This window comes from Porticoccaceae bacterium LTM1, assembly GCA_030252795.1.
Lineage (GTDB): Bacteria > Pseudomonadota > Gammaproteobacteria > Pseudomonadales > Porticoccaceae > SCSIO-12696.
Window position 1 is genome coordinate 2,360,515 of record CP127080.1, and the last position, 57,671, is coordinate 2,418,185.

At 50.9% G+C, this 57,671-nt stretch carries 52 protein-coding genes and 2 tRNA genes (2 of these 54 only partly in view); 9 read left to right on the forward strand and 45 right to left on the reverse strand.

Features of this window, described 5'->3' with window-relative positions; translation table 11 throughout:
• Both rlmB and rnr read right to left on the reverse strand, forming a co-directional pair.
• On the reverse strand, positions 1 to 690 hold the 5' portion of the coding sequence (gene rlmB / locus QP938_10290; GenBank protein WIO73682.1) for a 23S rRNA (guanosine(2251)-2'-O)-methyltransferase RlmB. The gene continues 48 nt to the left of window position 1, outside the view; only the first 690 of its 738 coding nucleotides appear in the window; it begins with the start codon at positions 688 to 690; its stop codon lies beyond the left edge, outside the window.
• Positions 691 to 870: 180 nt separating this feature from the next.
• Positions 871 to 3,387, reverse strand: coding sequence for a ribonuclease R (rnr, locus tag QP938_10295; protein ID WIO73683.1), 2,517 nt, complete (start codon positions 3,385 to 3,387; stop codon positions 871 to 873).
• A 186-nt stretch (positions 3,388 to 3,573) separates the two neighbouring features.
• Here rnr and QP938_10300 point away from each other — a divergent pair.
• A tRNA-Leu gene (locus tag QP938_10300) sits at positions 3,574 to 3,660 on the forward strand.
• A gap of 117 nt (positions 3,661 to 3,777) precedes the next feature.
• Positions 3,778 to 4,305 (forward strand): bifunctional 3-hydroxydecanoyl-ACP dehydratase/trans-2-decenoyl-ACP isomerase, encoded by a 528-nt coding sequence (gene fabA / locus QP938_10305; GenBank protein WIO73684.1) that lies wholly within the window; start codon positions 3,778 to 3,780, stop codon positions 4,303 to 4,305.
• Positions 4,306 to 4,399: 94 nt separating this feature from the next.
• Here the strand turns inward: fabA and QP938_10310 are convergent, their stop codons facing one another.
• Positions 4,400 to 4,846, reverse strand: a complete 447-nt coding sequence (locus QP938_10310) for an Lrp/AsnC family transcriptional regulator (GenBank protein ID WIO73685.1) — start codon at positions 4,844 to 4,846, stop codon at positions 4,400 to 4,402.
• A 105-nt stretch (positions 4,847 to 4,951) separates the two neighbouring features.
• Between QP938_10310 and QP938_10315 the strand changes: the two genes are divergently transcribed.
• Complete coding sequence (locus QP938_10315) at positions 4,952 to 5,545, forward strand: LysE family translocator (protein ID WIO73686.1); 594 nt, start codon at positions 4,952 to 4,954, stop codon at positions 5,543 to 5,545.
• 98 nt (positions 5,546 to 5,643) lie between these two features.
• Here the strand turns inward: QP938_10315 and QP938_10320 are convergent, their stop codons facing one another.
• From QP938_10320 to QP938_10365, 10 genes are all read right to left on the reverse strand, one after another.
• Positions 5,644 to 6,111, reverse strand: a complete 468-nt coding sequence (locus tag QP938_10320) for a bacteriohemerythrin (GenBank protein WIO73687.1) — start codon at positions 6,109 to 6,111, stop codon at positions 5,644 to 5,646.
• Between the two features lie 13 nt (positions 6,112 to 6,124).
• Positions 6,125 to 6,577, reverse strand: coding sequence for a bacteriohemerythrin (locus tag QP938_10325; GenBank protein ID WIO73688.1), 453 nt, complete (start codon positions 6,575 to 6,577; stop codon positions 6,125 to 6,127).
• A gap of 186 nt (positions 6,578 to 6,763) precedes the next feature.
• A complete protein-coding gene (locus tag QP938_10330; GenBank protein ID WIO75654.1) occupies positions 6,764 to 7,120 on the reverse strand; it encodes a GFA family protein in 357 nt (118 codons plus the stop codon).
• 116 nt (positions 7,121 to 7,236) lie between these two features.
• On the reverse strand, positions 7,237 to 7,551 hold the full coding sequence (locus QP938_10335) for a multidrug efflux SMR transporter (GenBank protein ID WIO73689.1): 315 nt from the start codon (positions 7,549 to 7,551) through the stop codon (positions 7,237 to 7,239).
• Between the two features lie 142 nt (positions 7,552 to 7,693).
• On the reverse strand, positions 7,694 to 8,200 hold the full coding sequence (locus QP938_10340) for an N-acetyltransferase (GenBank protein WIO73690.1): 507 nt from the start codon (positions 8,198 to 8,200) through the stop codon (positions 7,694 to 7,696).
• A 19-nt stretch (positions 8,201 to 8,219) separates the two neighbouring features.
• Positions 8,220 to 8,633, reverse strand: a complete 414-nt coding sequence (locus QP938_10345) for a gamma-glutamylcyclotransferase family protein (protein ID WIO73691.1) — start codon at positions 8,631 to 8,633, stop codon at positions 8,220 to 8,222.
• 49 nt (positions 8,634 to 8,682) lie between these two features.
• Positions 8,683 to 9,276, reverse strand: a complete 594-nt coding sequence (locus QP938_10350) for a hypothetical protein (protein ID WIO73692.1) — start codon at positions 9,274 to 9,276, stop codon at positions 8,683 to 8,685.
• 666 nt (positions 9,277 to 9,942) lie between these two features.
• Positions 9,943 to 10,881 carry a dimethyl sulfoxide reductase anchor subunit gene (locus QP938_10355; protein WIO73693.1) on the reverse strand — a complete coding sequence of 313 codons (939 nt, stop codon included), beginning with the start codon at positions 10,879 to 10,881 and terminating at the stop codon, positions 9,943 to 9,945.
• Between the two features lie 98 nt (positions 10,882 to 10,979).
• Positions 10,980 to 11,729 carry a 4Fe-4S dicluster domain-containing protein gene (locus QP938_10360; protein WIO73694.1) on the reverse strand — a complete coding sequence of 250 codons (750 nt, stop codon included), beginning with the start codon at positions 11,727 to 11,729 and terminating at the stop codon, positions 10,980 to 10,982.
• Complete coding sequence (locus tag QP938_10365) at positions 11,726 to 14,680, reverse strand: molybdopterin oxidoreductase family protein (GenBank protein WIO73695.1); 2,955 nt, start codon at positions 14,678 to 14,680, stop codon at positions 11,726 to 11,728. Before QP938_10365 ends, QP938_10360 begins: the two co-directional genes overlap by 4 nt.
• Before the next feature lie 364 nt (positions 14,681 to 15,044).
• On the opposite strand from QP938_10365, the gene rep reads away from it, so the two are divergent.
• Positions 15,045 to 17,054 (forward strand): DNA helicase Rep, encoded by a 2,010-nt coding sequence (gene rep / locus QP938_10370; protein ID WIO73696.1) that lies wholly within the window; start codon positions 15,045 to 15,047, stop codon positions 17,052 to 17,054.
• A 62-nt stretch (positions 17,055 to 17,116) separates the two neighbouring features.
• On the opposite strand, the gene QP938_10375 is transcribed toward rep, so the two are convergent.
• Positions 17,117 to 17,560 carry a cytochrome c5 family protein gene (locus tag QP938_10375; GenBank protein WIO73697.1) on the reverse strand — a complete coding sequence of 148 codons (444 nt, stop codon included), beginning with the start codon at positions 17,558 to 17,560 and terminating at the stop codon, positions 17,117 to 17,119.
• Positions 17,561 to 17,690: 130 nt separating this feature from the next.
• Here QP938_10375 and QP938_10380 point away from each other — a divergent pair.
• Positions 17,691 to 17,767, forward strand: a tRNA-Arg gene (locus QP938_10380).
• A gap of 149 nt (positions 17,768 to 17,916) precedes the next feature.
• On the forward strand, positions 17,917 to 18,243 hold the full coding sequence (locus QP938_10385; GenBank protein WIO73698.1) for a hypothetical protein: 327 nt from the start codon (positions 17,917 to 17,919) through the stop codon (positions 18,241 to 18,243).
• Positions 18,244 to 18,255: 12 nt separating this feature from the next.
• Here QP938_10385 and QP938_10390 read toward each other — a convergent pair whose 3' ends face one another.
• The 5 genes from QP938_10390 to QP938_10410 all read right to left on the reverse strand — a co-directional run bounded on the left by QP938_10390 (position 18,256) and on the right by QP938_10410 (position 24,066).
• Positions 18,256 to 18,990, reverse strand: a complete 735-nt coding sequence (locus QP938_10390) for a methylenetetrahydrofolate reductase (GenBank protein ID WIO73699.1) — start codon at positions 18,988 to 18,990, stop codon at positions 18,256 to 18,258.
• A gap of 166 nt (positions 18,991 to 19,156) precedes the next feature.
• Positions 19,157 to 20,116 carry a bifunctional methionine sulfoxide reductase B/A protein gene (locus QP938_10395; GenBank protein WIO73700.1) on the reverse strand — a complete coding sequence of 320 codons (960 nt, stop codon included), beginning with the start codon at positions 20,114 to 20,116 and terminating at the stop codon, positions 19,157 to 19,159.
• A 197-nt stretch (positions 20,117 to 20,313) separates the two neighbouring features.
• Positions 20,314 to 21,153: a regulatory signaling modulator protein AmpE gene (ampE, locus tag QP938_10400; protein ID WIO73701.1), complete on the reverse strand. Its 840-nt coding sequence runs from the start codon at positions 21,151 to 21,153 to the stop codon at positions 20,314 to 20,316.
• Between the two features lie 2 nt (positions 21,154 to 21,155).
• Positions 21,156 to 21,704: a 1,6-anhydro-N-acetylmuramyl-L-alanine amidase AmpD gene (ampD, locus tag QP938_10405; GenBank protein WIO75655.1), complete on the reverse strand. Its 549-nt coding sequence runs from the start codon at positions 21,702 to 21,704 to the stop codon at positions 21,156 to 21,158.
• A gap of 241 nt (positions 21,705 to 21,945) precedes the next feature.
• Positions 21,946 to 24,066, reverse strand: a complete 2,121-nt coding sequence (locus QP938_10410; GenBank protein ID WIO73702.1) for a DUF1631 family protein — start codon at positions 24,064 to 24,066, stop codon at positions 21,946 to 21,948.
• Between the two features lie 362 nt (positions 24,067 to 24,428).
• On the opposite strand from QP938_10410, the gene nadC reads away from it, so the two are divergent.
• Positions 24,429 to 25,271: a carboxylating nicotinate-nucleotide diphosphorylase gene (gene nadC, locus QP938_10415; protein ID WIO73703.1), complete on the forward strand. Its 843-nt coding sequence runs from the start codon at positions 24,429 to 24,431 to the stop codon at positions 25,269 to 25,271.
• Positions 25,272 to 25,278: 7 nt separating this feature from the next.
• On the opposite strand, the gene QP938_10420 is transcribed toward nadC, so the two are convergent.
• Positions 25,279 to 25,947 (reverse strand): DNA-3-methyladenine glycosylase I, encoded by a 669-nt coding sequence (locus QP938_10420; protein WIO73704.1) that lies wholly within the window; start codon positions 25,945 to 25,947, stop codon positions 25,279 to 25,281.
• Positions 25,948 to 26,095: 148 nt separating this feature from the next.
• Here QP938_10420 and QP938_10425 point away from each other — a divergent pair, with 148 nt between their 5' ends.
• Positions 26,096 to 27,913 carry a DUF885 domain-containing protein gene (locus QP938_10425; GenBank protein WIO73705.1) on the forward strand — a complete coding sequence of 606 codons (1,818 nt, stop codon included), beginning with the start codon at positions 26,096 to 26,098 and terminating at the stop codon, positions 27,911 to 27,913.
• A 38-nt stretch (positions 27,914 to 27,951) separates the two neighbouring features.
• Here the strand turns inward: QP938_10425 and QP938_10430 are convergent, their stop codons facing one another.
• The 25 genes from QP938_10430 to QP938_10550 form a co-directional block, all read right to left on the reverse strand.
• On the reverse strand, positions 27,952 to 28,188 hold the full coding sequence (locus QP938_10430) for a TIGR02647 family protein (GenBank protein ID WIO73706.1): 237 nt from the start codon (positions 28,186 to 28,188) through the stop codon (positions 27,952 to 27,954).
• Positions 28,189 to 28,227: 39 nt separating this feature from the next.
• A complete protein-coding gene (locus tag QP938_10435) occupies positions 28,228 to 28,770 on the reverse strand; it encodes a thioredoxin family protein (GenBank protein ID WIO73707.1) in 543 nt (180 codons plus the stop codon).
• 11 nt (positions 28,771 to 28,781) lie between these two features.
• Positions 28,782 to 31,421: an ATP-dependent chaperone ClpB gene (gene clpB / locus QP938_10440; GenBank protein ID WIO73708.1), complete on the reverse strand. Its 2,640-nt coding sequence runs from the start codon at positions 31,419 to 31,421 to the stop codon at positions 28,782 to 28,784.
• 132 nt (positions 31,422 to 31,553) lie between these two features.
• The gene (locus tag QP938_10445; protein ID WIO73709.1) at positions 31,554 to 32,165 is read right to left on the reverse strand and encodes a CDP-alcohol phosphatidyltransferase family protein; all 612 of its coding nucleotides are present in this window, start codon (positions 32,163 to 32,165) and stop codon (positions 31,554 to 31,556) included.
• Positions 32,166 to 32,432: 267 nt separating this feature from the next.
• Positions 32,433 to 34,565, reverse strand: a complete 2,133-nt coding sequence (gene dinG / locus QP938_10450) for an ATP-dependent DNA helicase DinG (GenBank protein ID WIO73710.1) — start codon at positions 34,563 to 34,565, stop codon at positions 32,433 to 32,435.
• Entirely contained in the window at positions 34,565 to 35,731 is a 1,167-nt protein-coding gene (locus QP938_10455) for a 1-acyl-sn-glycerol-3-phosphate acyltransferase (protein WIO75656.1), read from the reverse strand. Before QP938_10455 ends, dinG begins: the two co-directional genes overlap by 1 nt.
• A gap of 29 nt (positions 35,732 to 35,760) precedes the next feature.
• A complete protein-coding gene (locus tag QP938_10460; GenBank protein WIO73711.1) occupies positions 35,761 to 36,774 on the reverse strand; it encodes an aspartate carbamoyltransferase in 1,014 nt (337 codons plus the stop codon).
• Positions 36,775 to 37,490: 716 nt separating this feature from the next.
• Positions 37,491 to 38,912, reverse strand: a complete 1,422-nt coding sequence (sbcB, locus tag QP938_10465; protein WIO73712.1) for an exodeoxyribonuclease I — start codon at positions 38,910 to 38,912, stop codon at positions 37,491 to 37,493.
• A gap of 162 nt (positions 38,913 to 39,074) precedes the next feature.
• A complete protein-coding gene (locus QP938_10470; GenBank protein WIO73713.1) occupies positions 39,075 to 40,064 on the reverse strand; it encodes an OmpA family protein in 990 nt (329 codons plus the stop codon).
• A gap of 243 nt (positions 40,065 to 40,307) precedes the next feature.
• Complete coding sequence (locus tag QP938_10475) at positions 40,308 to 41,828, reverse strand: fumarate hydratase (GenBank protein WIO73714.1); 1,521 nt, start codon at positions 41,826 to 41,828, stop codon at positions 40,308 to 40,310.
• Between the two features lie 17 nt (positions 41,829 to 41,845).
• A complete protein-coding gene (locus tag QP938_10480) occupies positions 41,846 to 42,646 on the reverse strand; it encodes a hypothetical protein (GenBank protein WIO73715.1) in 801 nt (266 codons plus the stop codon).
• 173 nt (positions 42,647 to 42,819) lie between these two features.
• On the reverse strand, positions 42,820 to 43,440 hold the full coding sequence (locus QP938_10485) for a urate hydroxylase PuuD (GenBank protein WIO73716.1): 621 nt from the start codon (positions 43,438 to 43,440) through the stop codon (positions 42,820 to 42,822).
• Between the two features lie 463 nt (positions 43,441 to 43,903).
• A complete protein-coding gene (groL, locus tag QP938_10490) occupies positions 43,904 to 45,547 on the reverse strand; it encodes a chaperonin GroEL (GenBank protein WIO73717.1) in 1,644 nt (547 codons plus the stop codon).
• A 174-nt stretch (positions 45,548 to 45,721) separates the two neighbouring features.
• Positions 45,722 to 46,015: a co-chaperone GroES gene (locus tag QP938_10495; GenBank protein WIO73718.1), complete on the reverse strand. Its 294-nt coding sequence runs from the start codon at positions 46,013 to 46,015 to the stop codon at positions 45,722 to 45,724.
• Between the two features lie 206 nt (positions 46,016 to 46,221).
• On the reverse strand, positions 46,222 to 46,683 hold the full coding sequence (locus QP938_10500) for an FxsA family protein (GenBank protein WIO73719.1): 462 nt from the start codon (positions 46,681 to 46,683) through the stop codon (positions 46,222 to 46,224).
• Between the two features lie 94 nt (positions 46,684 to 46,777).
• The gene (locus QP938_10505) at positions 46,778 to 47,071 is read right to left on the reverse strand and encodes a hypothetical protein (GenBank protein ID WIO73720.1); all 294 of its coding nucleotides are present in this window, start codon (positions 47,069 to 47,071) and stop codon (positions 46,778 to 46,780) included.
• A 35-nt stretch (positions 47,072 to 47,106) separates the two neighbouring features.
• Positions 47,107 to 47,721, reverse strand: coding sequence for a flavin reductase family protein (locus tag QP938_10510; GenBank protein ID WIO73721.1), 615 nt, complete (start codon positions 47,719 to 47,721; stop codon positions 47,107 to 47,109).
• A 23-nt stretch (positions 47,722 to 47,744) separates the two neighbouring features.
• Entirely contained in the window at positions 47,745 to 48,371 is a 627-nt protein-coding gene (locus tag QP938_10515) for a DUF2799 domain-containing protein (protein ID WIO73722.1), read from the reverse strand.
• A gap of 432 nt (positions 48,372 to 48,803) precedes the next feature.
• Positions 48,804 to 50,090 (reverse strand): DEAD/DEAH box helicase, encoded by a 1,287-nt coding sequence (locus QP938_10520; protein ID WIO73723.1) that lies wholly within the window; start codon positions 50,088 to 50,090, stop codon positions 48,804 to 48,806.
• A 260-nt stretch (positions 50,091 to 50,350) separates the two neighbouring features.
• Positions 50,351 to 50,557 (reverse strand): hypothetical protein, encoded by a 207-nt coding sequence (locus tag QP938_10525; GenBank protein ID WIO73724.1) that lies wholly within the window; start codon positions 50,555 to 50,557, stop codon positions 50,351 to 50,353.
• Between the two features lie 30 nt (positions 50,558 to 50,587).
• Positions 50,588 to 52,147 carry a cation:proton antiporter gene (locus tag QP938_10530; GenBank protein ID WIO73725.1) on the reverse strand — a complete coding sequence of 520 codons (1,560 nt, stop codon included), beginning with the start codon at positions 52,145 to 52,147 and terminating at the stop codon, positions 50,588 to 50,590.
• Positions 52,148 to 52,184: 37 nt separating this feature from the next.
• The gene (gene modC / locus QP938_10535; GenBank protein ID WIO73726.1) at positions 52,185 to 53,276 is read right to left on the reverse strand and encodes a molybdenum ABC transporter ATP-binding protein; all 1,092 of its coding nucleotides are present in this window, start codon (positions 53,274 to 53,276) and stop codon (positions 52,185 to 52,187) included.
• Entirely contained in the window at positions 53,273 to 53,950 is a 678-nt protein-coding gene (gene modB, locus QP938_10540; GenBank protein WIO73727.1) for a molybdate ABC transporter permease subunit, read from the reverse strand. Before modB ends, modC begins: the two co-directional genes overlap by 4 nt.
• Positions 53,951 to 53,959: 9 nt before the next feature.
• The gene (gene modA / locus QP938_10545; protein WIO73728.1) at positions 53,960 to 54,703 is read right to left on the reverse strand and encodes a molybdate ABC transporter substrate-binding protein; all 744 of its coding nucleotides are present in this window, start codon (positions 54,701 to 54,703) and stop codon (positions 53,960 to 53,962) included.
• Positions 54,704 to 54,746: 43 nt separating this feature from the next.
• Positions 54,747 to 56,600, reverse strand: coding sequence for a SulP family inorganic anion transporter (locus QP938_10550; protein ID WIO73729.1), 1,854 nt, complete (start codon positions 56,598 to 56,600; stop codon positions 54,747 to 54,749).
• A gap of 165 nt (positions 56,601 to 56,765) precedes the next feature.
• Between QP938_10550 and chrA the strand changes: the two genes are divergently transcribed.
• Positions 56,766 to 57,671: the 5' portion of a chromate efflux transporter gene (gene chrA / locus QP938_10555; protein ID WIO73730.1), read on the forward strand. Its footprint extends 240 nt past the window's final position; only the first 906 of its 1,146 coding nucleotides appear in the window; its start codon is at positions 56,766 to 56,768; its stop codon lies off the right edge, out of view.

A 57,671-nucleotide genomic window follows, 5' to 3' on the forward strand; every position in this document is an offset into this window, starting at 1 on the left:
CGACACATTCAAGCTGCTTACCGATCCCGCCATTGGCAACTTAACCAGCATATCGCAGTGCTCACGAGTCAAGCGACGCATGCCCTTCTCCTCAGCCCCCATAACCAGCGCCAATGGACCTTTCAGGTCAGCATCGTAAACCATCTGTTCGGCTTCGCCAGCGGTTCCAACTATCCAGATACCTTTCTCCTGAAGCTCTTTCAGGGTACGAGCAAGATTGGTGACCACCACAAACGGCATCGATTCCGCCGCGCCACAGGCCACTTTACTAACTGTTGGCGTAATGCCGACTGAGCGATCCTTGGGAGCAATTACCGCATCCACTCCGGCCGCATCGGCAGAGCGCAGCACTGCACCGAGATTGTGCGGGTCAGTAACACCATCCAGTACCAGCAAGAATGGGGGGTGATACAGCTTGTCAACCAGCTGCATAAGGTAGTTTTCATCGCGAACTTCACCGCCGGTACATAATGCCATCACTCCCTGGTGACGACCTTCAGCGACCTTGTCCATCTCCTTGCGATTCACCCAAACCAGCGGCGTGCCATGACGCTCCGCCATCTGGACAATTTTCTTGATGCGTTCGTCATCGCGACCGCGCTGTAACCGCAGCTCCAATACCCGATCTGGGCTTGTTTTTAACAGAGCCTGCACCGCATGCAAGCCATATTGCCATTCTTTGCTATTCACACACTTTTCCAGTTTGGGCGGTGCGCATGGCGCACCCTGCGTTAATGACTTGGGATTCTACCAAAGAGGGGTGATCCAGTGAGAATCAAAGTAGCTCTTTCCCTGGCCTGACAGGTCGCGACGATTTGTCAGTATTATGAGGAGTGACCTGTCAGGCCAGGGAAAGAGCGGACTACCAGATCAACGCCCTTTCTTCGTCCGCCTTGCAGCCACTTTCTTTTTCACAACCTTGCGCTTGCCACGGGTCTTTTTGCTGTCGCCGCGCTTTTTCGGTTCACTGCCTTTGGGTTCACTGCTTCTGGATTCACCGCTTTTAGCCTCAGTGCCTCTTTTCTCGCTACTTCCCCTGCGTGGACCAGTTTTACCGCGGCCGCGCTTTCTCTGGCGCTGTTCTTCGTGCATCTCCGCCATCATTTTGGCCTTTGCAGAAACTTTAACTGGCCTGTCTTCCTCCGCTATCGGGCGACTACCAGCCATCTCGAAGTCAATTTTGCGAGTGTCGAGATCCACCCGTACCACCCGCACTTTCAGGCGATCGCCCAACCGGAATACTCGTCTGGTACGCTCACCAATCAACCGATGATGGGAAGGATCATGGTTGTAGTAGTCCTGTGGCAGGTTGGTAATGTGTACCAGCCCCTCGATATAAATATCTGTCAGCTCCACAAACAGGCCAAAGTTAGTTACCGCACTGACCACTCCTTCCATTTCATCGCCAACGTGCTCCTGGAGGTACTCGCACTTGAGCCAGCTCACTACCTCGCGGGTCGCATCGTCGGCACGACGCTCGGTCAGTGAGCAGTGTTCACCCGCCTCAAACATCGCTTGCATGTTATAGGGGTAGATCTGTTCCTGAGTAAGTGATGGTGCACCTTTAACACGCTTCAGCCCGGCGACCCGCTTTTTACCGCGTATCAGGCTGCGAATGGCGCGATGCACCAACAGGTCCGGGTAGCGACGAATCGGCGACGTGAAGTGGGTGTATGCTTCGTAATTGAGGCCGAAGTGACCGATATTTTCCGGGTCGTACACCGCCTGATTCATCGATCGCAACATTACCGTCTGAATCATGTTCTTGTCGGGACGATCACCAATCTGAGCCAGCACCCGCTGCATATCTTTTGGCGTGGGATCACCACCACCGCCAAGCCCCAAACTCAGCTCACCGAGAAATTCACGCAGCGCAATTACCTTCTCTTCCTTGGGAGAGTCGTGCACACGGTACAGCGCTGGCAATCCACTCTTTTCCAGCAGATTCGCAGCACAGACGTTGGCACTCAACATGCATTCCTCAATCAGCCTGTGCGCATCTGTGCGCTCGGTCGGCACGATCTGGGAAATCTTGCGATCGGCATTGAAGAGGATGCGGGTTTCGGTAGTATCAAAGTCGATGGCACCACGACGATTGCGCGCGGCCAGCAGCACCTGAAACAGTGCATAGAGCTGGTCAATGTGCTTCACCACACTCTTGAATCGCTCGCGAACCGGACTGTCCGATTCGCTGCGCTGGGCAATCATCTGCGCCACCTGGGTGTAGGTGAGTCGTGCGTGGGAGTGAATTACCCCTTCAAAGAATTTGTAGTCCAGCACTTCGCCTTCGGCGTTGATCTTCATTTCACAGACCATAGCCAATCGATCCACGCTGGGATTCAGCGAGCAAAGCCCATTGGACAGCTTCTCCGGCAGCATTGGTACCACATGCTCGGGAAAATAAACCGAGTTGCCTCGCCGCCAGCCTTCCTGGTCCAGAGGCGTACCCACCGGTACATAATGGGATACATCTGCAATAGCCACATAGAGCGTTCTGTTTCCTCGCAGGCCCGGTTTGCAGTACACAGCATCATCAAAATCGCGGGCATCTTCACCATCGATGGTGACAAAAGGCAGGTCGCGTAAATCTACCCTATTGGCTTTATCGGCTTCGGTTACTTCATCGGGAATCTTCGCTGCCTGAGTGAGCACAGCCTCTGGCCACTCGTGGGGGATGCCATGGTTGCGAATGGCGATATCGATTTCCATTCCCGGATCGAGATGCTCGCCCAGTACTTCCGCAATGCGCCCTACAGGGAGGGTATGACGGCTCGGAGCTGTGGTCATTTCAGCCACCACCACCTGCCCCTCTTTGGCACCGTTCAGGTCGCCGGGGGGGATCAATACATCCTGAGTGATGCGCGGATTTTCCGGACGGACAAAATAGGCTCCACTCTCATAGAACAGTCGCCCGACCAGTTCAGTGCTGCCGCGTTCCACCACCTCAACAATCGAACCCTCGCGGCGACCGCGACGGTCATAACCGGATACTCGCACCAGCACTCGGTCGCCATCCATCACTCGACGCATCTGGTGGCTGGACAGGAACAGGTCATCACCTCCGGCGTCGGGTTTCACAAAGCCAAACCCTTCCGGGTGACCGATCACCTTGCCCTTGATCAGGTTCATCTTGTCCAGCGGACCAAAAGCATCGCGACGATTGCTGACCAGCTGACCATCGCGGCACATGGCAATCAGCCGGCGGCGCAACGCCTCAACAGACTCGTCATCACGCAACTTGAGCGCTCTACACAACTCAGGATGGGTCATTGGACCTATGCTGTCGTGCAGATAGTCGAGAATAAACTCGCGACTGGGAATGGGGTTTTCGTAGCGCTCGGCTTCACGAGCGGCGTGGGGGTCTGAACCTGGTTTTTTTTTGCTCAATTGTTACTCACTTTCCGTAGGAATTTCGGGCAGTTAGGGGCTGTTATTAACCCCTACGCCTTTTGATGTGCATTGTAGCCCATCGAATATGACAAACATCCAATTTTTTTCAAATTTGGCGTTGACAACCCAAAACCAGATCAGTAAAGTGCGCACCTCGCTGAGACGCAGCGACGTTTCACAACTGCCCAGGTGGTGAAATTGGTAGACACGCTAGCTTCAGGTGCTAGTGGCTTCACGGCCGTGGAGGTTCAAGTCCTCTCCTGGGCACCATATTCAAAAAAACCGAGTCAAACGACTCGGTTTTTTTATGCCTACTCACGGCCGACATCTTATACTCGGTCATTATGATCCAACACACACGGCACATGCCTGTCGAGAGTACCCCATATGACCTTCCAGCCCCAAAGCCAAAACAGCTACAGTAAAGAAGACCTGATCGCCTGCGGCGAAGGGCGACTATTTAATCCCGAAGACGGCAAACTGCCCCAAGGCAATATGCTGATGCTGGATCGCATCACCAGCATCACCGCCGATGGTGGCGAATTTGGCAAGGGCCGATTGGTGGCAGAGCTGGATATCACTCCGGACCTGTGGTTTTTTGGCTGCCATTTCAAAGATGATCCGGTAATGCCAGGTTGTCTGGGGTTGGACGCACTGTGGCAACTGACCGGCTTCTTCTTACTGTGGAAAGGCAATCACGGCCATGGTCGCGCGCTGGGAACGGGTGAACTGAAATTCACAGGCCAAGTATTACCAACTGCAAAAAAAGTCACCTACGAAATCAACTTTAAGCGAGTGATTGAACGCAAGCTGGTATTGGGTATTGCTGATGGAAGAATGTTGGTGGACGGTAAAGAAATTTATACCGCCAAGGATTTGCGGGTTGGACTGTTTACATCTACGGCTGACTTTTAAGTCCGTCTTCTTCATATTTTGAAGATTCTGACTTTTAACCAACAGTGTCGATACATAATGGTATATGCGCCTGTGATGCCTTTAGATACCGCAACTACTCTCGATCTTTAACAGACTCCATCACCACGTGGGTTGATATCGTTGCCACGTTTGGAATATTACCGAGCAGGTCAGTGTGAAAAGATTTATATGTCATTAAATCCTGGGTTTCCACGCGCAGCATATACTCGAAAGAACCTGTAACGTTATGACACTCCCTCACTACACTTGAGTCGGAGATAGCAACCTCGAAGGCATGTTGGGCTTCTTTGGTGTGAACAGAAAGTCCAACTGTCACAATGGCAGTAAATCCCACTCCAAGTTTGCGACGATCAAATACCGCTTTATAGCCTTTGATAATCCCTTCTTTCTCCAGATCCTGCACACGCCGCAAGCAAGCTGAAGCTGACAAGCCGATCTTTTCAGCAAGGTCAGCATTGGAAATACGGCCATCTTTTTCAAGCTCAGACAATATTCTTGCATTATAACGATCGTTTTTCATATTTTATTGTGCCTCAGTATCAATTTACACAATACACGCAAGGTAATTGTTTTAAAAGTCGATTATTGTACCCTCATAGCTTCCTGCACTATCTGGAGTAAAGCGATGAACCTGGAGACCCTTGCCGCGCTGGCAGCATTTGCCTTGGTATCTTCTATAACACCGGGCCCCAACAACATTATGCTGATGACTTCCGGAGTGAATTTTGGCTTCAGGAGGACCACGCCGCATATGCTGGGAGTGGCTATCGGCTTTACCATTATGGTGGTTCTGGTCGGGATTGGTGTCGTGCAAATCTTCGACTTGCTGCCAGCAAGCTACTTTATTCTCAAGATAGTCAGCATTACTTATTTGCTCTTTCTGGCATTCAAAATCGCCACATCAGCACCTCCGTCAGATGAGACAAAAAGTGACGCTACTCCACTGACCTTTATGCAAGCCGCATTATTTCAGTGGGTAAATCCCAAAGCATGGATGATGGCTATTACTGCAATCAGCATATATGCACCATCAAAATCACTCTATGCAGTAAGTTTGGTGGCTCTGGTTTTCGGCCTGGTCAACCTGCCTTCCGTTAGTGTATGGACAGTTATGGGCCTGCACCTGCGAAGACTGCTCACAAACACCAAACGACTGCGTGCGTTTAATGCCTCAATGGCGATATTGTTAGTGCTATCTCTGTATCCGGTTGTACTTTAAGAATTACCAGCTTCATTTACAGATTGGCAGTCGGTTAGAGGTTTCTTGGGGACGCATCGAAAAAGTGGCAGTTAAATATACGGTATTTCCCCGTATATTTAACTGCCACCAAAATACTTGGCGTTTGCCTGCTGGAACCAACTTCTTTGGGCTGGAACCTCATCTTCCAGCAATGCCTTTTTTACGCAGGATACATATTTTGCGTCATCACTCATAATGTGGGAAATCAGCCACTGCTGAAGAAAGACCGCAAGATCACCGGCAATATCTTCTCCTTGTTCACAACGCCGCTGCATATCCTTAATCAGCTTTGTAAAAGTTGTGTGAGCCACAGTATGCTCCGGCAAATCCTGATATCCCGCTTCCTCAAGCATAGCCTCCTCGAATACCAGGTGTGAAAACGTATAATCAACCAGGTCAGCCAGGACAATGTTTATACAACCCCGGCTCTTTGACTCATTAACCACCTCACAAACCCGATTGATGTAATCAACAATTCGGCGATGTTGCTGATCAATAACATCAATGCCCAACTCATACTCGCCAGTCCAAACAAAATGCGACATATCACCACCCGGGTTAACCAAACAATCTGGACATCCAACTCGCCTTGCGTAATTTCACACGCTTGGCAGCCGCAACCATATTCACCTTTACAATATCACTGTAATCCCTGTCGTCGTGCTTGATGTGGTTAATTAACCAGGCTTTCAGGGTATGCATCAATTCATCCGTGACATCCTGATGCGCCTTGGCCTGCTGGCAATAACCCTCTATTCGCCGAGTAAAAAGGGCATGTACTTTTTTATGAGCTTTAAAAAAAGGGTATCCCGCCTCTTCCATCAGGCTCTCTTCAAATGCGAAATGCGATAGCGTGTAATCAACCAGCTCATCCAGCACTTCCATCAACTCCTGATGACTGTGGTGCTGCTTCGCCAACTCCACCTTATTGATGTACTCCACAATCCTCTGATGCTGACTATCAATAACCCCGATACCCAACTCAAGATCGGATGACCACTGCAGACTCATTAACTTACCCTCAGCCAAAGCAAAACTTACGGGCAAGTTTAAGTCGCCGCCATCGTCTCTCAAGACAGAAATGAAGCAAGGATGATTTAAATCAATCGGGATTGTGCAGATATTAAAAAATTACTCGAAGGGTTCACAAAACTTCCCATTCCGACCATCAATCGCAAACCGCAGGATAGCTTCGAACTATGTGGGCAACCCATCAAAGCACGGCAATAGGCTCAGCTTCTTAACCCAATCAGCTTCACTGTTCAAAAATATTTTTGCATTCGGAGCAATAGGTATTGGTGAGTCCAGGCTTCCTGCAGGTACAGTTAGCAGCCTCGTCGCCTCAGAATAGGCGGGCATCTTAGAGCCACATGTTCTGCAAAAACAATTTGTATGGCGAGTACCCGACAACTGGTAAGTACATACATTTTCACTACCTGCCAGCCAGGATAGTACCGCAGACCGAGAGAACAGGTTTGCCGCATGTGCTGAGCCTGTATCCTTTTGACAGTATTCACAGTAACAAAGAAAGAATGAATCAAAGCGCCCAGTCACTTCATACCTGATAGCACCACACAAACATGAACCTTTAACTTTTTCGCTCACTGTAACCACCTTGCATTTCAATTTAAAAGTTCGCAAAGAATAAATGATACAAGACAAGTATAAGTCTATGAGGCCAACTTCAAGCCAACGATACCAAATGTAATTAACCCAAGGCTCACCAATTTAATTATGCTCAACGACTCACTGAAAAGCAGCACGCCTGCCACAGCGGTACCTACAGCTCCAATCCCTACCCAGGTTCCATAGGCCACACCCAACGGCAGGCTTCTGAGCGATAACCCAAGCAGCACGAAACTGACAATAAGAAAGGATAACGTAACAACAGACGCCATTGGTCTGCTGAATCCGTCGGTGTATTTGAGGCCTACAGCCCAGGCAATTTCACTAAGACCTGCAAGAACCAGAATGAACCACGCCATATATTTGATCTCATATATGGGGTCGTCCCCTGTATAGATGGAGCGGTGAGGTCGTCCTCACTTCCTGATTGAATGCGGATTTTAGCCTATTCACACCTGAATTCAAGCGCCAAACATTTTCTGTGCAAGTTACGTCACCACACTATTTTTTCGCGGAAAAAGCTTCATGGTAAGTAACCTCCCCCTGCGGCCAATCTCCCTTTAACAAGGCTGCCTGAAAATATTCCGCCGGCACACCCTGAAGAATCAATCCATCAATTGGCTTAAACCCAAACCGCTGGTAATAACCAGGATCACCTAACAACACACACCCCTGAGCCCCCAACTTCTTCAATTCAGCCAATGCATCCAGCATTAACTGGGAACCAATGCCTTCTCCTTGTTTGTCTGGCACAACCGAAATTGGCCCCAGTCCATACCAGCCTGTAGAGCCATCGGAAATAGCCACCGGAGACAACGCCACATGCCCGACAATCTCACCGTCTACTTCAGCGACAAGAGTAAGAGATAAAGCCCCTGCCTTTCTCAGCTCCCTCACAATAAACTGCTCTGTGTGATCGGTATGCGGAGCATTCAGAAATGCAGAAACAATGACATCGTGTATCTTTTGAATATCATCGTTGGTTTCTTTGCGAATATTGATTATCAAGCACTACCCCCTAAATGAATCATTTAACAGATTCAACATACTCAGATGGAAATTTCAGGTTATTTAGAATTCGCTTAAGACGCTCTACATATTCTGGGTCCCGCGCGCTCAAATCAAAGGGCTGAGCAAGCATATAGCATATTGCAGGGGATACTTCGTGCTCGGACAGGTGAGCCACCACTTTTTCTGGACAGTAATCCCCAAGGCCTGGCGCGCTATAGAGATGATTAAGCTCCGACTGAGTCAAAGAGATCAGCATACCGTATGCACGGGCATCTTTAACTGGAACCAATGCCGCGCGCTGGCCAATCCTTAACGCGTAATCGTCTACATATGCGCGACGGCAGTTTGACGGCTCAACTCCAGCTTGGCGTAGAACCTGCTCATCCATAAACAAGCCGTAGAAAAAAACATCTAACTTTTTAGGGTTCATTTAGACACCTTTTAACCAGAAATAACCTCAGACACCCCCCTGCCAAACCTTACTCCGATGACGTATTGATTAAGCCAATATCCCTAATCAGCTGAACCATTATTTCATCCATCGCAGATTTTGTTGAGTCGCGAATGGCATCCATCATCCCAAAAACACCGGCAGCCCACATTTGAACTGTTTGCCCCTCACCTGATGCCTTATAGGTTTGATTAATAGCCTCTATACCCTTTTGCCTCAGCACTATGTGAATGGAAATATTGGCTTTATAGTCTTGATAACTATAGTCAACAAGGTCAAAAATTATCAGATTCTCTGGTTCTCCGATTTCGCGTGCTTCTACCAGCCCATTAAATACCGACTGAATTTCTTGTGACTTGAGTGTTTCATCCAGGATATCCCCAAACTCCACAATCCATAAATTGGCGTAACCGACTGTTAGTGCCCTGAACTCATAGCGGTGATCTTTAACCGCCTCTGTTTTCTTATATTCCGCAGAGAGTCCTGTATAGGGAATAACTTGCTGACTCTTATTCTTTACCAAGTAATCCCCGTAACCATCCGCAACATGATGATTTATGGAACACCCAGTACTGAGCACCAGAAACAATGCAATAATTGCTTTCTTCATTTGATCAAACATCGCAATCGCCTCGTCAATTCAATCATCCAAGCAAAACAATCAAAAGATTAGAGCATCCCCATCAAATGCGTTAGGTGTCACAATCAAACAGCACACAAATTTGACACAAAAGAAAAAGTTACATTATGGGTAAACCTTGGCAGGTCTTAAAAGATTTCAACCTCAATCTTGTGAGATCAATATATGTGCACCTACCCTCCCACAAATATTGATTAACAAAAGATAGAGGGTCGCAGAGACTGATTCAAGATACCTGGAATCAAAAAAAGAACCAGAACACCCTCTTCCCAAGAAAAGTTTTCTTAACAGTGTGAATACCTGAAATCACTTGTCATCCTGAGCGCTGTGAAGGATCTCTGTCTGTCTTGGTGTTAGAGCCCCTCCCTGCGCTCAGGATGCCCCCCCTAAAGTAGCTCTTTCCCAGACCTGGCAGGTCGCGACGATTTGTCAGTTATATGAGGATCGACCTGCCAGGTCTGGGAAAAAGCGGATTTAGCACTCATAAATCCGCATCATCAAAAGACTCTGAGTAACACACTTTGTCATTCTGAACACAGTGAAGAATTGCTCCGTTTCAGAATTTGAGATTGACGCCTTCGGCGCCCAACGCGCTGTGCGCTTTTATCTTCGTTGCACCCAGGATGACAAAAGTGCGGCAAGAGGCTGCTACCTCCCGTAATACAAAGCTACCGTATGCTTGGCCTCGGCAAAAAACAGCCAACGCTCCGTAATTACGCCTAGAGCCATAGTTAGTACAGCGAGGCTAACGGCCAGTGTTCGAAAATCTGCATCTACCAAGGCAACCAAAAGTAGTAACAAGGGCAATACAAACGCATTGATGATGGCGATGCGGCGCAATTTGCGGGCATGCTTGCGGCCGATTTGAAAACCCATTTCCTTGAGCAGGTAGTTCTCGTGGCTGTGAGGAGACTGCACTTGTGAAACCTTTCCGTATTGGCCAAGGCCGGTAGCAGACTCTATGGTACTTTTTGGCTCTTGATTAAAAATGCTCTGCCAATAAAACAGTTTCACCATGGCCGCCAGCACCACGGCAAACAACGCGGCGAGAACAATTGAGTCTGTCCACACACCAAACCAGGCCATCAATGCGGTGAGTAATACCAGGCCTGTCATTAAACCGAGCACCACATAAGCTGCTGGTACCCAGCCGTTGTGCCAGGCTTGAATCGGTTTTAGTGAGGCGTAAATCATTGAGGTGGTAAATATGGTCAGCAAACTCAAGGCGGCGGTGATTAACCCCATAACGCCAAAGTAGCCGCTCAACTCTTTTTCCATTACCCACCCCCAAGCCATCGCCAGCGCTGGCAAGTAGGTTAATACCGCACACAGGCCTTCGCGGCTCAGCCAGGATGTGCGCCATTGGCTCATTGCTCTCCATGCGCGTTCGGGATGACCGAGGTGAAAGGTTGATGATAATAAGCCGGCAGTAACCAGTACCAATGCCAGGCCAATAGCTACTCCCCCAAACAGGGCATTATCGGCTGGCAACATTTGAAAGTAGCCACCCAGTCCGAGCAAGGCCAACAGACCGTAACCTGCACCAGACATGGTGGTGAAAAAAATTACTGAAAATGCGGGATGCATTTATTTACCTCGTTATGTTCTTTCCTGTCATTCCCGCGAAAGCAGGAATCCACCATTCTGCAAGAATGGATCCCCGCTTTCGCGAGGATGACGATTAATTATTTGGACAAAATCTTATCAATCCACTTCAACACGGCACTTTGACTATCTTGCACCGTCGGTTCCAACAGCACCGGGTCCGGAAAGGGATCAGTCATAGTGCGTGGGGGCAGGTATTTGTTTACCGGTTGAGTGCCTTGCTCCGGCATCAAATCAAAACCTTCCCGCTCTGCCACCAGCCTGGAGACGCTGGAATTCGGATCACCGAGGTCGCCAAAATGCCTGGCCCCTGTTGGGCAAGCTGCTACGCAGGCGGGTTTTCGGCTGTATTCCGGCAGGTTGTCGTTGTAGATTTTATCGACGCAGAGAGTGCATTTTTTCATAACGCCACTGTCTTCATCGAATTCCCGCGCACCGTATGGGCAAGCCCATGAGCACAGTTTGCAGCCGATACAAATATCACCATTAACCAGAACAATACCGTCTTCCTCACGCTTGTAAGAAGCACCTGTCGGGCAAACGGTTACGCAGGGTGCGTTGTCGCAGTGCAAACAGGATTTTGGAAAGTTAACGGTGCGACTGTAGTCAGCGGTGTGGGCGTCTTTTACATCCACTTCGTAACTATGGATACGGTTAAACCAGACACCGGTTGGCTCGGCACCATAGGGGTTAATGTCGGTGAGTGGCGCGGGGTGTCCACCGGTATTCCACTCTTTGCAACTGGTTGCACAAGCCTGACAGCCAACACAGGTATCCAGGTCGATTACCAGACCGAGTTTTTTATCGGTTTTTTTGGGTAGCGCGGTCATTTTTCGGCCTCCTGCTCATCGTCACTCCCGCGCAGGCGGGAGTCCATGGGGCTTGAATCAGAATGGATTCCAGCCTTCGCGGGAATGACGCCTGAGCTGAACTGCTCACCAAAACGCAACACCTGTGGGCGATCAAAAGCGATATTCTCTTCCGGTAATTTTTCAAACAGCGGCTCAGTGTGCTTCGGCTCGTTATCTTCGCAACGCACCAGTTTTACCCGCAGATCAAACCAGGCAGCTTGACCGGTGACCGGATCGGAGTTGGAGTAGCGGCGGCCATCTTTTTTCGGGGGCAGCAGTTCGGAAATCACATGGTTGAGCAAAAAGCCCTTGTTTGCTTCTGGTGCATTTTCATCAAGCCCCCAGGCACCTTTACGTTTACCGATGGCATTCCAGGTCCAGACGGTATTCGGATTGACGCCGGACATTATTTTTACCGGTGCTTTTACCTTGCCGTGCGGGCTTATCACCCACATCCAGTCCTCGTCAGCGACACCATATTTAGCGGCGAGATCTCGATGCAGATAAAGATAGTTGTAGCTGGTGAGCTGTCGCAGCCAGGCATTTTGCGAACCCCATGAGTGGTACATATGCATGGGGCGTTGTGTGAGCGCATGAATGGGATACTCGTCGGTATCCACCATTTCGCTTTCAAAAGGTTCGTACCAGAACGGCAGCGGGTCGAAGTAGTCATTAAGCCGCTCGCGCAAATATTCTGGCGGCTGGTGTTCACCATGCCCCTGCGCCGCCAGGCGGAAGCGCTGCAGAGGCTCGCTGTAGAGTTGCATCACAATGGGAGCCGTGGAACCGATCCAGGCACTGTCGCGCGCAAACTCCAGATAACTTTTGTTAGCAAATTTGAAGTAGCGCTGATCCGGGGTAAATTCGTGACGCCAGAAACAGCCGTTATCGATATAACGCTGCAGCTGGTCAGGATTGGCATCACCGGTACAGTGGCTTTCGCCATCTTTTCCGCGCCATCCAGCCAGTGGGCCGGTATTGGCGGTGCGCAAATGGTTGGCAATGTAATTGGCGTAACTACTGTATTTGGCGGTTCCATCTCCTTCAACAAATCCAGGCAAGCCAAGCCGTGAACCGAGATCGATGAGCACATCCTGGAACGGACGAACATCGCGATCCGGCTCCACCACGGGCTGGCGAATAGAATCGGAAGCCCCATCGGCATCACCAATAGGTCGATCCAGCAATGAGATACAGTCCCAACGCTCCAGATAGGTGGTGTCCGGCAGAATCAGGTCGCCGTAGGCCACAGTCTCCGAGTAGTAGGCATCTGAATAGATGATATGGGGAATCTTGTAGTCACCATTTTCATCTTTGTCGGTGAGGTATTTCATGGTGGCCGGCGTGTTCATGGACGAGTTCCAGGCCATGTTGGCCATATACATAAACAGCGTATCCACTGGATAGGGGTCACCCGCCCAGGCATTGTGAATACTCATGTGCATCATGCCGTGGGCAGCAAGAGGGTATTCCCAGCTGTAGGCTTTGTCGAGCCGGGTCGGATTGCCGTCATCATCTACCAGCAGATCTGCCGGTTCCAGAGGGAAGCCCAGCGGCATACCTGCCAACGGTTCGCCGTTGTTAAATCCTGCGGGTTTGGCGCCAGGGGGGGCGTGCTTGGGGAACGGAGCCTTGTAGCGGAAACCGCCGGGCACATCGACACTTCCAAGAATCATTTGCAGCAGGTGGATTGCCCGACAGGTGTGAAAACCGTTGGAATGAGCCGATATGCCGCGCATTGCGTGCATGGACACCGGTCTGCCGATCATTTTTTCGTGCTTGCGACCTGCCCAGTCCACCCAGGGCACATCGATCTCAATCTGCTGATTAAAGGCAACATCTGCTATCTCGGCAGCTATGCGCTTGATGTCTTCCGCCTTGATGCCCACTTCTTTGGCAACCGCATCTGCAGAGTATTGTGGATCAAAAAAGCGTTCCACCATCAGCTGGAAAGCTGGCACCGCTTTACGACCATCCGGCAGTGAGTATTCACCAACCATGGCTGGGGAAATATCGACACTGGCTGATGCCTGTAATGCATTGGTCTCTTTATCAAAGCAGAGTGTCTGGCCTTCTTCATCGCGAGCAAACAGACCGTGATCAGCTGCCCCTTCGTCCCGAATCACTAACCATGAAGCATTGGTGTAACGCACCAAATAATCCCAGTCCACCTTCTCAGCCTTAAGCAGCTCCTGAATGATGGCGGAAACAAACAACCCATCAGTACCGGGACGCAGCCCAATCCACTCATCAGCAATGGCGGAATATCCGGTACGGACAGGGTTGATGGAAACGAATTTGGTATCTTTGCGGGCCTTGAGTTTGCCGAGACCAATTTTGATGGGGTTGGAGTCATGATCTTCGGCAACACCGAACATCATAAAGTACTTGGTGTGCTCCCAGTCCGGCTCACCAAACTCCCAGAACGATCCGCCGATAGTATATAGACCCGCTGCAGCCATATTGACGGAACAGAAGCCGCCGTGAGCAGCGTAGTTCATGGTGCCAAATTGCTTGGCCCACCAGCCAGTCAGCGACTGGCTTTGGTCGCGACCAGTGAAGAAAGCGAGTTTGCGAGGGTCGCAGTTTCGAATATTCCCGAGCCACCCGGTAGCGATCTCCATCGCCTCGTCCCACTCGATTTCCTTGAACTTGCCTTCGCCGCGCTCACCAATACGCAGCAATGGCTTGGTAAGCCGAGCCGGGGAATAGTGCTGCATGATACCTGCAGAACCTTTTCCGCAGAGCACCCCTTGGTTTACCGGGTGGTCCGGGTTGCCCTCAATATAGCGAATTGAGCCATCTTTGAGGTACACACGAATACCGCAGCGACAGGCGCACATGTAACAGGTGGACGTTTTTACCTCATCAGCTACTACCGGGGCGGTATCCACCTGCTCGGTAACCGTCGCGAATGGATTCAGCGACATCGATCTGCCTCCTAATCTTGGGGAGAACGCGCACTGGGATGAACTGGCATCGGGCTTGAAGCACTGGGCTTCGATTATGGATCTGGTTTTGCCCGGCACTCTGGCCAACAACAAATGCAGCAGAATCTCACATATAGTCATTATTATTAGGAAGTAAAATGCCCAAATTGACACAAAGACGCAAGCTTTACTTTTACCTGATTCCCTCTATGACGAAGATTTGTAACTTGGTTTCACAATGACAACTAGTCACGGAATTTTGTTCTTTCACACATAAATTGGTTCGGCGTGGAGCGCACAACTGCTAAAATCCCTGACCCTTTAAGACCTTCAGCCATTTACTTCACAAGAAGACAAAATCACTGTGTCGCAACTCAACCCCCAACAGCACAAAGCCGTCCATTACATTGATGGGCCCCTGCTGGTTTTGGCGGGTGCGGGATCAGGCAAAACCAGTGTAATTACCCGCAAGATTGCTTACCTGATCGAACAGTGCGGTTACAACGCGCGTCATATTGCTGCAGTTACCTTTACCAACAAGGCCGCTCGAGAAATGAAGGAGCGAGTCGGCAAGCTGGTGAAAGGCAAGGCCAGTCATCGCCTTACGGTATCTACGTTCCACAATCTGGGCCTTAATATCATTCGTCAAGAGATCAAAACGCTCGGTTTTAAAAGCGGCTTTTCGATCTTTGACCAGGACGATGCCAAGTCACTGTTGAAAGAGCTGATGATGCGCGAGTCGGAGCTGGATGCCGACCACGTTGACCTGGTTCAAAACCAGATCTCCAGCTGGAAGAACGACCTGATGTCGCCTGCCCAGGCAATGTCCAAGGCACAAAGCCCCGGTGAACAAACCCTGGCGATGCTTTACGAGCGCTACACCAGCGCCCTGCGTGCATACAACTCGGTGGACTTCGACGACCTTATCCTTATTCCTGTGCAACTGTTTCGCGATTACTCCGAGATACTTGCCAAGTGGCAACGCAAGATTCGCTACCTGCTGGTGGACGAATATCAGGACACCAACTCAGCCCAGTACGAGCTGGTGAAATACCTGGTAGGACAGCGCGGTGGCCTGACGGTGGTTGGCGACGATGACCAGTCCATCTACGCCTGGCGCGGTGCAAAACCGGAAAACCTGGTCAAGTTGGGCGAGGACTACCCTTCCCTGAATCTGATCAAGCTGGAGCAGAATTACCGCTCCACCGCACGCATCCTGAAAGCCGCTAACACCCTGATCGCCAATAACCCCCACGTCTACGAAAAGACTCTGTGGAGTGAGCTTGGATACGGAGAGCCACTACGGTTAGTGCGTACCCGGAATGAAGAGGACGAGTGCGAGCGGGTTGCCCACGACATTCACGCCCAGCGACTGTCTCGCAAGTGCCAGTTCAAGGACTTTGCCATTTTGTATCGTGGCAACTTCCAGGCGCGCCTATTGGAATTGAAGCTACAAGCCAATGGTATTCCTTACCATCTAAGTGGTGGTACTTCATTTTTCTCACGTGCCGAGATCAAGGACATCATGGCCTACCTGCGGCTATTGATTAACACCGACGACGACAACGCTTTTTTGCGGATCATCAATACTCCGCGCCGCCAGATTGGCGCCTCCACACTGGAGAAGCTCGGCGAGTACGCTAATGAGCTACATATCTCCATGTACGACGCCATTGCTGACGCGGGCATTGAAGGACGAGTACCAGCACAATCATTAACCCGACTGCGCCGCTTCCATGAATGGCTGCGGAACGTGCAGCGTCATGCCGCCGGTAATGACCCCGTTGCAGCTATCAAGGAGATGATCGAGGACGTCGACTATGAAGGCTGGCTACACCACAACGCCAGCTCGGCAAAAGTGGCGGAAAATCGCTACAAGAATGTGCTGTTTTTGGTGGATCAACTGGCCAACACCATCGGGCGCCTGGATGAGCAGGCTGAAAACCCATTGGAAAGTGCCATCACCAAGTTGATTCTGCGGGATATGATGGAGCGTCAGGAAGAGGAAGATGCCGACGACAAAGTGCAGCTGATGACAATGCACGCTTCCAAAGGCCTGGAGTTCCCTCATTGCTACGTGATTGGTATGGAAGAGGACCTGCTCCCACACCGCACCAGTATCGACGAAGACAATATCGACGAAGAGCGCCGCCTTGCCTATGTAGCCATCACTCGAGCCCGCCAGACTCTCACCATGACTCTGGCGGCAAAACGCAAGCAGTATGGCGAAATCATTGAAACCACCCAGAGCCGATTTCTGGATGAGCTGCCGCAGGACGATATAGAGCGAGAGGGTTTTGGCGAACACAACCCCGAAGCTAACAGGGAGAAAGGCAATCGCTCACTGGATGCCCTGAAAGAGCTATTCGGCTGATAAATGCTCGTGCACAAAAAAGCCGCCGGTGCACTGCAACGACGGCTTTTTCATAAGATCACTTACTTCAGGCTATCAAGCATGTGCTGAATAGCAGCTTTGATCTCATCTTCACTACAGTCAAAGCAGGTACCTTTCGGCGGCATGGCATTGAAACCGTTCCAGGCATGCTTGAGCAAAGTCTCCATGCCCTGATCCGCACGCGGCTTCCAGGCAGCTGCGTCGCCCAGCTTTGGCGCACCGGAAGCACCGGTGGCATGGCAGGCAAAACAGGACTTTTTGTAGATATCTTCACCGGAACGCGGGCCAGCAGGAGCGGCAGCTACCGGAGCAGCGGCAATCGCATCACCTTCCATAGCTACTTCACCAACAGGGGCAATACGGTCGACAATCGCCTTTTCCTGTTCAGCAGTGTATTCCGCCGGCTCGTCACTGCCACAACCGGACAGCAGCAGGGCCGACCCCAACAAGGCGGCAATCAATCCCGCAAATTTCTTTTGGCTCATGCTCGACTCCAAATCGATTTTAGTAGGCTTGCAATAATAAAGCGGCGATTATAGCGTCAAACCGCACTCCATGAAATGGCATCAGATCATGGACTCATCGCGCCATAAACAGTATCATGCGCGACTCCCTGCACCCGTAGCTCAGCTGGATAGAGTGTCGGCCTCCGAAGCCGAAGGTCGCGCGTTCAAATCGCGCCGGGTGCGCCAAACTGTAAAGCCCGCCAGAATAACTCTGGCGGGCTTTTTTAATGCCTGCCCTGTCACAAAATCCCCTTCCAACCAACATATCTCTGTCACACAGTTCATCTAGGATGCCGACGTCGCAAATGGATGCGCACACACTGGAGGAACATCGCATGAAGATTCAACTTATCACCCCGATACTGATTGCCACCAGCCTGATGACCTCAACCGGACACTGCACAGCACCACTGGATGACGTCATTCAAAAAAGTCAAAAGGACATGAATGAAAAGCTGCAAAAAAAGCTGGATGCCCAGCTTGATAAGCTGCTAACGATGGAAGATCAGAAGCTGAAAGAGCCCAATCCGACTGCAGCATTGCCAACTATACAGCCAGCCCCAAAGACCAAGGAGTCAAATCCAACAGAAGGTGAGCTTGACTCACTGCAGCTGTTTTTGGAAAAAGCTTGGGACTGGATTATTGGTCGCGATAAAGAGTGAGCTCGCTGCCGATTAAAGAACGCCATGGAGATACTCAACCGTGTCGACTCGAATAGGCATAAAGTAGATATTGGTGTCATTTTCACTCACAAATTGCATTACCCGGCGTGCAAACTGCTGATTGCCCATCAGGGTAAACGAGTATCCTGGCGGAAATACCACCTGATTAGTGTGTTGCCAGTAATTTTTAGATTTCTCACCGATTACTGGCGACACCCCCCAATACACTTCAAGACCAGAAAGCACTTCGTAAAAAGCCTTCAGCAACGTCAGGGAAAAAAATGGCTGGGTAAAAAAACAGCTGGCCCCTGCCATCACTTTTTGCTGGGTATAGTCCAGCTCTTTCTGCAAGTTTTGTCGGTAAGGGTCTAGTCCGGCGATTATTTTTTTATCCGGGTGAGTACTACGAATATACCGAATCAAGTCCAGACAAGTTGTGGAATAGATTGATCGGGAAAAGCCCTGAGGCGGGTCTCCCGATACGACCAGCACCTCATGGAAACCGGCGATGGCACTCTCAAGGAATTCGGGGTGATCCAGATTAAAGTCCCGAGCCCTCAAATGGGGGATATTTCTCTGGAAATAGCGCCCTGTATAGCGACAAGCCTCCCAGCTGTGAATTGGCATTCGAAGTAGATCGGGAATATTGACTGTGTCCAGATAGGGAAATGATTCCTGCAACCCGGAGCAATCATGGTCCAGGTGTTGATAAGAGCGCGGCACCAACTCGACGGAAATTTGCGTCATCGAATTCTCTCAATGTCAGCGACATCGCTTGGTATATCAAGCTTAGTCCAGATCCTGAAAGCTGACCAACTAATCTGATAGAGTCACCTCCAACTTTGGCCTCCCTCTTCTTTGCGCCAACAAAAAAGCCGGCCTAAAGGCCGGCTGATTTGTAAATTCAGAATGGTTAGTCACGCATAAAATGGCAACTGTATCCACCCGGATGTTTTTGCAAATAGTCCTGGTGATACTCTTCTGCAGGCCAAAAATCCTTCGCCGGCGCTACCTGAGTCACAATAGGCTTATCCCAATCACCGGAGGCATCCACCGTTTTAATGACCTCTTCCGCAATCTCTTTCTGGTGTTCGTTTTCGTAAAAAATAGCACTGCGATACTGGGTGCCAATATCGTTACCCTGACGATTAAGGGTTGTGGGATCGTGCATCTTGAAGAACCAGTCTTTGAGCAATACCTCAAAGCTCAGCACAGAAGGATCGTAGACCACCTTGATACTTTCCGCGTGGCCGGTATTTCCCTTTTTCACTTCCAGGTAGGTGGCATGATCCAACTCACCGCCGGTATAACCCACTTCAGTCTCAATCACACCTGGAATACTGCGAATGATTTCTTCCATTCCCCAAAAACATCCACCAGCCAAAATGGCTGTTTCTTTCGTTGCCATAGTGCTCTTCTCTGTTGCCTCATACAAACCCGCCTCCATGAAGCGGTTCAAATATTTGCCATAGCCTTGTTCAGCCATCTCCGCCAGCGGAACAAAGCGTAACGCTGCCGAGTTGATACAATAACGCAACCCACCTTTATCTCTGGGACCATCATTAAATACATGGCCGAGGTGCGAATCCGCTGTCGCGCTGCGCACTTCCGTACGAATCATGCCATGACTGATATCCCGCTTCTCTACTATTTCCGCTTCATCAATAGGGTGGGTAAAACTGGGCCAGCCGCAGCCGGAATCATATTTATCCAGGCTACTGTAAAGTGCTACTCCCGAAACAATATCGACATAGATACCGTGATCGTGATTGTCCCAAAACTCATTGTGAAAAGCCGGCTCGGTGCCGTTTTCCTGCGTCACCCTGTATTGAATAGGGGTCAAGTTTTCCTTCAGGGTCTTTTTATCAGGCATGACAAACTCTCTTTCTGACGCTTTTTTTGTGTCATCCGCAGACATTGAGCCCGCAGAGTACATAATCGCTACCAGCCCGCACAACGAAAGTAATAGTAAGCTTTTCCGAAACATTTTTTGGCCCCACGTTTTCAACTAACTGCCAGCGCTATGACTGGCAACATGGGGCAAAGTTCAGCGTGTTTATGACTTATAACCTAAAAAACAAGCAACAGGGCTATCACACATACCCAGAGTGTAAGAGCTCGATAAAACAGCTGCTTGACCATTTCCAGATCTGTTACACCGGCAGAGGATACATCCGCCTGCAGGTCGATAGTCAACGCTCCTTCCACATAGTGAGCCAAGACATTTGGCGTTGTGCGAACACCACAGAAAAAGCATTCACGCCAACGCTGGAAACAGCTGGCAAAGTTGCCAACCAGAGCAAATGTAAGTCCCAGCAAACGAGCAGGCAACCACTCAAGCAACCACAACCAACGCTCACCGCGATCAAGTTGCGACTCTTCCAGGCCTGATGTTTCAGTGTATAACTGGGTCAATCGATACAGTAATGCGCCGGGAAGTCCCAGCAGGGCAAACCAGAAAACCACCGGGAAGGCGTGTTCAAAGAATCGGTATGAGAGCGTTTCCAGAAGATCGCGCTGAAACTCTGCATTAGTCTGGGCACTTGTAACGCGGTTGTTAAGATGCAGTTCCTCGGCATCATGGTATGCAGCCTGAAAATCATTGCGGGCAAAATCGCCCTCAAGCTTATCGAAGCGAGATACAAGGTCGCCACGGCCAATCACATAAAGCATGCCGAGTAGTTCAATAGCAAACTTCAACAGTCCATTTCCAAAGTAATCCACTGTGGCCAGAATTAACAACAGCACTACTACCGGAAGCGCCAGCATTGTAAAAAAGCGGATTAATTGCCGGTTTTCGCCTTTTATATAATCGATCCATTTACGATACCAGCCATCCTGCTGTATCCAGCCAAGATCCGGCAACATGTGGTGAAGCCACAACGCTACGATGATCACTAAAAATTCCATGCTTAGACTCCCAACATATTGTTATATTTTTGCCAGTCAAAAGATGGTCCGGGGTCAGTTTTTCGCCCTGGAGCAATGTCACTATGGCCTGTAATTCGCTCTACTGACATTTTAGGATAGTGCTTTAACAACAGACGACTTACTGACGTCAGGCACTCGTATTGTTCTTCTGTGTACGGCTCTTCATCAGTTCCCTCAAGCTCTATGCCAATAGAAAAGTCATTGCAATTAGCCCGGCCATCAAACTCCGAGGCTCCGGCATGCCAGGCGCGCTGATCAAAAGAGACGAACTGCGTTATTTCTCCCTGGCGGTCTATCAGCAGATGAGAAGAAACCTGAAGGTCAGCAATCTCCTCAAAATAACTGTGCTCTGTAGGTATGAGGCAGTTGGAAAAAAACTTTTCGATGAATCCTCCGCCAAATTGTCCTGGCGGCAAGCTGATGTTATGAATCACCAGCAGGTCAATAGCGCAACTTTGCGGACGCTCATTGAAATTGGGGGATGGCACCTGACGTACGCCGGTTAACCAACCGTTGTCATCAATTTTCAGGAATGATGGTAGAGATTGTTGCACAGGTTTTTGAGCCTCGGGGATTTCTCACAGTCTAACCCGAGGTCACTTAAAAATGTATAGAAGCTGTTTCATAACTACTGCACTTGGTGATACGGCGTTAAAAAGGGGCTCAAAATGCTCATTTACTTCAGTAAACTCCGCCTTTTCGCCCCTTTTTGCCTTGTCTTACCTGCGTTCGCTACGTTATCAAATAGCTTCTGGGTGGAAGCGATTTCGATCAGGAAGGGTTGGCCGGGTTCTTGCCGTCCCGAATGTCTTTGACAATACCAGCCAGCGCCCTGTCAAACATCGGTGAGTTATCCAGCAAAATCAGATTCTGGTTTTTCAGCTCAACCGCCATACGCTGGCGGCTTCCTTCTGCAACTTTGTCACCGGTGCGGTTTACGAACAACAGGCGCTCTCCGGGCCCAACAAGGCCTGCAAAACGAGCACGCCTGGAGCCCTGCTCCGGGGTCTTGAATTGCACCCAGGTACCGCGCTCAATGGACTCGATATCATGGAGGTGGGCTTCATCGACATCCTGGTCAGCAACATCGTCCTGTTCTGCATCCACTTCACCAGGGATACTCGGGGAGACCGTATCAACCCGCTGCCGCTCTAATTTGTTAATAGATCCTGCGACACCCGCCTGAAGCAGTTGCTCCATTCCGCGAACCAGATGTTCTGCCTGGTAAGGGTCCAGGGCAACTTCGTCCAGCTTGCCGCGAACACTTTCCAGCAATTGCATGGCCTGACGAAGGCTGAAGGCTTCGTGACCGAGCACAGACAGATCAATCACTTCATCAAGGATATGCAGAGAAGCGCGCCAGGAATCTGAACTGGGGCCATCGCGCAGGTGAGACAGGAACAGCACGTTGCCCCAAGCCTGCTCAACAAATGTCAGGGTAATTTTTGGAAGCTCAAGACCCAGCAAGCGGCTTTCCAATTCGCGTTTTACAGCGAGATGGGAGAAGTTCAAGCGGGCGCGAGCCGCCTCTTCTTCCATCAGGCGTCGTTCTTTGCTGGCACTGCGGCGACGTTCTTTATCTACAAAGGCAATAAAGTCGGTCAGCAGGCGAGTCAGCGTTGTATCATCACCTGCCGCACTTTGCAGCTGCTGCAAAACATCATGAATTTTTTGATAGAGAGGATCTTTTTCCAGCTTCTCTTGGGGATCAAACCCAATAGATGCCTGAGCAACTTCGTTGATCAGACGTCGAGCCGGGTGGCGTTCTTTGTCAAAAAACGTTGGATCCTTCAACGCCACTTTCATAATGGCCATTTCAAGGCCACGCATCTCTGGTTCAATAGATGATGCCAGACCATGATCGATACGCACCCGCTTAAACATATTATCAACCAGATGGATCACTCCCTGGTCTCGCGGTGACAGGCTCGCCTCTCCTCGAGTGGCATAAAGCTGTTGAGTGATCGCCTCAACTAATGAAGGCTCCTGATCACCATCAGCCTGGACAATTGATTCGAGTTGAATACTCGTAACCGCCTCAAGAACATCTTCCAGGTCGTAAGCTCTGCCACTGACTACATCGCCTTCTGCAGGCAATGAGCCGCCTTTCTGGCGCGCCAGAACCGAGTTTAGTTGAGCAACCAGACGACCGTAATTGGACTTTTGAGCATCGCTTTCACCGAAACCAGGACTATTTCCGGCTTCATATCCAAACTCTTCCCGGAAAGCACCTTCCCCCACTGGGCGTTGAGGAGCCGGACGCTTTGGCGGAGCCGGTTTGCGAGCTTCACTGGCAGGTGAGATTCCCAGTTCTTCCAGCAGCTGGTTGCTTTGACGCAGCAGCTCCGACAAGGTCGAAACTACATGGCGGTCAAACAGTTTCATCAGCACCAGCTTGGAGCGAATACCAATGTCCAGGCCTTCTACGGATTTGAAGAAGGCATCACAGACCACATCAGGCCCAAGCGGGTTGGTCTTGGAGGTAACTTTATATGCAGCCATCGTATCGAGGCGGCGACAGATCTGCTGTAACTGTTGTTGGCACAGCTCTTCAGACTTGGACACCATGGTATCCAGCGCAATAATTTCTTCCAGCTCGTCGTCAGCAACCAGCTCAAAACCATTGCTGCCACTTTTTGCGGCTATCGGCTTGAGCTCTTCGAGGTCAGGATCAATCAGTCGATCAAAGGCGTTGCTGACTGCTCCAACAAAAGCACGCTCAATAGCTTTGCGCTCTACTCGAATGAGGCGCATGGCATCGAAATAATGGGTTTGCTGGCGATGGTTATCGGCGCTGTCGGCCAGATCAAAGAAGGTGTCATCCACTTGATCAAGAACTACTTTCAAGCGGGCTGCGAAGTGCCTTTCTGCACGATCACGTAACATACGCATAGGCGGCGGCATAGCTCCGGATTTGTCCGAAGACGTAGCCGACTTCACAAGATGTAAATGCCTGTCTGTCATATGTGCTCGTGTGCTTTTGATTGGTGAACAAACGTCCCAATCTATTGTAATTTTATGATGACCTCCCTGTCATATAACTTGCCGACGATAATACTCATGCTTTCGTTGGGGGTAAATTTAAAACTAGTGAATCTTCAGTAGTTTTCATCGCCAATTTCCCCCCGCTGGTCACATTTGTGATGCAAGTCACACAAAGAATGCCACATGTATCCCAATGATGGTCAATTTTTGCACGGATCACAATCAGCAGTTCCACTGGTATAATCCCCGCCCAACGCTAAGGGGGCAATATGCAGATTGATCAAAAGCTTCAACAGGACATCCATGACAGTGTGGCGAGAGCCCTGCGCGAGGATATCGGCGATGGGGATATTACCGCACAACTGATTCCCGCCGAACGCCAGGCTGAAGCGCGGGTAATCTGCCGTGAAGCAGCTATTCTATGCGGTCAACCCTGGGTGGATGAAGTTTATCGCCAATTGGACCCCAGCGTCGAAATCCAGTGGCAAGCCGCTGAAGGGCAGCAGGTGGAAGCTGATCAGGTACTGTTTACCCTTAAGGGCAATGCCCGCAGCTTGCTCACCGGCGAACGCGCAGCACTGAACTTCCTGCAAACCCTGTCCGGCACAGCTACCACCGCCCACCAGTTCAGCCAGCTGATTGGCAATAGCAAAATTCGCATTCTCGATACTCGCAAAACGATTCCAGGGCTGCGACTGGCGCAAAAATATGCAGTAAAGGTCGGCGGCTGTCACAACCACCGCATCGGGCTCTACGACGCCTTTCTGATTAAAGAAAACCATATCGCCGCCTGCGGTGGCATTAAGCAGGCTGTTACCAAAGCCCACGAGATTGCGCCGGGCAAGCCCGTAGAGGTTGAAGTGGAGTCCCTGGAGGAGTTGCAGCAGTCACTGGATGCAGGTGCAGATATTGTCATGCTGGACAACTTCACCAAAACGATGGTTGAACAGGCTGTGACCCTGTCCGCCGGACGGGTAAAACTCGAAGTGTCTGGCAATATCACTCAGGAAGGCATCGCCGACGCAGCCACGGCAGGTATTGATTACATCTCATCCGGTGCACTGACCAAACATTGTCGAGCCATTGATTTGTCGTTTCGAATTACCGGATAAACAGTTTCTACACTGTATGGGACAGAATGCGACTGATCTCCGCCAGGGGTCGGCCCGACTGCTCTTGCAGATCGTTAAACACCGCCTGAATCTTATTCAGGTCCCGTTGTGATGATGGACTGATACGGTCAATCAAGCCGTGATTGACCAGCGCGGCCTTCACATCGTCACTGAGAATGAATGTGTCTTTTCCCATGCTGCGCAAAAACATTGGCCCACTGTTCCCACCCAACCGCGCTCCACGCTTTTTAAGCACGGCCCACAAACCGACAATATCTTCACTGGGCCAGTCAGCGATAAAATTACCCACACCGCCATGCTCCCTGATCAGGTCCATTACAAATTGGGCATTCTCTCGAACAGTTTTGATTTTCTGAAAATTTCGCACGATACGCTCATCACGAGCCAGTTCTTCAAGCTTTTCATCCGAGTAATGTGCTGTGACTACCGGATTGAACTCATTGAATGCAGCTTCAAATCCGGGCCATTTGGCATCAATTACTCGCCAGACAAAACCCGCCCGAAATACACAGCGGGTCATCATCGACAGATATCGATCATCACCAACGGCGCACAGCTCATCAGCAGACTTTACTGATGGCAAAAGCTGAGCAAGTTCCGATTTGCCGCCAACCTTCTTCACTGCGGCTTTATAGAGGGTATCAAAACGGGTCATGACGCTCTCGACAGTTGATATTGATCAATGGAAGAAGGCACTACTGTTATACAAGCCAACCAATGCGTCAACTCAACTCACGGTTTGGTGTATCCTTACGGGCTGATAACCGACTTCAAATCGCCCACAGAATTCTGTAAGGACTTCTATGAAATCTCGTCGAATCAGACTACCTATTGCGCTTGCCGCTTCCATCACAGCTGCTTTATTGGGCGGATGTGGCAATGACCAGAATAACGACAGCAGCCTTACCGCCAACGAATCTGTCAACCAGTTACTGGATGCTCTCTACATGGAGCGCATCAATCGCAGCCCTATTGCCTTAACCAGACTGGGCAGCAAAGAACAGTACGGTATGTGGGACGATATTACGGATGATGCCCAGGATCGTCTCCAAGGGTTGCGAATGCAACATTTAAGTCGAATCAACAAAATTGACATCAGCAACCTGGATCACCAGACACAACTGAGTGTGCAGTTGGCCAAGCAACAATTAAAGCTGGAAATTGACGGTTACCAGTGGCGCCAACACGATTACCTGCTGACTCAAATGGGTGGCCTGCACACCGAAGTAGCAAGTATCTTGATCAACCAGCATCGCATTGACACCGTTGCCGATGCCGATGCCTACATTTCCCGACTGGGCCGACTGCAAACGCTGTTTGACCAAACTATAGAGCAGCTGCGTACCCGTCAGGCAAAACATATTATGCCGCCAGCCTTTGTACTCAGCGATGTGGTAGATGCCTGCAAAAATATTATCAGTGGCGCTCCGTTTGATGATGGCCCGGATAGCCCGCTATTTACTGACTTTAAAACCAAAGTGAATGCCCTGGATATCGACTCTGCACAGAAAGACCAGTTGATTACCCAGGCAGCAGCCACCCTGAAACATGTCACCTATCGCGCCTACTCAAAATTGATCGCGTTTACCGGAGCCATGCAGCGCAGCGCGGATGAACGCGCCGGTATCTGGAAACTCGAAAAGGGTGATGAGTATTACCGCTACCTGCTGCGTAAGTTCACCTCTACCGACATGACCCCGGATGAAATCCATCAGCTCGGGCTGTCGGAGGTAAAGCGTATTCACAACGAAATGGATCAATTGCGCGAGCATGTTGACTTTAAGGGTGATTTGCAGGAATTCTTTGAATTCTTCCGCACCGACAGGCAGTTTTTCTACCCAAACACCGAAATTGGCCGCGCAGAGTTTTTACAGCGCAACCAAGCTGCCATTGAAAACATGAAATCAAGGCTGCCAGAAGTGTTTGGCAAACTACCCAAAGCCGAACTGGTGGTCAAAGCAGTTGAGCCGTACAGAGAGGCTTCAGCAGGCATCGCATTTTACAGTAGACCGGCAGCCGACGGCTCTCGACCGGGTATTTACTTCATTAATCTCTATGACATGAATGCCATGCCCAATTACCAGATTGAGGCGACTGCCTATCACGAAGGGGTGCCGGGCCATCATATGCAAATTGCCATTGCCCAGGAGCTGGACAACCTCCCCAAATTACGTAAATACAGTCACGATACAGCTTATATGGAAGGTTGGGCACTCTACACCGAGCGCCTTGCCAAAGAGATGGATATGTACCCAGACGCCTACAGCGACTTCGGCCGCCTTACTCTGGAACTGATGCGTGCCATTCGTCTGGTCGTAGATACCGGCATTCACAATAAGCAGTGGACCCGCCAGCAGGCTATCGACTGGTTCCTTGCCAATAGCCCCCACCCGAAAGAAAAAGTCGTCAGCGAGATCGAACGCTATATGGTGATACCGGGTCAGGCAACAGCTTATTCCATTGGTATGCTGAAAATCCTTGAATTACGTGAGAAAGCAAAAAATACTCTGGGCAATAAATTTGATTTGCGCGCCTTTCATGATTTGATTCTTGGTAATGGGGCACTGCCACTGGATTTGCTGGAACAGGAAGTGGATTACTGGATTAGCAAGCAGAGTTAATTGTTCTGCCTAAAAAAACCGCCCTATGGGCGGTTTTTTTAGGCGGTTTTTAATATCGTCAACAAATTCTGTACATGCTCTGCGGCATCGTGCCCCAAACCGGTCAGGTAACCGCCATCTTCCTGTGAGATCAGCCCTTTTTGATGCAGTCGCTGGGTAGCCGCAACCAGTTCCGGGCGGGCATCAGAGTGTACTTTAATGCCCTCTTGGGTGGTTTCCAGATTAAACATCGCCAGAATTTCCAACTCTTCTTTTAACTCAGGGGTAAACGCCATCTCTCGTTCCTCAGCTGGTCGTGAGGTTATCAGTGTGCGCTATCGCCACTTGATATTGCAACCGATACTTGGGTGTTGTATTTCGTTTACGTTCTTTCCTACCAATATTGAATCCATGGCGGCACGCAAGTCCGCACCGGTTACAGGCTCTGAATTGCCTGGTCTTGAGTCATCGAACTGGCCGCGATAGACCAATTTGAGATCGCGATCAAACAGGAAAAAATCCGGTGTACAGGCGGCATTATAGTCTTTCGCTACCTGCTGACTCTCATCGTAGAGATAGGGGAACGGGTAGTTTTTTTCAGCCATTCGCTCAGGGCTGTCATCCGGGTAGTTATCGGCATCATTGCTGTTGATTGCGACAATGCCGATACCGCTCTGTTTATAGTCCTTACCGAACTTTATCAGCGCCGATTCAATGTGTTTCACAAAGGGGCAGTGGTTACAGATAAACATCACCAGTGTGCCCTTTTCGCCCGCCAGCTGTTGCAGCGAATTACTCTGCCCACTCTTGGGCTCAGGCAGAGTAAATTCGGGAGCTACTGTGCCCAAGGGCAACATGGTTGATGGCGTTAAGGCCATTGCGTACCTCCTTAACTGCTAAAAACGATTTTATCGCCTTCCAGAGTAGCGGAAATGGTATCCCCCGGTGCGAATCGCCCAGCGAGAATTTCCTGTGCAAGCGGATTTTCCAGCAGTTGCTGGATGGCCCTTTTCAAGGGGCGCGCTCCGTAGACCGGATCAAAGCCCGCATCCACCAGCTTTTCCATCACCTCCTCACTGAGCTCCAGCCCCAATTCGCGATCGGAGAGTCGACGCCGCAAACCAGCCAGCTGAATATCGGCAATGCCTTTAATCTGCTCTTTGCCAAGCGGGTGAAACACCACGGCCTCATCAATACGGTTGATAAATTCCGGGCGGAAGTGTGCACTGACCACTTCCATCACTTTTTCACGCATGATCGCCTGACGACCTTCGTTCATCAGTGAATCATCCTGTTCAAGTTCGCCATCAAAACTGATGGTGTCGTAGGAGCGGTCATTCACCAGCCCCTGAATCACGTCGGAGCCGAGGTTGGATGTCATTACCACCACAGTATTGCGGAAATCGACGGTGCGCCCCTGACCATCTGTCAGACGACCGTCTTCCAATACTTGCAACAGAATATTAAAAACATCCGGGTGAGCTTTCTCCACCTCATCCAGCAACAGCACCGAATAAGGTTTACGGCGCACCGCTTCGGTCAGGTAACCGCCCTCTTCGTAGCCGACATAACCTGGAGGTGCACCGATCAGGCGAGCAACGGAGTGCTTCTCCATAAACTCCGACATATCGATACGCACCATGGCGTCTTCAGTATCGAACAGGAACTCTGCCAGCGATTTACACAGCTCGGTTTTACCCACACCGGTAGGCCCGAGGAATAGAAATGAACCATTAGGACGGTTGGGATCGGACAGCCCGGCACGGGAACGACGCACGGCATTGGAGACAGCAACCACGGCTTCGTTTTGGCCAACCACCCGGTGGTGTAAAAAGTCTTCCATGCGCAGCAGCTTTTCCCTCTCACCTTCCAGCATTTTCGAAACCGGGATTCCTGTCCACTTGGAAACCACCTCGGCGATTTCTTCGTCGGTGACTTTATTGCGCAACAGCTGGGTTTCTTTTGGGTGATTTTCTGCCTCGCTGGCTTCCTGTAATTGTTTTTCCAGTGTCGGGATCACACCATATTGCAACTCGGACATACGCGCCAAATCCCCGGCTCGGTGCGCGGCCTCCAGTTCCAGTTTAGCCTGCTCCAGATCACTTTTAATTTGGGTGGCACCCTGCATCAAGGCTTTTTCTGCTTTCCAGATCTCTTCCAGGTCAGCGTACTCTTTTTCCACCTCAGTAATATCGGCATCCAGTTTTTCCAAACGTTTTTTAGCCGCTTCGTCTTTATCTTTTTTCACAGCTTCCCGTTCAATTTTTAATTGAATCAGGCGGCGATCCAGACGATCCATTGCTTCCGGCTTGGAATCAATTTCCATACGAATGCGACTGGCAGCTTCGTCGATCAGGTCAATGGCTTTATCGGGTAATTGCCGATCAGTGATGTAGCGCTGTGACAATCTCGCCGCAGCCACAATGGCCGAATCATTTATTTCCACACCGTGGTGAACTTCATAACGCTCTTTAAGGCCGCGCAGAATAGCAATGGTGTCCTCTTCCGAAGGTTCATCCACCATGACTTTCTGGAAGCGACGTTCAAGCGCGGCGTCTTTTTCGATGTACTGGCGATATTCATCCAGTGTTGTGGCACCGACACAGTGCAGTTCGCCACGTGCGAGCGCCGGTTTCAGCATATTACCCGCGTCCATGGCACCTTCGGCTTTACCCGCTCCCACCATGGTATGCAGCTCATCGATAAACAGAATAATGCGACCTTCCTGTTTGGACAGCTCGTTGAGAACTGCTTTCAGTCGCTCTTCAAAATCTCCTCGGAATTTTGCCCCGGCCAAAAGCGAACCGAGATCCAGCGACAGAATACGCTTATCTTTCAGGCCTTCCGGTACTTCGCCATTCACAATACGCAGTGCCAAACCTTCAGCAATGGCGGTTTTACCGACACCCGGTTCACCAATCAATACCGGGTTGTTTTTGGTGCGACGCTGCAATACCTGGATGGTGCGGCGTATCTCTTCATCGCGCCCAATCACCGGATCCAGCTTGCCTTGCTCTGCGCGCTCTGTCAGGTCGATGGTATATTTTTCCAGTGCCTGACGACTCTCTTCCGCTTCCGGATTGCTCACCGACTCTCCTCCGCGCAACGAGGCAATGGCCTGCTGCAATTGCTGTTTAGTACCAAATTTGTTGAGTGCCTTGCTGGCATCGCAACGATCATCAAACGCCGCCAGCACCAGGGTCTCACTGGCAATAAACTGATCTCCCTGCTGTTGTGCCAATTTATCTGCCAGGTTAAACCAGCGCCCCAGGTCGGGTGAAATACCAATTTCTCCAGTGGGATTCTGTACTTGAGCCACACGCTCCAACTGCTGCTCAAGCTCAGTCATCAATCCCTGCACATTAAATCCGGCTTTGCCTAACAGGGGTCGAACCGCACCGCCACGCTGATTGAGCATCGCCAACAGCAGGTGTACCGGTTCAATTGCCGGGTTATCGCGCCCAACCGCCAGAGACTGTGCTTCAGCCAATGCGTTTTGCAGAGAATTGGTAAATTTATCCAGTCGCATGGTGTATCCCTATGAAATATGGATTCTGTTGAGAATAGAGATAAGGTCGCTATAGCTGCTTTTCAAGCATAGACCACACGGATACCTGATCGAGATCAAACGAGGATTTAAATAAAGCGGGAAAAACGAACTTTAATGATTGCTTTTCCTGGCGGCCGAACGCTCTGCCAGAAGGTGAAAGACACTGGGAATATTACTGCGCCAGGCTGGCAGCAAATAGGTAATCAGCACCTCTTCAAACGCGACCCAGACGTGCATCAAAATAACCAGACGAAATGGCCATGGGTTATCAAACAACGTCATCCAGAAAAATGCCGGAGCCAGCAGAAGTGCGGTGCTTTTCGCCGACCAGGTGTGATAGCTGGGAAAAGAACCAAAGCGCCACAGACAGTAAATCAATGGCGGTAGTTGAGAGACAATCGCCAGCAATACAAACCAGCGTTCACTGTTGAACAGATCTGGCCAGGCCCACATCAGACCCAGAGCCATCGCACCATAGGTAAGTATATCGGACCAGGAATCCAGCCTGGCCCCCAGATCCGTCACTTGACCAAGCTTACGGGCCAAATATCCGTCAAAGCAGTCGGTTAACAACGAAAATACCAGCACCATCAGGAACGCCTCGCCCCTGCCGTGCCAGGCCAGCCAGAGCAAAACAGGTACCAGACCGAGCCGGGTAAGGCTCAGTACATTAGGGATCGAGAAGATCCGTTCATGTTTCAAATCCGGTTTGGCACTGTCCATGGTTTCTCTTATACCATGGAATTACAGATTTATTAACACCCAAATTTATCCGTTCGCATGAAGCAATATCACTGAACGACCTCAGGCAACACGAATATTTTATGGGTCGGGATAGAGTGTGGTTTGCTGTGGCCTTGAACTGCAAGCCACACTCTATCCATTCGCAGCGCCAGGTAAATTTGGCTGCTCTATCCTAGAATTAAGAAATTGAAGCAAATAAGATATTAGCCTTTGGTTAGAAAATACCAACGCACTATTTAAAGCGAATTAATACTGAATATCACGCCGAAACGGCGGCAGGGAATCCAATAACTGGCGCCCATAGCCTTTACTCACTACACGCCGATCAAGTACCGATACTCTACCGGTATCCTGCTCGGTTCGCAGTAGACGACCGCAGGCCTGAACCAGCTTCAGGGAGGCATCCGGCAGGGCTATTTCAAAAAACGGTTTCCCGCCACGGGCTTCCACCCATTCAGAGAGTGCCTCGTGGATTGGGTCATTGGGAACCGCAAAGGGGATTTTGGCAATCACCACATGCTGACAATAATCCCCTGGCAGGTCGACCCCTTCAGCAAAGCTGGCCAGACCGAAAATAATACTACCCTGTCCCTCATCAATACGCTTTTTGTGGCGCCGAAGAATTTCGGCGTGGGAGTAATCGCCCTGCACAAGAATCTGTTTAGTCATCTCATAGGGGAGGCCATCAAACACCGCCTCCAACTGGCGGCGAGAAGCGAACAACACCAATGTCGCTTCGTTGAGGTCAACCAGATCCGGCAGCTTGTCGATCAGGTCATCGGTATGAGCATGGTGGTCACTGGCATCTGCAATGGGCGGCACCACCAGTACCCCAGCTTGCTGGTAATCAAAGGCACCCGCCACCGCTTCGTAGCGAGCATTTTTAAAAGTGCCTGAATTGGCGCGAAAGCGATCAAAGGCGTTAAGGGCGCGAATCGTCGCAGATGTCACCACCACGCCAAAGGCTCTCTTCCAGAGGTTCTCTACCAGCATCGGTGCTGCAACGATCGGGCTACATGAAAGGCGAATATCCATATTGCCACCGGCTCCGGACTCAACAGTGAGCCAGCGCGCGTTGGGGGCGCTGCCATCCGCATCGGTCATTGCAAACAGCATCCAGAGGGAAGAGGTTGCCTCGGTACGGCCAAGCCAGCTACCACTGGCTTGATAGAGCTGTTCAACATCCACACGAGGAATAGGACAGGCCGCCTCCTCCAATAAATCCGTCAGGCGTTTGGAGAGTTTTTCCAGGCGGGTTTGCAACTGGGTAAACAGAGTACCCACTTCCGCCGAAGCATCCCGAATCGCTGGCCCTACATCACCTTGCGGAAAACGATACTGATCGCCATCACCAGTGTGGGCCATTTCATCGAGAATACCATTGAACAGCGGTGTTACCAGATTGAGCTGCTGCGCTGCACGGGCGGAATCCTGCTGTACCTGAACACAGAGGTCGTGAACATCCTCCAGCTCAAGAAAGCTGCTGCCGCTGGCTTTCAGTTGCTTTTCAATCTGCTGCAACCACTTGGCAGTGCTGCCTAACTGACATTGCGCCGCAAAATGACGCAGGGCGATTTCCGGCAGGCGATGACCTTCATCAAATACGTAAATTGTGTCTTCGGGGGGAAATAGTATCGCGCCGCCGCCCAAAGCCAGATCGGACATCACCAGATCGTGGTTGGCAACAATCACATCAGCTTCGGTCATGTCGTCGCGAGCGCGAAAGAAGCAGCAGTTGCGAATATGGCGACAGCTGCGCCCGGCACATTGACGGCGATCGACGGTCAATGGCTGCCAATCTTCCTGTGCAACCCCATCTGGCCAGCTGTCACGATCCCCCTGCCACTCATTGCCCCCTAGCGCTTCTGCCATGCTTTTGTAGAGCTTGACAGTTTCAGCACGGGGATTGAACTGCCACTCATCCGGGAACAGCCCCTGACCACTGCTGCTGGTATCCACGGCATCAAGACACTGTTCCAGTTTCAGTGGGCAGAGGTAGCGGCCACGGCCTTTGGCAAGGGCAAATTTGATGTTCCAGCCGGTGTGTTCGATCAGGTCGGGAATATCTCGCTGTACCAGCTGCTCCTGCAGGGAAACTGTCCCGGTGGCAATCACCACTTTTTTGTTCAGGGCGCGGGCTATGGGCAGCACTGAAATGAGATAAGCAAGGGTTTTACCGGTACCAGTACCGGCCTCGATCACACAGAGGCCGTTATCGGAAATGCGGTGTTCTTCGTCGTCCAGCTCGATCTCGCCAAGGGTGTTGGCAACAGCTGCGATCATCTGCTTTTGGCCGAGGCGCGGTTTCAGATTGCGCGCCTTGAGGAAAGCTCTATAGCCCTCCTGAATAGTACTTTTAAGAACCTCGTCGAGCGCCACTAGCCCTTAGACTCCAGAAGTTCAAGCTGACTCACCACCGGATTGGCATAGATGGCAATGGCGTACTCGCGATGCTCTGCAGGCATTGCGGCAATACGCGCCTCGAATCGAACCCTTGCTTCGCTCCACTGCTCATCACTAAGGTCCAATACCTTTTTGAGTGCATCTACTCGATCATCATTGCCATTGAGAAGCTCATAGGCAATCAGGTTAGTAGGGTGCTGGTGATAGTTCTTCAGCACTTGTCGGTCAATGGCTTCCGCAACCGAATCCGCCGACTCCAGTTCGTCACCCGCCAGCGGGCGGCCAAAGGCAACGTGGATATGGCCTTTCTGGCCAACGATGCCGTCGTAGATACTTTGCAGGTCCTCATGCTCGCCTTTCTGGTAACTACCCAGCTCTTTCTTGCTATAAAGCTCACGGGCTTTGCTGGCATCGCAAGGATCCAGCTCATAGGAGAGTGATACCGGCACGATATTTAACTCAGCAGCGGCTTCTGCAAAGCTCTGCTCTTTCGGCTTACTGAGCATGAGCATTTTGATCAGGGCAGTATCAGTACGATCCAGGCCATCTTTTGCACGACCTTCGCGCTGGGCAATCCAGATAGAGCTCTGTTCAACAGTGATTGAGTGACGGATATAGGAGGAGAGCTGCATCAGCGCCTGCAGTTTTTCACGGCGGCCACTGACCGAGCGCTTGACGATAAAACTCTTGTTCAGGCGCATCAGGTCGGAGGTAAACGGCTTACTCAGCAGGTTGTCGCCAATGGCAATGCGCATGGTTTTACGGCCGGCGCGATCCAGGGAGAGTCCGACCAGAGCGGGGTCCATGGCGATATCGCGATGGTTACAGATATACAGGTAGGATTTACCCCTAGGCAGCTGATCCAGACCGGATACGGCGATCTCCTCGCTTTGCTTTTCGATCAACGCCCACCAGTAGTGGCCTATAACCTTTTGAAAGCTGTCCACATCTGTGGCACTGGCAAAGGCTGCTTTCAAACGTTTGGCAACCAGCGGGCGAAACAGCCACGGCAGCAGCTTGCTGAGGCGAGGGTACTTCATCCCGGCAATAGTGTCGTGGAGCTCGGAATCGGCTAGCAGGCGATCCAGGACCGGTCTTACTTCCGCGTCATTGTAGGGACGAATATCTTCGAAATCGGTAATCATGTTGTTCTGTCGTATTGGGCCGCGGCTCAGCCTTGGCGAGAGTTAAACCAGCGCACGTCGGCACTGTACTTGTCGACCAGGTCCACCACATCAAGAATATGGGCGAACAGGGCCATACGGACCAATATTCCATTATCAGTCTGGCGGAAAATCGCCAGGTTCGGGTTGCTGTCCAGATCGCGATCCAGCTCATTGGCTTCAGCTCGGGAGTCGCGGGGCAGCGGGTGCATAATTACGGTGTTGGGCTCACAGTACTGGGTGTAAATCGCCTGATTGATACGCATCTTGCCGCGATAGAGGTCCGCCTCTTCAGAGCTGGTAAAACGCTCCTCCTGAATGCGGGTCGAGTAGACAATGTCTGCATGAGCAATGCCACTCTCCAGCTGATCAGTAATCACCACAACAATGCCGGATTCACGCATTTCCTCAACCAGTTCAGCCGGCATAGCCAACTCTACCGGGGACACCAGGGTTACATGAATATTGTTAAACAGCTTGAGAAGCTTGCACAGGGAATGAACTGTGCGGCCGAATTTGAGATCGCCGACCATGGCAATGCGAAGCCCATCAATTGTGAGCCCTCTTCCGGCCAGCTCTTTTTTGATGGTGTACAGGTCCAGCAGCGCCTGGGTCGGGTGCTCATTGGGGCCATCACCGCCATTAATGACCGGTACACGACTGCTGGAGGCAAAAGCGGCCACTGAACCGGCTTCCGGGTGGCGCATACAGATCACATCGCTGTAACCGGACAACACACGCGCAGTGTCTTCCAGCGACTCGCCCTTTACCACTGCAGAGCTGGAGAACCCAGTGGTTTCCCGCACCTCACCACCCAGCAGGTTAAAGGCACAGCCAAAGCTCACCCGTGTCCGGGTACTGGGTTCAAAGAACATATTGCCAAGAATAGCCCCCTCCAGCACTCGGGTTACGCGCTTGCGCTGGGCGTATGGCTCCATCAGATCCGCCGTGCGAAACAGGGTCTCAATGTCACTGCGATCAAATTGACGGATAGAGAGGATATGGGCGCCTTTGAAGTCCACGAATGTCTGCCTTTGAAGTGATTTTGCTGGGGGCGAATTTTAGCGGAATACGAGTTGGTCTGCGAGCTTGTCTTTTTCAAGGTGTGAAACGACAGAGCTCTCAATCGCCAACCTTGGTGTCTACTGTCATTCGAGTGTTTACTCCTTTCCGGAAGACAAGTTATTACAAGGGTGATCGATAGGATTTACCTATCTTTACGTTTCCAACACCCTACTTAACATTGCACTTCCCCATAATGGCACCCATCAACGTTACGGCGACAGCCACTTTGGAGAACCGACATGATTATGATTGCTGCTTTTACTGTTACCGGCCTGCTGGTTTCTGCAATTGCTGCGGATGATCTGAAGGCGGCTAAAGCGTAACGCACGATTTACCTACCCCCTTGATGTGATTTTCACAACTCGTTGCCCCGCTGGCTTTCAGCGGGGCTTTTTTTTGCATACAAAAACGCATTGTCAGACTGAGCCCTTGCCTGACCGGTACAGGTTTGCCCGATTTGTGGGTATATGAGGGCGGGCCTGTTCCGGTCAGGCAAGGGCGGGCTATGAGCACCAAAGTAACTTGCTGACGAACGCAGCTGGATCCTTCGCTGCGCTCAGGATGACGAGGGCATGGAGGCGGGAGGTGCCTTGCGTACCAAATGTGGAACGGTGCGTACAGCGCACCCTATATTGCCAACTTTACATAAGCTGTTACGGCAGAAAGGCACTTATCACAATATTTCATCTCCCCACGCCTGCAGTGCTTCGAGAATATTCCGGTCTCTTTCACTACAGGACGGGTTGGCAAGACACTGGTCAATTTCTTCATAGAATTTTTCCAGCGTAAGATAACCCGTGTCAGAATCATTCAGTAGGTGGAAACGCAACTCCTCCCACTGGTGCTGCTCCTCAGCACTCAAGGTTTCTGGAAAATTGCGTGCCCGATAACGAAACAGTAACTCACGATAGCGGGGATCACTGAACTGAATGGAGCCATCTGCCAATTGGGCCGGCGTGCTGTTACGCACCTCCTGTAATAGGGATTTATCATTGTCTGGCAAAAATCCGGCATACAACATGGTTTCAGGATTTGAATCATTTCTTTCTGCAACAGATGAATAGACCTGTTCCAGCTTGCTGCGTAAGTTGGCATTCTTGAGCAGGCGATAATTTTCCCGACACTTTGGCAGGTCAATTTGGTGCTTCTGAGCCGACTTATCATCAAGCAACTTCGGGGTAGCAACAACCGGACAGCGATTAAGATGCACGCCTTTAAGAGGAATACGCTGTTCACCTTCTTCCAGCTCGGCGTTCGGTTTATATAGCTGCTCGCGAATTTGATCGGCATTCATAGTGAGCAAGGGCTCAACTTCACCATTCAAATTGACGCAGATAATTTCATTTTTATTGTTGGGGTTTACCGCCAGCGGCATCATCAAACCTAGGTAACCATTTTCTCGTGGCAACCGGGTAGAGACGTGCAAAAAGGGACTCAGGTTGTATACATCCACCATACTCGCGACCTGTTGCTTGGTGCGGTTTCGGTAAACGTAGTCATATAACTTGGGTTGTTTTTGTTTAAGGAGTTTTGCCATCCCGATAGTGGCATACACATCAGAAAGTGCATCGTGAGCCGATTCATGGGACAGGCCATTAGCTTTGGTCAGCTCTTCCAGTTTGAAACAAGGCGAGCCATCCTCGTAATTTGGCCAATTAATTCCTTCCGGCCGCAGTGCTCGAGCCAGCCGAAACATATCAATAATATCCCAGCGGCTGTTACCGTTTTTCCACTCGCGCTCATAGGGATCAAAAAAATTGCGGTACAGCGTATATCGTGTGACTTCATCGTCAAATCGCATGCTGTTATAGCCAACACCGCAGGTGCCTGGCTGGGACAATTCCTGATGTATTCGGGCAATAAATTCAGGCTCCTTGAGCCCTTCTTTTGCCGCGGTTTGCGGAGTAATTCCGGTCACCAGGCAAGCTCCCGGCGATGGCAGTAATTCACGACTCGGCTGACAGTAGATCATCAAAGGATCACCAATAATATTCAGGTCTTCATCGGTCCTGACACCTGCAAACTGTGAAGGTCGGGTTCGCGCCGGGTCGGCTGAAGTAGTTTCGTAATCGTGCCAATAAAGCGTGGTGGTCATTAGGCTGTCCGGGGAGGTATTTTTATCGATTTGGCCACTCTATCAAAGCTGACTGAGTGTTTCATGCTATACCGCAACAATCATTCTTGGTGCGGTAAAAGGTGACGGAATTCCTATAAAAAACGGCGCACTATGGCGCCGTTTTTTTAGCTTTCCTGAGAATTAATCAGGCATCACTTCTGTGTAGGACAGCTCACCAATCACACGACGGTTACGCTGACGACCTTCGTCGGTGTCATTGCTGGCAATCGGACGGCTTTCACCGTAGCCAATCGCAGTGATGCGGCTGGGATCAATACCATAAACCTTGGACAGTTGATCCTTAACCGCTTTGGCACGGCGATCAGACAGGCCCTGGTTGTATTTATCAGTACCTACCGAATCGGTATGACCTTCCAACACCAGATCGATGTCTTCGTGAACTTTCATAGCATTGGCAATGGCTTCCAGCTCGTCACCATAGATAGCACGCACTACCGCTTTATCGAATTCAAATTCCACTTTCAGCTGAACGGTAATAGTGCGGACTTCTGGTTCCGGAGCGGGCTCCGGCTCTGGAGCTACGTAAGGCTCTGGTTCCGGAGCTGCTTCAACCGGAGCGACAACTGGAGCTGGTGCTGCACTGAAATAGCGAACTGCCATCATGTTGGCAACGATGTCATTGGTGCCATCCTGACCTTCACGAACCTTATGGGCCAGTCGGGCATCCATACGGAACTCCCAGTTATTTTCAAACAACTTGGAAATACCGAAACCACCCTGAACCTGCCAGGAGAATTTATCTTTGAGGTTTGGCTCCTCCAATTCGTAGTAGCTGGTGCCTGCTACGAAATATGGACGCCAGTTGTGGCGATTGGCCTCCTCATCACCAAACCACCAGTAACCATTTAACTGAGCGGTTTCCATATCATCTTCCATGACGTCTTGACCCGCCATCACTTCGAGCGCCCAATCATTGTGGAAACGATAACCGAGGTTCATTCCCAAAACGAATGAGCCGTTATCGCCACCATAACTATTCCGCTTGTCGTCCAGCAGGTAATAACCCAGGGACGGTCCAAGGTATACACCTTCGGTTGCAGCAGCATTCATAGACATCGCTGAACAGCTCAATGCAGCGACCCCGGCGGTCAAAGCAATAAATTTGCGCATAGCCATCTTCCTTTCTTGTAGGTATTCCAGTAAATAATAGCAGCAGATTTGAGAATTGCATCTCAATGCTATCGGTTGTTAATTCCGATGGAGTATGTATAGCAGTCAACAATACTGAAGTAAATCAGTAGGTGTGCTGATCCACCGCTCTTTCACTCTGCATTCATTTCTTCACTGTTTATGCATTTTCAAAAAAAAACGGGGCACTGATCAGTGCCCCGTTTTTTTAAAAGCCGCAAGACTTCAGTTTTGAATCTGCAGTGCCTTTTCTTCGATTTTGGCTTTCCAGATTTGAGGACCGGTCTGGTGAACTGATACTCCGGTGGAATCCACCGCTACGGTCACCGGCATATCTTTGACTTCAAACTCGTATATTGCTTCCATCCCGAGTTCGGGGAAAGCAACCACTTCCGCATTGGTAATGGCCTTGGAAACCAGATAGGCAGCTCCACCTACCGCCATCAGGTAAACCGCTTTGTTATCGCGAATGGCGTCGATGGCGGTCGGGCCGCGCTCGGCTTTACCAATCATGCCTATCAAACCGGTTTGCTCCAGCATGGTGCGGGTAAATTTATCCATACGGGTGGCAGTAGTCGGTCCAGCCGGACCAACAACTTCACCTTCGACCGGATCTACCGGCCCAACGTAGTAGATAAAACGATTGGTCAGATCCACCGGCAACTTCTCACCTTTGGCTAGCATATCGATCATTTTCTTATGCGCGGCATCACGGCCGGTGAGCATTTTCCCAGACAACAATACTGTTTCACCCGGCTTGAGGGACTGGACTTCTTCGGGAGTTACGGTATCCAGGTTCAATCGGCGAACATCTTCACCAACTTCCCAGGTGATGTCCGGCCATTGATCAACATCGGGCGGTGTTTGCAGTGACGGCCCAGTGCCATCCAGTACAAAGTGTGTATGGCGAGTAGCGGCACAGTTCGGAATCATGGCCACCGGCAGAGAAGCTGCGTGCGTTGGGTAATCCTTGATTTTCACATCAACTACAGTGGTCAAACCACCCAGTCCCTGAGCACCAATGCCCAATGCGTTTACTGCATCCATAATTTCCAGACGCAGCTCTTCAATGCGATTTTGCGGTCCACGCTCACGAAGTTCATGAATATCGATTTCATCCATCAGGGATTCTTTGGCTAATACTGCTGCCTTTTCCATGGTGCCACCAATACCGATGCCCAGCATGCCGGGCGGGCACCAACCTGCCCCCATGGTCGGCAGGGTTTTCACTACCCAATCGACAATACTGTCGGACGGGTTGAGCATGACCATTTTCGATTTATTTTCCGAACCACCACCTTTAGCAGCAACGTCCACTTCCACCTTGTCACCCGGAACAATCTGGTAGTGAATAACCGCCGGAGTATTGTCCTTGGTGTTTTTGCGAGCGCCAGCCGGGTCTTGCAGAATTGAAGCACGGAGCACGTTATCCGGATGCAGGTAGGCGCGACGAACACCCTCGTTGATCATGTCATCAACACTCATATCGCCATCCCACTGCACATTCATACCGATCTTGATAAAGACCGTTACGATGCCGGTATCCTGACAGATCGGACGGTGCCCCATGGCACTCATACGGGAATTAATCAGAATTTGTGCCATTGCATCCTTGGCTGCCGGCGACTCCTCTTTCTGATACGCTTCGTAAACAGCATTGATATAGTCGAGCGGGTGGTAGTAAGAGATAAACTGAAGTGCGTCAGCTACGCTGTCAATGAGGTCATCTTGACGAATAATGGTCATTAGAGGTCTCGCGTTTCTTAATAGTTGGCACCAGCCGCTGGACTGGCGACCGGTGCAGATTGTGATACGGAAGAGTTACTGCCTGTGAGCTGTTTACGCAATTGCAACAGCTCCTGATTAATTTGACGGCGGTATGCATCAATTGCTTCTACAGCTTCTTCACTGCTTTTAAGTCGTTTGTCGACATCCTGACGCCAGCGATTGAATGACTGGTCAATGGTATTGAGCTTGTCGGTGGTTTCTCGCAAGCGCTGCTGAACATCTTCCATTTCGACGTTGGCCGCCAGGGTACTGGCGCTGATCTCTGCGAGTTTTTTGCTTGCCAGATCCAGGTTTTTACTAAGTTGGGCTACGGTGTTAACGGATTTTTCAAGCTTTGCAATACGACCGGTATTCTTGGCAGCTGTATCCTTGTTACTGGCGATATCTTTTTTATTGATATCGTAGGAAACGCCCCACAGCTTTTTGATTTCAGCCCAATGCTTACCAAGCTCTTCTTCCTGCTCCTTGATCTTCAACTGCAGTGCCGCACCGGATTTACTGAGCGAATCATCGGTAGACGCAAGGCGAGCCTGCAAATTATCAAAGCTGCTCTGCAATGTAGTTAACTGCTGGTGTTGCTGCCAACCGAACCAGCCCATGGCACCGACCACCAATACCAGCACAATCACCAGAATCTTCCAGGTCCCACCACCATTTCCAGAGGGTTCGGGGCGAGGGCGAGCGGCCGGTTTAGGTGCACCAGCTCTGTTACCGCGGGCACCAATGCGCTCATCCTGATCGGGGACAATACTGTTAAAGCCGTTCTGATCTGCCATAGTCGCTCTCATCGTGATTGTTCGCCAAACGGGTCATTATACACCCCTGTCACTCAATACAAGAGGGTTTGAATGTGGAGATATCCTCAATTCCAATCAGGGCCTGTTAACAGGCTCTAACAAAAAAAAGCCGGCTAAGAAGCCGGCTTTTCGTCGTAGATTGCAATGATGCTTTACAGGCAGCTCAACACAGCCGCCATCACCGCTGCAAGAACGATGCTGGATGTGATAACACCTTTAACAGTTGTCATCGGCCCTTGTTTGCCGCAGATCGCATTAATCTCCAACAGCACTACAATGGCCAGCATAACGTACAGACCGGTGGAAGTACCTTGCGCCATGTCGTAAGGAATGTGCTTGGAACCAAACATACCGAGCAGCATAGGACCGGAGAACAAAGTATTGGTACGTGAAGCCAGCAGGGCCTTGGCACCAGCAGCAGCAGCGTCACCCTCTTTCATGCCCAGGGCAATTTTCTGGTTCGGCCAGATGATACCCCATACGTTCAGGAACATCAGGGTACCCATCAGGGCACCTACGGCGATGTAATTGTTAAAGCCACCACCCAGGGTGTACCACAGGTAAGCACCGGTCAGGAAGGTAAACAGCGCGCCCCAGCGGAACCACCACAGAGCGGCAGGTGCCAGGTGTTTTTTGGCGTCAGCCAGTGCTTCCGGTGTGGCTTTTTTGAAGTAGCCACCCTGGACAAAGTTGAAGTAGTAGAGGAAGCCGATCCAGGTGATACCGAACAGGCCGTGACCCCAACGGGCCAGAAACTCGATAATTTGTTCCATAGCAAAACCCTTTTATTGGTCTGTTTGTAAGTGGTTAGCCACACCCCGATGCCTAGTGATTTGGTTTTTTTATGGGTATGCAGCCTCTGAGCCCCTCCATTTTAGTTGCCTGAACTCTAAAATGAAACGGCTTTTCCATCCTCATTCGAAGCTACATACTTGGAAACCTGGCCCACAGTCCCATAAATTTTATCCAGAGTTCTAAAACTCATCGACCGGCACTGGACAAATATGAATACTTTTCCTTCTCTCAATAAAAGCAGTGGCGACTGACAACCTCAGCCTTTTTTGATGAATTGTTATTAGTGGAGCATCAAATACGTGAAAAGTCACTATGATTGGGTAGAGACTGGAACTAATTAACCTTTGAGATTAAGCAGCTAACCATTTAAATGAGTTTTTCTCTTTCGAGAAAAAAAACCCGGCAATGCCGGGCTTTTTTATAGCTGGAATAGTGAGCGACTTACATCATGCCGCCCATGCCACCCATGCCGCCCATTCCGCCCATGTCCGGAACGGCTGGCTTATCTTCTGGCAGCTCGGCAACCATCGCTTCTGCGGTGATCATCAGGCCGGCAATTGAGCCTGCTGCCTGCAGCGCAGTGCGGGTTACTTTAGCCGGGTCAAGAATGCCCTGCTCGATCATGTCAACGTATTGGCCGGTTCCGGCGTTAAAGCCGAAATTACCTTCACCGGCTTTAATCTTGTCGACAACTACTGAAGCTTCTTCACCAGCGTTCTCACAGATCTGACGCAGCGGGGCTTCCATGGCGCGACGTGCCAGGCGAATACCAACGGTTTGGTCTTCGTTGTCACCGGTCAGGCCTTCGATAGCCTGAACAGCGCGGATCAGTGCAACACCACCGCCTGGTACTACACCTTCTTCAACCGCAGCGCGAGTGGCGTGCAGGGCGTCTTCAACACGGGCTTTCTTCTCTTTCATTTCCACTTCGGTAGCAGCACCAACCTTGATTACCGCAACACCACCAGCCAGCTTGGCTACGCGCTCTTGCAGTTTTTCACGGTCGTAGTCGGAAGAGGTTTCTTCGATTTGGGCGCGAATCTGGTTAACTCGAGCCTGAATGTTCTCGTGGTCACCTGCACCGTCAACGATGGTGGTGTTCTCTTTGCTCATGGTTACGCGCTTGGCTTGGCCCAGATGCTCCAGGGTAGCACTTTCCAGATCCAGACCTACTTCTTCTGAAATTACAGTACCGCCAGTCAGAACGGCGATGTCCTGCAGCATGGCCTTACGACGGTCACCAAAGCCCGGCGCCTTACAGGCAGCTACTTTTACGATGCCGCGCATGTTGTTCACAACCAAAGTGGCCAGTGCTTCGCCTTCAACGTCTTCGGCGATCATCACCAGCGGCTTACCAGACTTGGCAACGGCTTCCAGAACCGGAAGCAATTCGCGAATGTTGGAGATTTTCTTGTCAACCAGCAGGATGAAAGGGCTCTCCATCTCAACGCTCATGTTGTCCTGGTTGTTGATGAAGTACGGAGACAGGTAGCCGCGGTCGAACTGCATACCTTCAACGATGTCCAGCTCGTTTTCCAGGCCGGAACCTTCCTCAACGGTGATAACACCTTCTTTGCCCACTTTTTCCATCGCTTCAGCGATCAGGTCACCAACCACATTGTCGCTGTTGGCAGAGATGGTGCCCACTTGCGCGATAGCTTTGGAGTCGGTGCACGGCTTGGAGATCTTGGCGATTTCAGCAACGGCAGCGGCTACGGCTTTGTCGATACCGCGTTTCAGGTCCATCGGGTTCATACCGGCGGCTACTGACTTGAGGCCTTCGTTGAGGATCGCCTGGGCCAGAACAGTAGAGGTAGTAGTACCGTCACCAGCTTCGTCAGACGCTTTGCTGGCAACTTCTTTTACCATCTGGGCGCCCATATTTTCGAACCTGTCTTTCAATTCGATCTCTTTAGCTACAGATACACCGTCTTTGGTAACGGTCGGCGCACCGAAGCTCTTTTCCAGAACAACGTTACGGCCTTTCGGGCCCAGGGTTACTTTAACGGCGTTCGCCAGGGTGTTTACACCGGCCAACATTTTCTGACGAGCGTCGTCAGCAAATTTTACTTCTTTAGCTGCCATGATTTTCTTTCCTTAATCTGTTGCGTTGTGATTAATCGAGGCTTAAGTCTCAATTACGCCAAAAATTTTTTCTCTTGGCGCCAGGCTTACGCCTCAATGACACCAAAAATTTTTTCTCTTGGCGCCAGGCTTACGCCTCAATGACACCAAAAATTTTTTCTCTTGGCGCCAGGCTTACGCCTCAATGACACCAAAAATTTCATTCTCGCTCATGATGATCAGTTCTTCGCCGTCCACTTTGACGGTGTTGCTGCCGGCGTAAGGGCCAAATACAACCTGATCACCTACTTTCACAGATACTGGGCGAACTTCGCCGTTATCCAGTACTTTGCCCTCACCCACGGCAACTACTTCGCCCTGGTTGGGTTTTTCCTTGGCAGCGCCCGGCAGCAGGATGCCACCAGCAGTTTTCTCTTCCTCTTCCTTGCGGCGAACTACGACGCGGTCGTACAACGGACGAATTTTCATTTCAGCTGTCTCCAACTTTTTCAGAACAATCAAATATTGGTGTATTGCTACATGTGTAGTGCGAGCTGACGCTTCGCGATGTAATGCTAGATGGTGTCGTCTCAAGCGTTTTCAAGGCCGACACCGAAATTTTTAGCCCGGTTATGAGGGCAATGGCTATTTCGGGGCTAAGTAGAGAATTTCAAGGGGATAATCAGCCTGAGAACTCAATCCTCACGACGATAATCCCCCTCCAGAACATTTGAATCATTGCGCGACGACTTGGTCTCGGTGCGATGTTCGTAAACCTGGCCACCCTGCCAGCTTGTGTGACTGGTAACGGTCATTCGGGTACTGAGTTTCTTGAACAGCCAACGGCGAAAGGCGGGCGTCAATCCGGCAAAACCGATGGCATCGGTGACAAACCCCGGGGTCAGCAGCAGCGCGCCGCTCACCGCCAACATCAACCCCTCAACCATCTCCTGGGCCGGCAGCTCGCCACGCTGCATCTTCAGGTTGCTGCGACTGAGGGTATCAAAGCCTTGCTTGCGCAACATAGCAAAACCGATAGCGGCAGTGAGCAGCACCAGTCCGATGGTCGGCGCCGCGCCTATCACGCCACCCACTTCGATCAGCAGCCACATCTCGACAATGGGCATAACAATAAACAGCAACAACAGTGCGCGCATGGCGTGACCTCGAAAGGTTAGAGGATTTGTTTAGGCAATATTGTCTATGTGGCGACGATTGGCGATTTTTCAACCATGGCTCTAGCCGGAGTACTCAACTTCGGGGGGGCTGCTGCTCCAGATTCGCCTTTCTCAACCGGGTCACAGTGAGGGCAACGGCAATATTCAGGGAGGCAGTACCGAGAAAGGCCACAATGGCGACCCAGTCGAGGTATTTCTGGGTGTAGATGTACAGACAGATATTGGCTACTGCAAACAGCCACCAGGCCAGTGCACTTACACTGCCGGCGTAGCCGCGTTTCAACATCGCCAGCAGCTGAACTAATGCTGCACAGGGAAACACAATGGCGGGAATAATTCCCAGTGTATGCGCAATGGACTCACTCATGATCTGCTCCTGTGTCAGGGCCTGTTAACACTAATTTATTTGGGGCGCGGTATATCGATGATTCCGCCCAGTGTGCCGTACTCCGTGCCACCCAAGCGCGCCAACGGGTCTATTCGTTCGGCATTGATTTTGTGCCTGCCCCTGGAGTCGGTCTCTACTGCCCGGTCATCCACAAACAAGCCTTTGATTTCGAGAAACAGCAATGTCTGCGGCCCATTGCCGATCTCTTTCACCTCGTACAACTCACAAGCATAGGCCAATCGACAGTCTTTCACTCTGGGAATAGAGAAGCCTTCAAACTCGGTCAGTTCCAGATCGACATTGGCAAGTTCAGATTCTCCGTGAGCCAGAGTGCGAGACGTCTCTGTAACCATCGCCGCTTGCTCTCGATGGGGAATATGCACCACACAATGTTTGCGTTCGGTAAGGTTCACAATGGTGTCTTTCTTTTCACCGGTGGGCTTGTGGCCAATGGAAACCATCAACAGTGGCGGATCGGAACAGATAGCATTGAAATAGGAAAACGGCGCCAGGTTGTAACCGCCATCGCCATTATTCGACAGGATCCAGGCGATGGGCCGAGGCAGCACGCTCTGGATCATCGTAAAGTAGCGCTGGTTGGCAGAAAGCTCTTCAAAATCGAAATACATACCACTCACTTATTGCAGGTCACTCAACGATAAAAAGACGGCAACGGTATCTCACTGTACTCAGCTTCTTTTACCGCTTTCAGCTTTTCCAGTTCAACCACTTTTACTTCCAGTTCACCAATTTCCTGCTGGTGTTCCTTAATTTCATCCAACAGTTCGGCTCGGCGTTTTTCGGTAGTTTTGTCACTGATCACCGCTGCTTCTTTCTCTTTCACCATCTCGCTGAGCTTTTTGATACGTGAATGACTGCTGGCGATTGAGCCAGCGTATTGGCTGATTACACTGGTAAAAGCAAAGTGATCCTGACCGAGGTGGAAAGCATCCAGAAATTCGTTTTCGAGATCCTGGGGGCAGAAGCCGTTGTATCGGCCGCCGCGCTTGCCCAACTCAAAACCATTGGCCGGAGTGCAGTACTCGCGCAGTCCTTCAGCATGGCCGGTGCGGTAAGCGTCAAAATCCGGGGTAATACCGTAATCGGCACAGGCTTTACGATGTTCAGCGATTCGACTGGAAGGCAGGCCGCGTGCGCCATCCTCAAAGCCGATCAGTTGCCAATCGGCGGTCAGGCATTCAGACTCACTCAATGTGCCGCAACCCGTCAGAGTGATGGCGGCAGCGAACACTACTCCAAAACTGTTTTTAATTCTCATTATTGATCCCCCAAAAGATAGTCGCAGTGTAACCTACACACTGAGTAAGAACGAGTCGACGTACGCCGTCACGAAATCATCTAAAAGGCACGTCTAAAATCATCTCCCAAAAAAAAAGCCCCACCGATATGGCAGGGCTTTATTCGATCAGCTGGTGGCCAGCGATTAACATCATTTGATACTGTCCTTCAGGTCATCAGCAGCAATGGCCGACATCAGCAACCCGGTAATAGCAAAAATAGTGTACATAACAATCATGACCTTTCTCCTTCGTTTGTTGAGTGCGTTTGTTAATGCGCGGTGTTTCGATGGAGTGAATTATGGGACAGGTCAATGTTAAGTTGGGTAGCTGAAGCGTAAAGATGGGTAAAAATCCAGCATCTATTCCTATCCACTGAATTTTTACCCCTCAAAAACGCTAATTGCAGGGCATCAAGCCACTGACTTGCGCGCCGGTTTACGACGGCGAGCCCGACGAGGGCGATCCGTTTTTTCCTGGCTATCTCGATTGGAAGTTGGCTTATTGTTCGATCGTCCTCGTCCGCGAGGTTGAGGTTTTGGTTTGGCCGCCAACTGCTCAGCGGTTTCCTGCTCGAATCCGTCCACCACCTGCCGGTCAATCTTGCGTTTAATCAGCTTCTCAATGGCATTCAGCAACTTATTCTCTTCTGCTGACACCAACGACACCGCCTGACCTTCTGCTCCAGCGCGACCGGTACGACCAATTCTGTGCACATAGTCTTCAGAGACATTGGGCAACTCGTAATTGACCACGTGGGGCAGCTTGTCGATATCGATACCTCTAGCAGCAATATCCGTAGCCACCAGAGTGCGCACTTTGCCCGCTTTAAAGCCGGCCAGTGCCTGGGTGCGGGCGTTCTGGCTTTTGTTGCCGTGAATGGCGGCCGCCGTTATACCATCACTTTCCAACTGTTTTACGAGACGGTTAGCACCATGTTTGGTTCGGGTAAACACCAGCACCTGGTGCCAATTTCCATCGCTGATCAACTTTGACAACAATTCCCGCTTCTGATTTTGCGCCACCGGATAAACCAATTGACTGACGGTCTCGGCAGCGGTATTGCGACGCGCCACTTCCACTTCTGCCGGATTGTTGAGAATGCCATCGGCCAGCTGTTTGATCTCATTGGAATAGGTCGCCGAAAACAACAGGTTTTGGCGTTTGCCCGGCAACAACTTCAGCACCCGGCGAATATCGTGAATAAAGCCCATATCCAGCATACGGTCAGCTTCATCCAGCACCAGAATCTCTACCCCCGACAGATCCAGGGTTTTCTGTCCGGCGTGATCCAGCAGGCGGCCAGGAGTAGCCACCAGAATATCAACTCCACGACGCAATCGATCGATCTGGGGGTTGATGTTAACGCCACCAAAAATCACCTGGGACTTGAGTGGTAACTTCCCACCATAGTTTTCCACGCTCTCCCCTACCTGAGCGGCCAATTCCCGTGTTGGTGTCAACACCAACGCGCGGGGTTTGGGCCCCCTATGTGGCTTTCCGCGACTGCTCAGCAAGTGCAGCAATGGCAAAGTAAAACCGGCAGTTTTACCGGTACCGGTTTGCGCTCCGGCCAGCACATCACGGCCCTGCAGTACGAGCGGAATGGCTTGCGCCTGAATGGGGGTAGGTGTGCTATAGCCCTGGGCAGCAATAGCCGCCAACAGCTCGGCGCGCAGGCCAAGTTGGTCAAAAGACATAAAAATCCTGATTACTTATGTAAAAGTACTTACGTAAAAATGTATCAATCGATACGGGAGGAACCAGCTCTTGGAAGAGGCCGGTCAAGGTACCTGATGAGTGCTGAAAATGTTTCAGCGTAAAACTGGTTAGTTATGATGCCGACCGGATGACGTCAAGGCGCGGAGGATACAGCAGGCTGATATAGAAAGATAGCCATATTACCATCTTGGTCATGAACCCCTTAGAGTAGCGTTCATGATTATTAATACTAAGTTCACTATTTATCGGTTTTGCAAGCAAAGAAAAAAACTGCAATAGCAATAGAAACAAATGTGAACACTCTAAGAGCTTTTAAAATATTATCTTTCGATAATAGTTCCGTTGTAGAGCCATCCACATTAAATGAAGACTTTAAAAGGCTCGCTGCGAATGCCAGCAAAATAAAAAATATTACAACTACCGTCGCTATAACTTTATCTTTCATGGCATGTTTGACATCCAGTTAATTCGCTCTTCACGCACTATCCAACTGCTGAACCACATGTTCTGCAAAACCGTGTCCTGCCTCAGCATATAGATTAAAGGTAATCCAGCCACGCGCACTAAGCTCCTGCTGCTCATCCGGGAATCGCGCAATCACAGCGATTTGGCCGGAATAATTCATGCTCTCCAGCAAGTTGCAAACCGACAGGTTTTCCGAGTGATTGGTCAGGCTCACCATCACCAGGTTGATATTCGGTAGATCCACCTGATCCCAGAAGTCGCGGTCCGTAGCGTCTCCACTGACCACTCTATAACCTTCACTGGCCAATTTCGGCAAACGATTGGCGGCCTCTTCCACCCCCATTACCTTGTCACCATAAACGTCTCGCAGATAGCGATAGGCTCCGCGACCGACACGGCCCATCCCCATCACCAAAACCGATGCGCCATCCAGGTTTACTGGCTGCTCGAAGGAGAGGCGGTGCATACTCTCGGGCCAGCGGCCACGAAACTTGCGATAAATTTGATGGGAGCGGGCGTTGAAAGGAACCGCGAGAACAAACGAGAGCGCCAGAGCGACCGCCAGTGTCACGACCCACTGATCACTGATCAGGCCACTGCCTGCCACCATTGCCGCCACAATCAGTCCAAATTCACTGTAGTTGGTCAGTGGCAGTGCCGTCAGCAACGAAGTTCGCGCACGCAGGCGGGTTGCCGCCAGCAGGCCGTAAAACAGCGGCAATTTAATCAGCATCACTACGGCCAATGCCAATGCCATAAACAACATATTTAAGTCCGGCATTCCCTTCAGGCCGATGCCGACAAAAAAGCCCACCAGAAACAGGTCCTTCAGGGTCAGCAGGTTTTTGCCCAACTCTGTGGTTTTATTGGTACCACCCAGCAGCACCCCAAGCATCAGAGCGCCGAGGTCACCCTTGATTTGAAAAAACTCAAACAATGAGTAACCGCCAAACGCCACGGCGATACCAAACAGGGTGAGCAACTCGCCGTGACCGCAAAGCCGAAATACACGAATAATCAGCGGCCGCAGAGGTATCAGCAGCAGCAAACCCAGCGCAGGCCAGTCTGGAAATTTGCCGGCGCTCAGCGCCAGAAATATTACTGCCGCCAAATCCTGAATAATCAAAATTCCAATGGCAATCTTGGCGTGCAGGGCTGCACTTTCACCACTTTCCTCAAAAATCTTCACAGCAAAAACTGTGCTGGAAAAAGAGAGTGCAAACGCCAGCGTCCACAGTGTGGATTGATCCAGTGGCAACTGCCCCGGCAACAACATCAACAACAGTGCAACCGCTCCAGCAAGCAGCGGAATACCAATCGCCATCGCTGCCGTTCCCACACCCCATACCTGGATGGAAGCCAAGTCGCGGAGATTCAACTTCAGGCCAATGGCAAACAACAGCAACGTGACACCGGCACTGGCGATCTGGTCGATCAAAGGACCCGTTTCTATTCCGATGGCGTGAATCACAAACCCGGCCACCAGATAACCCAGCAGCGGCGGGAACCCGATCTGGCGAACGGCCAACCCGGCGATGAGGGCAATGAGAATAATGATAGGATCAATCATGGTTTTTGATTCTTTAATTCAATATGGCCAACTATCTTCAAGATAGCAGCGCAATGCTTTTAACCAGCGCATACAGATTACTGCCTGGCTGAATATTTAATTGTTCGGCGGATTTGCGGGTAATTCGTGCCAGCATTTCCACCCCGCCGGCATTGAGCCTTATCACTACCTGTGCAGCCGAGACCGGAGTCAGGTCAATTACTTCCGCAGCCAGACAGTTCAAAATCGAACTGTCCACCGGTGGCTGCAGAGACAGGCTGACATCCCGCGCCATCACTCGCACCCTAACCGGCTGGCCAACACTCAAACCGCTTCCGGGCACTGTAAACAGGCCGCCGGCAAACTGCAGATGGATCAAATGGTAGTGATCATCTAGATCGCTGACTGTCGTTTCGATAATTGTTTCTGCATCGTCTTGCTGCGCCAGAGGCAGATCGGTTCGCGCCAGCATTTCGGCAACAGGCCCACTGGCTATTACTCGCCCCTGTTCCATCAGTACCAGGTGGTCGGCCAGACGCGCCACTTCATCCTGGGAGTGACTGACATAAAGTACCGGGATCTCCAGCTTGCGATGCAGTTTTTCCAGGTAAGGCAAGATCTCTGCCTTACTTCGAGAGTCCAGCCCGGTGAGAGGCTCATCCATCAGCAATAGCCTCGGGCTGGTTAACAGCGCACGGGCAATGGCCACTCGCTGACGCTCTCCGCCAGACAGATTATCTGGTCGGCGGCTGAGTAATTTTTCCAGCCCCAGCAGGGACACGGCTTCGTCAAAGGCGACACGACGCTGCTGATCGGCGATGCGTCTAAACCCGTATTTAAGATTGCCTTCAACACTTAAATGTGAAAACAGGCTCGCCTCCTGAAACACATAACCCAGCTCACGCTGATGAGTCGGCAGGCTTTGCTTAGCCTGTTGCCAGGCTAAATCACCTATGAGGCAATAGCCATCAGGGTCATATTCCAGCCCGGCAATGGCTCGCAACAAAGTGGTTTTACCACAGCCGGATGCCCCCAAAATGGCGGTTACGCCCTTAGCAGGAGCCTCAAAATCCACATCCAGGGAAAATGACTCCCGAACAATTTTGAAGCTGGCCCTGATGCTCATAGCCTTACTTATACCCTCGCTCATACCCGGGCACCAACTGCAAAATGCTGGCGGCGATTGGCTCGATACACCAGCATCAGAATCAAAAGGGAAAACAGCATCAATCCACCCGCCAGCCAGTGAGCGCTTCGATAGTCCATGGCTTCGACATGATCGTAAATCGCAATCGACAACACCTGGGTTTCACCGGGAATATTGCCACCGATCATCAACACCACACCGAACTCACCCACGGTATGAGCAAACCCCAGCACCGCAGCCGTCAGAAAACCGGGGGCAGCCAGGGGAAGTACAACAGACGCGAATTGGTCCCAAGGTGAGGCACGCAATGTTGCTGCCACTTCCAGTGGGCGTGATCCAATCGCGGCAAAAGCATTTTGTAGCGGCTGCACTACAAAAGGCAGCGAATAGATAAAGGAGCCGATAACCAGACCTGGAAATGTAAATGCCAACGACCAATCGCCCAAAGGCCCATTGGCACCCAGCAACACCAACAGATAAAAACCAAGTACAGTTGGAGGGAGCACAAGAGGTAATGCAATCAATGCTTCAATCAGGGACTTGCCACGCATTGATGTACGTGACAACCACCAGGCCAGTGGTGTGCCAAGCAACATCAGTACCATGGTTGTCACAAGCGCCAGCTTCAGTGTCAGCCAGACTGCAGAAATATCGGCGGCAGAGATCAATTCGTTCATTGAGGGTTTTTATTGTGTGGGTTCGGGCAGATCATACCCATATTCTGCGATTATTTTCTGTGCTTCTTCAGATTTTATGTATACCCAAAATGCGGTGGCTTCTGGCTTGTCGGTCAGCTGCACCATTTGCTGATCAATCGCGGTGTAGGAATCTGAGGGTGGTAACCACCAGGAGCCTTTAGGCTGGAGGGATTTGAGCTGCGACAGCGAAATCAATCCCAATTGCGCATTGCCACTGCGAACAAATTGAAGGGTTTGACTGATATTTTCACCGCGCACCAACTTGCTCTGGCTCGACTCTCGAACTCCCAGCGATTCCAACAACTCCTGGGCTGCTTGTCCGTATGGGGCCAATCGTGGGTTGGCAATTGCAAGTCGCTCAAAATTACCCTGCTTTAGCACTTCACCGTTTGAATCAACGAGACTGCTATCGGCACTCCACAACACCAATCGCCCAATGGCATAACTGGCACGCCCCCCCTTAATGGCCCTGCCCTCTTTTTCCAATAATTCAGGGCGACGGCTGTCCGCCGCCAGAAACAGGTCAAAGGGAGCCCCGTTTGCAATTTGAGCGTAATGTTTTCCCGTAGAACCAAAGGCCAAAATGACTTTATGACCACTGTGCAATTCAAACCGCGCACTGAGCTGTTCAGCAACAGGGGCGAAATTGGATGCCACCGCCACCCGAATCTGCTCGGCATGAGTCAGGGAAGAAAACGTAAAAAGAAATACCAGCCAGCGCCAGTGTTGCATGGCAGCTCCTCAAAACGGTTACGGTGCCTACCCATATTTAACTTCAACTTGAAGGGGTATCAGCCGGCTCTTTAACAGTAACCGGTTGTGGCTCTAAATCCATAAACCTCAACTGATTGGAAATACTCGGAGGCAACGGGCATTGGTTGAACACTCGTACCTGACAATCATCACAAATAGGTTTTTCAAGTGTGGGCACCAGAATTTTCAGGGCAACATCCACAGAGGAGTAAAAGTTTTTGGCGCCAAGTTTTTCCAGCCCGCCAATTTTCGCCACGTCGTCTTTGACGATGTTAGTGAGCGCACAAAAAGTCAGGCTACCGCCGAGGTTTTTCAAGCGTCTCTGTTCGTTGAGCAACATTTCCACGCCGGCAATATCAATCAGGTTAATTCCCGTGCAGTGTAACATCAGGTGCTTTTGCGGAGTGTTGCGATTACAGAACTGCTGCAACTTACCCTGAATGTGATTGACCGAGCCAAAAAAGATCGAACCATCAATACGAACAATGCGCAGCTGGGGACACTCCTTCAAACCATAGCGTTTGATGCTCCGCAACTCGGTTCCAGACTCCAGCGACTGAGGGGAAACCACCACAATTTTGGGCATGGAAGTGCGGCGCAGAAACACTACCAGCGACAAAATTACGCCAATAAAGATCGCAAACTCCAGCTCAACAAAGACGGTAGAGCCAAAGGTCGCCAAAAGGATAATCACCTCTTCGCGATTGCTCTTGAGAATGGTTTTGATATGGTGAAAATCGATCAGTTTCCAGGCAATTAGCATAATCGACCCCGCCATGGCCGGCATTGGCAGGTAGGCTGTTGACCAGGGTGCAACAACCAGAATCAATGCCAATATCGCGGCTGCAAATATGGCAGCCATGGGGGTCTGTGCACCGGCGTGATAGTTGGCTCCTGTGCGTGTAAACGAACCGGAGCCCGCGTAGCAGGAGAAAAAACTACCGACGATATTGGAAAGCCCCTGACCGACAAACTCACGACTGCCACTGATTCGCTGTCCCGAGTTAACAGCCACCGAACGGGAGATCGACACCGCCTCCACCAGGCCGAGGATCGCAACTGCAAAAGCACTCTGGAAGACCGCCGACACGGTATCAAAGGTCAGATTGGGTGCGGAGATCTCCGGCAAGGTCCCCGGCAGCGCCCCAACCAGCGAAATACCATTTTTTTCACCACCCAGAACCGCACACAGAATACTGCCGATAACCATCCCCATAAGCATGGCAGGCCATCGGGGTCGAAGATAACTGATCACCAGCACCGACCCCATAGTGACCAATGCAATGGCAATGGCGTAATAATTAAAGTTTGCTGCCGAGTCGATCAGTGTAGAAACCGTATTGGTTACACTGGCACCCTGCTCAATAGGAACGCCAAAGAAGTACTTGAGCTGGCTGGCTGCAATTAATATCGCGGCTCCGGCGGTAAATCCGATCACCACGGTATGGGAAATAAAGTTAATCACATGGCCGAGCCGGGCAATCCCGAGGCAGAACTGAATCAGGCCACACAAGAACGTTAGTGTAAGAGCAAGGGAGATAAATTCGTCGGTCCCCACCGCAGCCAGGTCACTGGTCATCTTCATGACAATGATGGAAATAGCAGCGGTAGGACCAGAGACAAGGTGGCGGGAGGAACCGAACAGGCCGGCAATAATCGGGGTGACAATGGCGGTGTAAATGCCGTATTGCGCCGGAAGTCCGGCAATCAGAGCGTAGGCTACCCCTTGCGGCAAGACAATAATGGCACCGGTAATGCCGGCTAGAAAGTCGTAATGCAGGGTTCTCCTGTCGAGCTCCTTTCCCCAAACCAAAAAAGGAAATGCCCGATAGAGCAGGCTTTTATAATCCTGGGAAAACCAACTGGGTAGTTTCAAGGTCCTCGTCCGTGGCTTATTAATTGAAGCCATTCTATCCTGATTCCGCGCCAGTTGTCAGTGACTCCAGGCGCAGTACTTAAAATTTTTGTCCCCATTTCGTTATATTTTTCACTTAACATTACCCTTTCAAACAACCGTGGCCTGAATCAAAGGCAGACATTTATGGTAGAGCTGTTCAGACACTTCCTGCTACTCGGTTGCCACAGTTTTGGTGGTCCGGCCGCACACCTCGGTTACTTTCAACGAGAATTTGTCGAACGGCATCAATGGGTCAGCCAGAGCCACTACCAACAGCTGGTAGCACTGAGCCAGTTTCTGCCGGGGCCGGCCTCAAGCCAGGTCGGATTCGCTATCGGCTATCACCGCGGTGGTCTGGCGGGCGCGATACTCGCTTTTATCGGTTTTACACTGCCTTCCTTTTTGCTGATGTATGGACTGGCGGTGATGGGCAGCCAGTGGCTCAATACCGAACTCTATCAAGGGTTGGTTCACGGACTGAAGTTACTCGCCGTGGTAGTGGTTGCCGATGCAGTTCTCACCATGTGGAACAGCTTTTGCCAGCGGCAAATCACCAAAATACTGGCGGTTGGTACCGCAGCGGGACTCTGGCTACTGCCCGGCTTAATCACTCAATTCGGCTTGTTGTTGGCAGCTGCTGCACTAGGCTGCTGGCGAATGGCGAGCGCTCAACAAGCAAATAATCCAACCGGTAACAGCAAGGGTGTAAGCCGGATTCCCCTGATTCTTTTTGTCACTCTGCTGTTAGGCCTTCCTGTGGTGGCAAATCACAACATCTGGTTTGAATTCAGTAATCAGTTTTTCCAGGCTGGCAGTTGGGTATTTGGTGGTGGTCATGTGGTACTGCCACTATTGCAAAACCTGCTAGCCGATAATTTACCTGCCGATCAGTTCCTGGCTGGCTATGCGGCAGCCCAAGCTATGCCGGGACCAATGTTTTCACTAGCGAGCTACCTGGGCGCCAGTTTAATGCCAGAACAGGCACTACTCGCGGCCCTGATCGCAACTCTGATGATCTTTTTGCCCGGCTTTTTGTTGATTCTGGGGCTG

Bases quoted from the DNA above. Each gene is read 5' to 3' on its own strand.
- QP938_10485 (WIO73716.1), bottom strand. From the start codon at position 43,440: ATGGAACAAATTATCGAGTTTCTGGCCCGTTGGGGTCACGGCCTGTTC.
- QP938_10435 (WIO73707.1), bottom strand. From the start codon at position 28,770: ATGGCCTTAACGCCATCAACCATGTTGCCCTTGGGCACAGTAGCTCCC.
- nadC (WIO73703.1), top strand. From the start codon at position 24,429: ATGCAGATTGATCAAAAGCTTCAACAGGACATCCATGACAGTGTGGCG.
- QP938_10475 (WIO73714.1), bottom strand. From the start codon at position 41,828: ATGACCATTATTCGTCAAGATGACCTCATTGACAGCGTAGCTGACGCA.
- QP938_10510 (WIO73721.1), bottom strand. From the start codon at position 47,721: ATGTATTTCGATTTTGAAGAGCTTTCTGCCAACCAGCGCTACTTTACG.
- QP938_10375 (WIO73697.1), bottom strand. From the start codon at position 17,560: ATGAGCCAAAAGAAATTTGCGGGATTGATTGCCGCCTTGTTGGGGTCG.
- QP938_10420 (WIO73704.1), bottom strand. From the start codon at position 25,947: ATGACCCGTTTTGATACCCTCTATAAAGCCGCAGTGAAGAAGGTTGGC.
- QP938_10520 (WIO73723.1), bottom strand. From the start codon at position 50,090: ATGTCTTTTGACCAACTTGGCCTGCGCGCCGAGCTGTTGGCGGCTATT.
- QP938_10500 (WIO73719.1), bottom strand. From the start codon at position 46,683: ATGCGCGCACTGTTGTTGCTGTTTATTGTTATGCCCATTGTCGAGATG.
- QP938_10315 (WIO73686.1), top strand. From the start codon at position 4,952: ATGAACCTGGAGACCCTTGCCGCGCTGGCAGCATTTGCCTTGGTATCT.
- modA (WIO73728.1), bottom strand. From the start codon at position 54,703: ATGCAACACTGGCGCTGGCTGGTATTTCTTTTTACGTTTTCTTCCCTG.
- modB (WIO73727.1), bottom strand. From the start codon at position 53,950: ATGAACGAATTGATCTCTGCCGCCGATATTTCTGCAGTCTGGCTGACA.
- QP938_10355 (WIO73693.1), bottom strand. From the start codon at position 10,881: ATGCATCCCGCATTTTCAGTAATTTTTTTCACCACCATGTCTGGTGCA.
- QP938_10360 (WIO73694.1), bottom strand. From the start codon at position 11,729: ATGACCGCGCTACCCAAAAAAACCGATAAAAAACTCGGTCTGGTAATC.
- QP938_10530 (WIO73725.1), bottom strand. From the start codon at position 52,147: ATGATTGATCCTATCATTATTCTCATTGCCCTCATCGCCGGGTTGGCC.
- QP938_10325 (WIO73688.1), bottom strand. From the start codon at position 6,577: ATGAGTCTGCAGTGGTCATCCGATCTTGAGTTGGGTATCGGGGTTATT.
- QP938_10390 (WIO73699.1), bottom strand. From the start codon at position 18,990: ATGACGCAAATTTCCGTCGAGTTGGTGCCGCGCTCTTATCAACACCTG.
- sbcB (WIO73712.1), bottom strand. From the start codon at position 38,912: ATGACCACCACGCTTTATTGGCACGATTACGAAACTACTTCAGCCGAC.
- QP938_10525 (WIO73724.1), bottom strand. From the start codon at position 50,557: ATGAAAGATAAAGTTATAGCGACGGTAGTTGTAATATTTTTTATTTTG.
- modC (WIO73726.1), bottom strand. From the start codon at position 53,276: ATGAGCGAGGGTATAAGTAAGGCTATGAGCATCAGGGCCAGCTTCAAA.
- QP938_10310 (WIO73685.1), bottom strand. From the start codon at position 4,846: ATGAAAAACGATCGTTATAATGCAAGAATATTGTCTGAGCTTGAAAAA.
- QP938_10495 (WIO73718.1), bottom strand. From the start codon at position 46,015: ATGAAAATTCGTCCGTTGTACGACCGCGTCGTAGTTCGCCGCAAGGAA.
- QP938_10395 (WIO73700.1), bottom strand. From the start codon at position 20,116: ATGCCTGATAAAAAGACCCTGAAGGAAAACTTGACCCCTATTCAATAC.
- QP938_10335 (WIO73689.1), bottom strand. From the start codon at position 7,551: ATGGCGTGGTTCATTCTGGTTCTTGCAGGTCTTAGTGAAATTGCCTGG.
- QP938_10345 (WIO73691.1), bottom strand. From the start codon at position 8,633: ATGAACCCTAAAAAGTTAGATGTTTTTTTCTACGGCTTGTTTATGGAT.
- QP938_10515 (WIO73722.1), bottom strand. From the start codon at position 48,371: ATGAGAATTAAAAACAGTTTTGGAGTAGTGTTCGCTGCCGCCATCACT.
- fabA (WIO73684.1), top strand. From the start codon at position 3,778: ATGACCTTCCAGCCCCAAAGCCAAAACAGCTACAGTAAAGAAGACCTG.
- QP938_10425 (WIO73705.1), top strand. From the start codon at position 26,096: ATGAAATCTCGTCGAATCAGACTACCTATTGCGCTTGCCGCTTCCATC.
- QP938_10350 (WIO73692.1), bottom strand. From the start codon at position 9,276: ATGTTTGATCAAATGAAGAAAGCAATTATTGCATTGTTTCTGGTGCTC.
- QP938_10410 (WIO73702.1), bottom strand. From the start codon at position 24,066: ATGCGTATGTTACGTGATCGTGCAGAAAGGCACTTCGCAGCCCGCTTG.
- QP938_10470 (WIO73713.1), bottom strand. From the start codon at position 40,064: ATGCGCAAATTTATTGCTTTGACCGCCGGGGTCGCTGCATTGAGCTGT.
- QP938_10430 (WIO73706.1), bottom strand. From the start codon at position 28,188: ATGGCGTTTACCCCTGAGTTAAAAGAAGAGTTGGAAATTCTGGCGATG.
- QP938_10505 (WIO73720.1), bottom strand. From the start codon at position 47,071: ATGAGTGAGTCCATTGCGCATACACTGGGAATTATTCCCGCCATTGTG.
- QP938_10480 (WIO73715.1), bottom strand. From the start codon at position 42,646: ATGGCAGATCAGAACGGCTTTAACAGTATTGTCCCCGATCAGGATGAG.
- clpB (WIO73708.1), bottom strand. From the start codon at position 31,421: ATGCGACTGGATAAATTTACCAATTCTCTGCAAAACGCATTGGCTGAA.
- QP938_10385 (WIO73698.1), top strand. From the start codon at position 17,917: ATGAAGATTCAACTTATCACCCCGATACTGATTGCCACCAGCCTGATG.
- QP938_10445 (WIO73709.1), bottom strand. From the start codon at position 32,165: ATGGACAGTGCCAAACCGGATTTGAAACATGAACGGATCTTCTCGATC.
- ampE (WIO73701.1), bottom strand. From the start codon at position 21,153: ATGGAATTTTTAGTGATCATCGTAGCGTTGTGGCTTCACCACATGTTG.
- QP938_10320 (WIO73687.1), bottom strand. From the start codon at position 6,111: ATGTCGCATTTTGTTTGGACTGGCGAGTATGAGTTGGGCATTGATGTT.
- QP938_10365 (WIO73695.1), bottom strand. From the start codon at position 14,680: ATGTCGCTGAATCCATTCGCGACGGTTACCGAGCAGGTGGATACCGCC.
- groL (WIO73717.1), bottom strand. From the start codon at position 45,547: ATGGCAGCTAAAGAAGTAAAATTTGCTGACGACGCTCGTCAGAAAATG.